Source organism: Sphaerisporangium rhizosphaerae (genome assembly GCF_042665155.1).
Lineage (GTDB): Bacteria > Actinomycetota > Actinomycetes > Streptosporangiales > Streptosporangiaceae > Sphaerisporangium > Sphaerisporangium rhizosphaerae.
Genome location: NZ_JBHTCG010000014.1, coordinates 1 through 55,475, shown reverse-complemented (window position 1 = coordinate 55,475; position 55,475 = coordinate 1). Strand labels below are relative to the sequence as shown.

The following is a 55,475-nucleotide window of genomic DNA, read 5'->3' as shown; positions in this document are numbered from 1 at the left end:
TCCAGTCAGGGACGGCCGTCGGTCCGCGAGACGCCCTACGACGAGGCGCTGGACAACGGGGTGTGGGTGTTCGACGCCGGCGGCGCCAAGATCAGCGGTCCGGCGGCGACGGGCACCGTGGATCAGACCGCGCGCCGGCTCGGCGGCTCGGTCCACACCGCCTTCCACGACGCCGGCGACGACATAAGGATGTACGCTCTCCCGCTGCGCGATGAGCCCTACGCCGTCGTGGTCGTCGCCCTCTCCAGGCGACCGTACGAGCACGCGGAGCGGACCACGCTGATCGGCGCACTCGGCTTCGACGCCCTGGTCCTCGCATTCGGCGCGTGGTTCGTCCGGCGTACGGTGACCCAGGCGCTGCGACCGGTCGCCCAGATGACCGCACAGGCCGCGCGATGGTCCGAGCGTGACCTCGACCGCCGTTTCGACCTCGGACCACCGGCCGACGAACTGACCGGGCTCGCCGCCACTCTGGACCGGATGCTCGGCCGTATCTCCGCCGCGCTGCGCCACGAACAGCGGCTCACCGCGGAGATGGCGCACGAGCTACGCACACCCCTCACACGAATGCGTCTGGAGACGGAGATCGCGTTGCGCCGCGACCGCCCCGCCGCTCAATACCAGAACGCGCTGCGGGCGGTCCTCGACAGCGCCGACACGATGACGACCACTCTGGAGACGCTCATCGGCCTCGCCCAGCAGGAGATCAACCCCACGACCGGGACCACCCCCGTCAGCGACGTCGCGGCGGACGCTGCGCGGACCTGCCGCGATCAAGGCAGGGAGATCGACGTCGACCTGTCCCAAGCGGCCGGCCTGGTCGTCGGCTGCGATCGAGAGGTGATCGCGCGGACTCTCCAGCCGCTACTGGACAACGCTCTGCGATACAGCCGTACAGCGATTTCCCTGCGTGTCACCTCATCCGGCAGCGACGTGCTGTTCAGCGTCGGCGACGATGGGCCCGGCTTCCATCCGGGCGAGCTTCACGCGGTCCTGACACCCGGCACCCAAGGTCACGCCGCCTCACCCGGCCAGGGCGCAGGGCTGGGCCTCGCCTTGGCCGGCCGCCTGGCACGGTCGGCCGGAGGCGGTGTCACCCCACGGTTGTCAGGCGACGGTGGCCTGGTCGAGCTGCGCCTCCCCGCCGCCTGACCGTCTGTACGCGTCCTCCTTGCGGATCCGTGCGGCGACGGCCACCTGGTTTCAGGCGCGCATCGACCGCCGAAGCGCACGGGCCTGACGGCGACCGGACACGATGGACGGCCGGAGAGCCGGCTCCGCGACGATCGCGTGGCGTGACCTACTGAATACCGTAAGTAGTATCGCTGCCATGGGAACGGTTCTCGGCATTCTGAGCCGCCGATCCGGCGCTCGTCTTCAGTGGCGCTGGGTCGGCTGGCTGGGGCTCATTCTCGGCGCGTGCGCCGCCGGTGAGGTGGCCGAGCCGATACTGCCCGCGCCTCATCTGCTGGTCCCGCTGCTGGCCGGGCTGGCTCTGGCCGTCAGTGGGCTCACCGCCGACCAGGTTCCCGGCGGTCTCAACCGCGGCTGCCAAGCCGTCCTCGGGGTCCTGATGGGCGGCTATCTCGACCCCCACACCGCACATCAGGCCGCGGCCGAGGTCCTTCCGCTGGCCGCTGTCACCATGGTCACCATCGGGCTCAGCCTGGCCGCCGCCGCGATCATGGCGCGTACGGGCCGCATCGACCGCGCGAGCGCGACTCTCGGCATGGTCGCCGGCGGCTCGGCCGCAGTGATCTCCAGCGCGGCCGACTTCGACGCCGATCCGCGGATCGTCGCATTCCTGCAGTATCTGCGCGTCGCTCTGGTCGCCACCACCGCCCCTGTCCTGGTGCACTGGTTGCTCGCCCCCGACCCGGCGGCAGGCACCGCCGCAGTGCCCCATCCGTCGGCCTGGAGCCTGGTCACCGGCGATGATCAAGGCATCGGGCTGGTTCTGCTGGCCGCCGTCGCACTCACCGGCACCCTGACCGGCCGCGGCCTTCGCCTGCCGAGCCCCGCCCTGCTCGGCCCGATGCTTTTGACCGCCGCCATCACCGCCGGCGGCGCCCTCAGCGGTTTCACCCCGACCGGTCCTCTGCGAACCGCTGTGTTCACCATCGTCGGCCTGGACATCGGCCTGCGCTTCACCCGTCCCACCTTGGCACACATGCGGCGCCTGCTGCCGCTGGCCTTGGCCTGCACCATGTCGATCATAGCGGTCTGCGCCGTTCTGGCCTGGCTGCTCTCGGTGATGGCACACATCCCCTTCACCGACGCCTACCTCGCCACCACCCCCGGCGGCGTCAACGCCGTCCTCACCACCGCCGCCGCCACCCACGCCGACGTCTCCCTGATCTCGGGCGTGCAGAGCCTGCGGCTGTTCGCCATGGTCCTGCTCGCGCCCCTGTTCATCCGCCTGACCATCTCTCGGCCGCCCCGCCCCGGGCCCACCACCGGACATCGGCATGCCGGTAACCGACGAACCGGTGGATCCGGTCGTTCCACCGGCTGAAGTCAGGGGCCGGTCGAAGATCCAAGCGCGACGCGGCGGGTGTGACTCCCCTCAGGCGGGTGGGGCGGCGAGCATGGCGTGGGTGGCCTCTTCGACGATCTGGCGCATGAACCGCTCGGCGGTGGCGGCGTCGCCCGCCTGCACCGCCTGGGCGACCTCGGCGTGCCAGCGGATCGCCGCCGGCTCCGGATGGGCGGGCATCAGGTGGTGGTGGGTGCGGCCGGCGAGCACCTCGGCGACCACGTCGGCCAGGGCCGCGAGCATCTCGTTGCCGCAGGCCTCCAGCAGGGTGCGGTGGAACAGGATGTCGGCCCGCAGGTAGGACTCCAGGTCGCCGGACCTGCCGTGCACGGCCATGCTCATGACCGCGCCGGTGAGCTGCCCGCACTGCTCGGGGGTGGCGTTGCGGGCGGCCAGGGCGGCGGCCACCGGTTCGACGCCGCGGCGCAGCTCGCCCAGGGAGCGCAGCTGCCCGTCGCGGTCGCCGCCGGACAGCCGCCAGCGGATGATGCGCGGGTCGAACAGGTTCCAGCGGACGCGCGGGGCGACGGTGACCCCGACGCGGCGCCGGCTGGACACAAGGCCCATCGACTCCAGCACCCGGATGGCCTCGCGGACCACCGATCGGGAGACCCCGAAGCGGTGTTCGAGCTGCTCGATGCGCAGCACGTGGCCGGCGGGGAGCGCGCCGGAGGTGATCTGGACGCCGAGGCCGTCCAGGACGCTGCCGTGCAGACCGCCATTGGTCTGGTCTTTGGCTCCCACGGCCGCCAATCCTCCCATGGGAAGGCCTCCGGGCCGCACCACCGCCGGTAAAGTATGACTAATTAGCACGTGACTCTTGATTAAGGATGATTATTCGTGACAGGCTGTGCGACAGCCCGTTCGAGAGGCCCGTCATGAACCCCACAGATCCTCCGCCCCCGACTTCCCCCGGCCCCGCGGCGCAAACCCCGCCGCTGCTGGTCGTCATGGGGGTCACCGGCTCGGGCAAGACGACCGTCGGCGCCGCGCTGGCCCAGCGCCTGCGGGTGCCGTTCGCCGACGCCGACGACTTCCACAGCCCCGCCAGCGTCGCCAAGATGTCGGCGGGCATCCCGTTGGACGACGACGACCGGCTGCCCTGGCTGCGCTCGATCGGCGCCTGGCTGGCCGCGCACGCCGCCGGCGGCGGCGTGGTGAGCTGCTCGGCGCTCAAGCGCTCCTACCGCGACGTGCTTCGCGAATCGGCGCCGCAGGTCTGCTTCGTCCACCTGGCCGGAGACCAGCAGGTCGTGAGCCGGCGGGTGGCCGGGCGGCCCGGGCACTTCATGCCCGCCTCCCTGGTCGCCTCCCAGTTCGCGACCCTGCAGCCGCTGCAGCCCGACGAGCACGGTGTCGTGCTCGACCTGACCCACGACGTCGACCGGCTCGTGGAGGACTACCTCGCCGCCGCCTCCCCCGGCGGCGCGCCACCGCCCGCCGACCCCGGCGGTGCCGGCGGTGCCACGGACCGCGGAGGACGGTCATGAACGCCACGCTGCTCGCGCTGGCCCCCGCCGGCGGCGCCGCGGTGCCGGCCGGACGCCTGCTGCCAGCCGCGCTGATCGGCATCGCGGTGATCGTGCTGCTGATCACGCGCTTCAAGCTGCACCCGTTCCTCAGCCTGACCATCGGCTCGCTGGTCGTCGGCGCCGTCGCCGGCCTCGCCATGTCGGATGTGATCACCAGCTTCACCGACGGCTTCGGCGCCACGGCGGCCGGCGTCGGCACGCTGATCGCGCTGGGGGCGATGTTCGGCCGGCTGCTGGCCGACTCCGGCGGCGCCGACGAGATCGTCGACACCATCGTCGGCCGCTCCAGCCCCCGCACCCTGCCCTGGGCGATGGCGGCGGTGGGCGCCATCATCGGCCTGCCGATGTTCTTCGAGATCGGGCTCGTGCTGCTGATGCCGGTGATCTTCCTGGTGTCGCGCCGCTCGGGCCTGCCGCTGATCAGGGTCGGCATCCCCGCCCTTGCCGGACTGTCGGTGATGCACGGCCTGGTGCCGCCGCACCCGGGGCCGCTGGTCGCCATCGACGCGCTCAAGGCCGACCTCGGCCTGACCCTCGGCCTTGGCGTGCTGGTCGCGGTGCCCACCGTGGCCATCGCCGGCCCGCTGTTCGCTCGCTACGCCTCCCGCTGGGTGCAGGTGCCGGCGCCTGAGCTGTACGACGCGCGCGAGCAGGAGCCGTCCGCGCGGCGGCCCTCGTTCGGGGTGACCGTGGCCACCGTGCTGCTGCCGGTGGTGCTGATGATGGGCAAGGCCGTCGCCGACCTGCTGGCCGCCAAGGGCACCGCGGTGCGCACCGCGCTGGACTTCCTGGGCACGCCGCTGGTCGCGTTGCTCATCGCGGTCATCGTGGCGATCTTCACGCTGGGACGCGGCGGCGCCATGGACCGCAAGGCGATCACCGCGTCGCTGGAGGCCTCGCTGCCGCCGATCGCCGGCATCCTGCTCATCGTCGCGGCCGGCGGCGGGTTCAAACAGACGCTCGTCGACACCGGCATCGGCAAGCTGGTGGCCGACTGGGTGCAGCACAGCGGCCTTTCGGTGCTGCTGCTGGCCTGGCTGGTCGCGGTGCTGATCCGCCTTGCCACCGGGTCGGCGACGGTGGCGACCGTCACCGCCTCGGGAATCCTGGCCCCGCTGGTCACCACGCTGGGCGCCGGGCAGACCTCGCTGCTGGTGCTGGCGATCGGCGCGGGGTCGCTGTTCTTCTCCCACGTCAACGACGCCGGGTTCTGGCTGGTGAAGGAGTACTTCGGGCTGAGCGTCGGCCAGAACCTCAAGACCTGGTCGGCGATGGAGACGGTGATCTCGGTGGTCGGCCTGCTGCTGGTGCTGGCCCTGGACCTGGTCGTGTGACCGCGGCGCCGCCGGCCCTCAGCGTCCGAGGCGAGGGGGCCGGTGGCCGTGGTGCCCGTGCGCTACGGGTGCGGCGAGCGCCGCTCGGGTGGGCCCGGCACCTGCTAGCCTCACAGGCGTTCGCCTCCTTTTATGAACATTCGTCCTGTTCGTAGAGGGGCGAAGCGTGGTCAGGTGACGGACGGCTGATAGGGGCGAGGAGCCGGTGGAGATCGAGCAGACCGCACTCCCGGGGATAGGGCTCAAACACGAGTTCACCACCCAGCACGGCCGCAGGATCGCGGTGGTGTCCCACCGCAGCGGCCGCCGGGATCTGGTCATCTACGACCGGCACGACCCCGACCGGGCGTGTGAGGCCATCCAGCTCAACGACGAGGAGGCCGACGCCCTGGTCGAGCTGCTCGGCGCCCCGCGCATCGTCCAGCGGCTCAACGCCCTGCACCGCGAGGTCGAAGGGCTGGTCAGCGTCCAGCTTCCCCTGGCCGAGGACTCCCCCTACGCGGGACGGCCGATGGGACAGGCGCGCGTGCGCACCCGCACCGGCGCCTCCATCGTGGCGGTCGTGCGGGGCGGGCAGGTGCACACCAGCCCCACCCCCGACTTCCCGCTCGCCGGCGGCGACGTGGTCGTCGTCGTCGGAGACCTGGAGAGCACCGCCGCCGTCGCCGACATCCTCGCCGGCGGATAGGCCGGCGTGCACACCGCGAGCCTTTTCATCGAACTCGGCGGCACCGTACTTGTCCTCGGCGTGCTCGGCGCGCTGGCGCTGCGCGCCGGCATCTCCCCCATTCCGCTGTACCTGCTGGCCGGGCTGGCGTTCGGCCAGGGCGGCATCCTGCCCCTGGCCACCAGCGAGGACTTCATCGCCGTCGGCGCCGAGATCGGCGTGGTCCTGCTGCTGCTCACCCTCGGCCTTGAGTACAACGCCGACGAGCTGATGGCCAGCCTGCGCGGCAACGCCCGCGGCGGGCTGTTCGACCTGGTGCTCAACGCCGCGCCGGGCGCGGTGGTCGCGCTGCTGCTGGGCTGGGGCCCGGTGGCGGCGGTGGCGATGGCCGGGGTCACCTACGCCACCTCCTCGGGCATCACCGCCAAGGTGCTGTCCGACCTCGGCTGGATCGGCAACCGGGAGACCCCCGTGGTGCTGTCGCTGCTGGTGTTCGAGGATCTGACGATGGCGTTGTACCTGCCGGTGCTGACCGCCATCCTGGCCGGGGTGAGCCTGGCCGCCGGCGCGGTCACCGTGGCGATCGCCCTGGGCACGGCCGGGGTGGTGCTGCTGGTGGCCCTGCGCTTCGGCCGTCTCATCGAGACCTTCGTCGCCAGCCCCAACTCCGAGGTGCTGCTGCTGAAGGTGATGGGCCTGGCGCTGCTGGTCGCCGGCGTCGCCCAGCAGCTCCAGGTGTCGGCGGCGGTCGGGGCGTTCCTGGTCGGCATCGCGCTGTCGGGCGAGCTGGCCCACGAGGCGCGGGCGTTGCTGATCCCGCTGCGCGACCTGTTCGCCGCGGTGTTCTTCGTGTTCTTCGGGCTGCAGACCGACCCGGCGGCGATCTGGCCGATGGCCGGGCTGGCGGCCCTGCTGGCCGTGGTCAGCATGGCCACCAAGCTGGCCACCGGCGCCTACGCCGCTCGGCGGGCCGGCGTCGCCAGGGCCGGGCAGGCCCGGGCCGGGATCGCGCTGATCCCGCGCGGTGAGTTCAACATCGTCATCGCCGGCCTCGCGGTGGCGGCCGGCGCCCACCGCGACCTCGGGCCGCTGGCGGCCGGGTACGTGCTCATCCTGGCGGCCTTCGGCCCGCTGGCCGCGCGGCTGCTGCAGCCCCTCATCAGCGCCATCGCCCGCCGCGCCGCCTGAACACCTGCCGCCGCGCGCGGGTCGTCCTGCGCGGGCGCTATCGCAGCTGGGCTCGGCGGCGGGTGAGGTAAGCGATCTCGCCGGTGTTGCCGGCCAGCTCGATGGCCCGGTCGTAGGCCGCGCGTGAGTGCCGACTTCGGCCCAGCCGGCGCAGCAGGTCGGCGCGGGTGGCGTGGTAGGCGTGATAGCCGGCCAGCGCCTCGGCGAGGCGGTCGACGATGGCCAGCGCCACCTCCGGCCCGTCGAGCTCGGCCACGGCGATGGCCCGGTTGAGTGCGATGATCGGCGAGGGGTCGAGGCGGACGAGCTGATCGTACAGGGCCAGGACCTGCGACCAGTCGGTGTCGCGGATGTCGCGGGCGGAGGTGTGCACGGCGTTGATCGCCGCGAGGATCTGGTAGCGACCCGGAGCCGCCCCCGCGGCGGCGGCGGCCAGGCGCTCGCGCACCAGCCGGTGACCCTCGGCGATCAGCGCCGCGTCCCAGGCTCCGCGGTCCTGCTCGTGGAGGGCGACCAGTTCGCCGCCGGCCGAGATCCGGGCAGGGCGGCGGGCCTCGGTGAGCAGCATCAGCGCCAGCAGCCCGGCCACTTCTCCGTCCTGCGGCAGCAGCGCGCGGATCAGGCGGGTGAGCCGGATCGCCTCGCAGGTCAGGTCGTGGCGCAGGGGATCGGTGTCAGGGCCGCTGGCCAGGTAGCCCTCGTTGAACACCAGGAACAGCACGGCCAGGACGCCGCAGACACGCGCCGGCAGGTCGTCGGCGGAGGGCATCCGGTAGGGGATGCCGGCCGCCTTGATCTTGGCCTTGGCGCGGGTGATGCGCTGTTCCATGGTGGCCGGCCGCACCAGGAAGGCACGGGCGATCTCGGGCACGGTCAGACCGCCGACCATGCGCAGCGTCAACGCCACGCGCGCTTCCACCGCCAGCGCCGGGTGACAGCAGGTGAAGATCAGCCGGAGCCGGTCGTCGTCGATGGCGCCAAGCGGCTCGGCTGGGATGTCGTCGTGCAGCATCTGAGCCTCCTTGTGCTTGTCGTCGCGTTTGTTCTCCCGCCGGATCCGGTCGATGGCCTTGCGGTTGGCGGTGGTGGTCAGCCACGCGCCCGGGTTGGGGGGCGGGCCGTCGGCCCGCCACCGCTCGACGGCGATCGTGAACGCCTCGGCCGCCGCCTCCTCGGCGATGTCGAGGTCGCCGAAGCGCCTGGTCAAAGCGGCCACCACCCGCGCCCACTCGTCGTGGTGGGCACGGGTCATCACCTCCTCGACGTCGTTCACTGGAACGGCCGCACCTCGATCTTGCGATCGCAGACCTTCGAGGCTTCGGCGGCGAGCTTGAGCGCCACATCCAGATCGGGGGCCTCCCACACCCACACCCCGGCGAGGTACTCCTTGGACTCAAGGAAAGGCCCGTCGCTGAACACCGCCCGCTCGTCGCGGTTGTCGACGACCGTGGCCACGTCCGGGTCCGCGAGTCCGCCGGAGAAGACCCAGTAGCCCTCGGCGATCAGTCGCTCGTTGAACGCGCTGATGGCGGGCCGCCTGTCGGTGCTGCCGGGATCGCTCTTGTCGTCGATCACGGAAACCAGGTATCGCATCTGCCGATCATCTCCTGTGGTGTCGAAACGGCGTGGTCGGGTGAGGGGACTTCAGGCCGCCCGCACCGCGGGCGCCCGGCCGGCCGGTGGAACCCGGATCGTCGCGCCCTTCGCAGCCGGCGCGCGACCCCACCGGCTCGAACGCGAGGTCCCGGCCGGTCCGCGGGAACGGTCTGGCGGCCCGGCCGAGCTTCATGGTCGCGGTTCCCTCGCCTCGGCGCCGCCCCTTGCGGGCGGCCTCACCCGTGCTACGAAGACCGCCGCCCCGATCCGACACCCCCTGGCGGACTTGTCCGGAGAACTTTCCGGGACGCCGGTCGTCGGTGATCCGCCGGCACGACGGTGTCGCGGCGACCGCGCTTCTCCTGCTGAGCGCGCCCGGTCGCGGGCAGGCTCACGGGCCGGGCCGATCGCGGCGATCTGGACCGGTGGTGGCGGGCGCCGGACGGCTCGGGGCGAGGGCCGGCCCGCCAGGGTCAGGCCGACAGGGCGCGGCCGTCGCGGGCGGCCTCCTGCTCGGCGCAGGCCGCGGCCAGCTCGTCCAGCGACACCCCAAGGGCGGTGGCCAGGGCGACCACGGTGAAGAACGCCGGGGTCGGCGCCCGGCCGGTCTCGATCTTGCGGAGCGTCTCGGCCGACACCCCGGCCGCCGCGGCGACCTCGACCATGCTGCGCTCGCCGCGGGCCCGGCGCAGCAGAGCGCCGAACCGCTCTCCGCGCCGCCGTTCCCAGGGGGCCAAAGGAGTCCTCACCATGACCGTGATACTAATACCGGTATAAGTATTGGCGCGCATCGGGGCGCCCGCGACACGGGAGCGGTAGGGATGGTCGAGATCAAAAGCGACAAGGACCTGGACGGGATGCGGGAGGCCGGGCGCGTGGTGGCCCGCGCGCTGGCCGCCGTCCGCGAGGCGGCGGCCGTCGGGGTGTCCCTGCGGGAGCTGGACGAGGCGGCGCGCGGGGTGCTGGAGGAGGCCGGGGCCCGCTCGCCGTTCCTCGGATACCGTCCCTCCTTCGCGCCCACGCCGTTCCCCGCCGTCATCTGCACCTCGGTCAACGACGCGCTCGTGCACGGCATCCCCACCGGCTACCGGCTGCGCGACGGCGACCTGGTCAGCATCGACTGCGGCGCCGAACTGGACGGCTGGACCGGCGACGCCGCGATCAGCTTCACCGTCGGCACCCCGCGCCCGGCCGACCTGCGGCTGATCGAGGCCACCGGGCGGGCCCTGGCGGCCGGCATCGCCGCGGCCGTCCCGGGCAACCGCGTCGGCGACATCTCCCACGCCATCGGCGCCGTCGCCGGCGCGGCCGGCTGCGGCATGCCCGCCGACTTCGGCGGACACGGCATCGGCCGGCGCATGCACGAGGACCCCCACGTGCCCAACCGGGGGCGTCCCGGCCGCGGCTATCCCCTGCGCCACGGGCTGGCCCTGGCCATCGAGCCCATGCTCATGGCCGGCGGGCGCGACGCCTACCGCACCGCCTCCGACGGGTGGACCCTGCGCACCCTGGACGGCAGCCGCGCGGCGCACATCGAGCACACCGTCGCCGTCACCGACCAGGGCCCGCGCATCCTCACCCTCCTTTGACCCCGGGGGCGCCGCGCCGCGGCCCCCGCGGCCGGGGCGGGCTCAGGCCCGTCCGCGCCGCCGCCAGGCCAGGCCGCAGATCACGGCGGCGCCGACGGCCAGGTGCACGCCGATCAGCCGCAGCGTGCTCGCCACGCCGACGGCCTGGCCGAGCGGCCCGGCCAGCGACAGCAGCAGCACGGCCACCGCGACGACGGTGAAGACCAGGCGCGGCCGCGCGGTGAACCGTTCCAGCACCGCCAGCAGCGCCCAGGCGGCCAGCCCGGCCGCCAGGCCCGCCGCCGCCGCCGCGCCCGGCCCGACCCGCTGGACGGCGTCGCCCGCGCGGACGGTGAGGTCCACGCCGGACGCCGGGCCGGCCAGCGCCCACGCCGCCACGGCCGTGAGGGTGGCGCCGGCGACGCTGAGCAGGGCCCGGCGGGCGCTCGTACGGCCTTCGCGCGTGGACCCGGCGCGGGCGGGGGTGGTCTGGGTGGACACGTGCGTCCCCTCTCGGGCGGGCGGACCGCCGTCCCGCGCGCCACCGGATGGTGGGCGCCGCGGCCGGTCCGCCTGTTGTTCTGAACGCCAGCCTGGCCGCCCGCGCCCTGTTCCCGCTTCGGCCGCCCGGCCACGGCGACCGCCACCGCGGCAGGGGGCGGCTACGACTTTGGTAGGTGCCGCCGCCGGGGTGGGCGCGGTTAGCCTGGCCCGGTGGAACAGCACGAGTTCGACTGCTTGCCGCAGGTCCCCTCCGGCCGCTCCGCGGTCGCCGCGGTGGCCGGGGTGCTCGCGGCCATGGGCGCGCTGGTGGCTCTGACGATCTGGGCCCGCGCCGGCACGGCGGCGCTGGTGCCCGCGCTGGACCTCACCGCCGGGGTGATCGGCTGGGCGCTGTCGCCGGTCCTGCTGTGGCGGCCGGTGGCCGGCGCGGCGCTGCTCACCGCGCTGGCGGCGCTGTCACCGGCGGCCACCCCGCCGGCCACGCTGGGCGCCCTGCAGGTGGCCAGGCGGCGCCCGTTCCCCCTGGCCGCCATCGTCGCCGCCGCCGGGATCGCCGCGCACGCCGTCCAAGGGCTGTGGCGCCCGAGCGGCGGCATCTCCTACCTGTGGTGGCTGGTGCTGGTCGCCGCCGCCTACGGCGCCCTGACCGGCTGGGGCGCCACGGCCCGGGCGCGTGCCCTGCTGGTGGCCTCGCTGCGCGAGCGGGCGGCGCGCGCCGAGGCCGAGCAGGGCCGCCGGGTGGCCGAGGCCCGCATGCTCGAGCGCACCCGCGTGGCCCGCGAGATGCACGACGTGCTCGCCCACCGGCTGTCGCTGCTGGCCACCTACGCCGGGGCGCTCGAGTACCGGCCCGACTCCCCGCCCGAGCGGCTCGCCCACGCCGCCGGCGTGGTCCGTGCCGGGGTCCACCAGGCGCTGGAGGAGCTGCGCCAGGTGATCGGCCTGCTGCGCGAGGACGACGACGGCGGCCAGGAGGGCGCCGGCGGGCGTCCGCAGCCCGCGCTGGGCGATGTGCCCCGCCTGGTGGAGGAGTCCCGCGACGCCGGCGAGCTGGTGCGCGTGCGCGACGGGGTGCAGGAGCCGGGCGCCCTGCCCGCCGCCACCGCGCGCACCGCCTACCGGGTCGTCCAGGAAGGGCTGACCAACGCCCGCAAGCACGCCACCGGGCGGCCCGTCCAGGTGGTCCTGGAGGGCCGGCCCGGCGAGCGGCTGGTCATCGACATCAGCAACCCGCTGCCGCGCGGGGCGGCCGGACCGCCGCTGACGCCGGGCACCGGCACCGGGCTGGTCGGGCTGACCGAGCGGGTGCACCTGGCGGGCGGCCGGCTGGACCACCAGGTCACCGCCGGCGGGGAGTTCCGGCTGCACGCGTGGCTGCCGTGGCCGGCGTGACCCGCCCGCTGCGCGTCCTGATCGTCGACGACGACGCGCTGGTACGCGCCGGGCTGTCGATGATGCTCGACGGCATCCACGGCATCACCGTGGTCGGCGAGGCCGCGGACGGCGCGCAGGTGCCGGCCGCCGCCGACGCGCACGCCCCCGACGTGGTGCTGATGGACCTGCGCATGCCGAACGTGGACGGCATCGCCGCCACCCGCGCGCTGCGCCGCCGCCCGCGCCCGCCGGAGGTCATCGTGCTGACCACCTTCGACACCGACGAGAACATCCTGCACGCGCTGCGCGCCGGGGCCGGCGGCTTCCTGCTCAAGGACACCCCGCCCGCGCAGATCGTCCAGGCCGTGCTCCAGGTCGCCGCCGGGGAGCCCATCCTGTCGCCGCGCGTCACCCGGCGGCTCATGGACCGGGTGGCCACCCAGGCCGGGGCCTACCAGCGGGCCCGCGCCGCGCTGGCCGCACTGAGCCCCCGTGAGCAGGACGTGGTCCTGGCCGTCGCGCGCGGAAGCGCCAACGCCGAGATCGCCGCCGAGCTACTGATGAGCGTGGCCACGGTCAAGGCGCACGTCTCCAGCGTCCTTGCCAAGCTCGGCCTGGACAACCGCACCCAGATCGCGCTGCTCGCCCACGACGCCGGACTGGCCTGAGCCCGCGGCGGGCCGCCCGGTAGGGCCGACCCGGCGGGCCGCGCCGCCCGGCCGATGTGCTGGACTGGTATCAGGGCTGTCCATGCGTCCATCGGGGCCGTCCATGCGTCCGCTGCACCAATGGCCGATCACCACGCGCCTGACGCTTCTCGCCGGCGTCGCGGCGGCGGCGCTGTGCGTGCTGAGCGCCACGGTGCTGATGGTCGCGATCCACCGCCTGGCCACCCAGTACCTCACCGAGGAGGTCGCCGCGGCGACCGAGCGCGTGGTCTACCAGGTCGAACGGCACGAGCTGCACAACCCCATCGCCCACAGCCAGATCCGCGACATCCAGGTCGTGGACCCGCAGGGCAGGATCGTCGCCGCGAGCCGGGAACTGCAGGGCGCGCCGCGCATCGCGACCTTCGTCCCCGAAGGGGCCAGGAACATGGCCACGCGGATCGTCTGCGACCGCGGCCTCGCCCGCGACGGGTGTGACATCGTGGTCGCGCAGGAGGCCTACCGCGACGGCAAGGACATGATCGTCTACAGTGCCGCGCCCGCCGTCCCGCCCTTGGTCCACTCCGAGCTGGCCATGACCATGGCCGGCGGCGTGGTCGTCTTGACCACGCTCATCACCTACGGCACCTACCGGACCGTCCGCGGCTCGCTGAAGCCGGTGGACGCCATCCGCGCCGAACTCGACGAGATCAACGCCATGTCCCTGGACCGCAGGGTGCCCTCGCCCCCGCAGCGCGACCAGATCCGCGACCTGGCCGACAGCGTCAACCACACCCTGGAGCGGCTGCAGGAGGCGCTGGAGCGGCAGCGCCGGTTCGCCTCCGACGTCTCCCACGACCTGCGCAGCCCCGTCACCGCCATGCGCGTGCAGGTGGAGGAGGCCATGATGGGGCCCGAAGAGGGCATCGACGAGGTCACCGGCAAGAACCTGCTGGGCAACCTGGACCGCCTGCAGGCCATCATCGCCGACCTGCTGGTCCTGGCCCGTCTGGACGCCGCGACGCAGGGCGCCCGCGACCCGGTCGACCTGGCCGAACTGGTCCGCGGCGAGGTGCGCGCCCGCCACCCCTCGGCCATCCGGATCGACTGCGACCTCCGGCCCGGGGTGGTGGTGCTGGGCGATCGGCTGCGGCTCACCAGGTTGCTGTCCAACCTGCTGGCCAACGCCGAACGGCACGCCGAGTCCACGATCACCGTCACGGTGGCGCGAAGTGGCGGCGGACCGGGCTCGCCGGGCGGCGAGGCGACGCTTTCGGTGGTGGACGACGGCGCGGGGATCCCGGCGGGCAGCCGCGAGAGCGTCTTCCAGCGGTTCGTGCGCCTGAGCGAGGGCCGCCGCAGGGATCCGGGCGGCACGGGCCTGGGCCTGCCCATCGCCCGGCAGATCGCCGAGATGAGCGGCGGCACCCTGACCATCGAGGACAGCCCGCGCGGCGCCCGCCTGGTCCTGCGCCTGCCCGCCGCCCCACCTCCCCGCTGAACGGCGCCCCGTAGCGCCGCAGCCCCGCACGCCCCAGCGTCCCGGCGCCCGTGCTGCGGAAGGGCACGGGCGCGGCGTGCGCGGCCTGCGGGGGTCAGTGCTGCCAGCTCCAGTCGCGGACCTCGGGCAGGTCCTCGCCGTACTCGCGGGTGTGCGCGCGGGCCCGCGTCCGGGCGTCGGCCATCTCCTGCCGCAGGTGGCCGCAGCGCTCCGACAGGCCCGGGACGCGGTCGATGACGTCCATCACCAGGTGGTAGCGGTCGATGTCGTTCATCATCGCCATGTCGAAGGGCGTGGTGGTGGTGCCCTCCTCCTTGTACCCGCGCACGTGCAGGTGGTGGTGCCCGTGGCGCCGGTAGGTCAGCCGGTGGATCAGCCACGGGTAGCCGTGGAAGTTGAAGATGACCGGCCTGTCGGCGGTGAACAGCGCGTCGTAGGCGGTGTCGGTCAGGCCGTGGGGGTGCTCGGTGTCCGGCTGCAGCCGCATCAGGTCCACCACGTTCACCACCCGCACCCTCAGGTCGGGCAGGTGGCGGCGCAGCAGGTCGGCGGCGGCCAGCGTCTCCAGGGTCGGCACGTCCCCGGCGCAGGCCAGCACCACGTCCGGTTCGGCGCCCTGGTCGGTGGAGGCCCACGGCAGGATGCCCAGGCCGCGGGTGCAGTGCAGGATCGCCTCCTCCATCGGCATCAGGTCCAGCACCGGCTGCTTGCCGGCGACCACGACGTTGACGTAGTCGCGCGAGCGCAGGCAGTGGTCGGCGACCGACAGCAGCGTGTTGGCGTCCGGCGGCAGGTAGACGCGCACCACCGTGGCCTTCTTGTTGACCACCACGTCCAGGAAGCCCGGGTCCTGATGGCTGAAGCCGTTGTGGTCCTGGCGCCAGACGTGCGAGCTGAGCAGGTAGTTCAGCGAGGCGACCGGCCTGCGCCAGGGGATCTTGCGGCAGGCCTCCAGCCACTTGGCGTGCTGGTTGAACATGGCGTCGATGATGTGGATGAACGCCTCGTAGGAGGTGAACAGCCCGTGGCGGCCGGTGAGCAGGTAACCCTCCAGCCAGCCCTGGCACAGGTGCTCGCTCAGCACCTCCATCACCCGGCCCTCGGGGGACAGGTGCTCGTCGGTGGGCAGCCGCTCGGCCTCCCACACCCGGCCGGTCACCTCGAACGCCGCGCCCAGCCGGTTGGAGGCCACCTCGTCGGGGCCGAGCAGGCGGAAGTTGGCGGGGTTGGCGGCGATGATGTCGCGCACCAGCGCGCCCAGCACCCGCGTCGGCTCGCTGGCCGCGGTGGCCGGCGCCTTGACCTCGACGGCGTAGTCGCGGAAGTCGGGCAGCCTGAGCGGCTGGAGCAGCTCGCCGCCGTTGGCGTGGGGGTTGGCGCTCATGCGGCGCGGCCCCTCGGGCACCGTGGCGAGCACCTCGGCCACCGGGCGGCCGCGCTCGTCGAACAGCTCCTCGGGGTGGTAGGAGCGCATCCACTCCTCCAGCGCGGCCAGCTTGCCGGGGTCGTCGCGAACCGCCGACAGCGGCACCTGGTGGGCGCGCCAGGTGCCCTCCACCGGCAGCCCGTCGACCTGCTTGGGGCCGGTCCAGCCTTTGGGCGTACGCAGGATGATCATGGGCCAGCGGCCGCCGCCGCCGGCCTTGACCTCGGCGATCTGGTCGAACACCGTGTCCAGCGTCTCGGCCATGAGCCGGTGCATGACCGCCGGGTCGTCACCGGCCACGATGTGCGGGCGGTAGCCGTACCCCTCCATGAGCTTGACCAGCTCCGGCTCGGGGATGCGCGACAGCACCGTCGGGTTGGCGATCTTGTAGCCGTTGAGGTGCAGGATCGGCAGGACCGCCCCGTCCCGCGCCGGGTTGACGAACTTGTTGGAGTGCCAGCTGGCGGCCAGCGGGCCCGTCTCGGCCTCGCCGTCGCCCACGACGCACGCCACCACCAGGCCGGGATTGTCGAAGGCCGCGCCGTAGGCGTGGGCCAGAGAGTAGCCGAGCTCGCCACCCTCGTGGATGGAACCGGGCGTCTCGGGCGCCACATGGCTCGGGATGCCGCCGGGGAAGGAGAACTGGCGGAACAGCCGGCGCATCCCGTCCTGGTCCTGGGAGACCTCGGGGTAGACCTGCGAGTAGCTGCCCTCCAGCCAGGCGTGCGCGACCGCGGCCGGGCCGCCGTGCCCGGGACCGGCGATGTAGATCATGTCCTGGTCACGCCCTGTGATCACCCGGTTCAGGTGGGCGAAGACGAAGTTCAGTCCAGGGGTGGTGCCCCAGTGGCCGAGCAGGCGGGGTTTGACGTGCTCGGGCAGCAGCGGCTCGCCGAGCAACGGGTTGTCCAGCAGATAGATCTGCCCGACCGACAGGTAGTTGGCGGCACGCCAGAAAGCATCGACTCGCTCAAGCTCGTTCATGGATACGAGCGTTCCCGCTGCGGGCGGGCTATTCCAGAGACCTTGGTCCCTTTCCCGGGGGCCGCCCGGCCGTGGCAGGCGGAACCGCCGCCGGCACCACGGGCGCCTGTCCGGTGGCGCGCCGCCCGAAAAAGGTGTTGCGGAACTGTCGGGGCGCTTGGCTAGGGTTCTTGCTCGTGTCGGAACAACCTCTGATCTACGCGCGTGGCCTGGTGAAACGCTTCGGCGCCTTCACCGCGGTGGACGGCATCGACCTGTCGGTGGCCCCCGGCGAGGCGTTCGGGTTCCTCGGCCCCAACGGCGCGGGCAAGTCCTCCACGATGCGCATGATCGGCTGCGTGTCGATGCCCACCGGCGGCGAGCTGAGCATCCTCGGCATGGATCCGGTCCGCGACGGCACCCGCATCCGCGCCCGGCTCGGCGTCTGCCCCCAGCTGGACAACCTCGACTTCGACCTGAGCGTGCGCGAGAACCTCACCGTCTACGCCCGCTACTTCGGCCTCGGCCGGCAGGAGGCCCGCCGCCGGGCCGACGCGCTGCTGGAGTTCGTCCAGCTGTCCGACCGCGCCGGCAGCAAGGTCGAGCCGCTGTCGGGCGGCATGAAGCGGCGCCTGACCATCGCCCGCGCCATGGTCAACGAACCCGACATCATCCTGCTCGACGAGCCCACCACCGGCCTTGACCCCCAGGCCCGCCACCTGCTGTGGGAGCGGCTGTTCCAGCTCAAGCGGCGCGGCACCACCCTGGTGCTCACCACCCACTACATGGACGAGGCCGAGCAGCTGTGCGACCGGCTGGTCGTCATGGACGGCGGCCGCATCGTCGCCGAGGGCTCACCCCGCTCCCTGATCCAGACCTACTCCACCCCCGAGGTGGTCGAGCTGCGCTTCGGCGACGAGCGGCCCGCCGACCTGGCCGCCAAGCTGGCCGGCATCGGCCGGCGGGTCGACCCGCTGCCCGACCGCCTGCTGGTGTACGCCGAGGACGGCGACGCCGCCGTCGCCGAGGTGCACCGGCGCGGGCTGAACCCCTCCAGCGTGCTGGCGCGCCGCTCCACCCTGGAGGACGTCTTCCTGCACCTCACCGGCCGGACGCTGGTCGACTGATGATCCCGTTCGCCGACCAGGTCTCGGCCCGCTCGACCCTCGCCGTCCTGGAGCGCGCCCTGACCCTCTACCGCCGGGTGTGGACCGCCTCGGTGTTCTCCTCCTTCGGGCTGCCGGTGCTGTTCCTGCTCAGCATCGGCCTGGGCGTCGGGGGATACATCGGCGGCATCGGCGGCGTGGACTACCTGTCGTGGATCGTCCCGGGAGTACTCGCCTCCACCGCCTTCCAGATGTCGGTCGGCGAGTCCACCTACCCCGTCCTCGGCGACTTCAAGTGGAGCCGCGCCTACCACGCCATGCGGGCCACGCCGGTCCAGGTCGGCGACATGGTGTGCGGGTGGCTGCTGTACATGCTGGTCAGAGCCGAGATCGCGGTGGTGGTGTTCCTCGGCGTCACCTCGCTGTTCGGCGCGCTGCGCTCGCCGTGGGCGCTAGCCGCGCCGCTGGTGTGCGGGCTGGTCGCCCTGGCCTCGGCCGCGCCCACGATGGCCTTCGCCGCCACCATCGACCACGACAGCTACTTCGCGCTGCTGTTCCGCTTCGTGATGATCCCCGCCGCGCTGTTCAGCGGCGTCTTCTTCCCCGTCGAGCAGTTGCCCGCCCTCGCCCGGCCGGTGGCCTACCTGTCCCCGTTGTGGCACGGCGTCGAGCTCAGCCGCGCGGCCACCCTGGGCACGGCCCCGCCCTGGCCGGTCGCGGCGCATCTGGCCTACCTGCTGGTGTTCACCGCGGCGGGCACGCTGTGGGCCTTCCACGCCTTCCGCAAGCGACTTCAGGACTGACACATGGTGACCACGATGATCGCCGCCCGGGTCGCCCCCGGCCGGGTCGGCGCGGTGATCGGCCGCAACCTGGGGGCGCTGCGCTCGGGCCCGTCCTACTGGCTGGTGCTGCTGTCGGGGTTCTTCGAGCCGCTGCTGTACCTGCTGTCCATCGGCGTCGGTGTGGGAGCGCTGGTCGGCGACCTGCCGGTGGGCGGGCGGTCGCTGCCCTACGCCGCCTATGTCGCCCCTGCCATGCTGGCGGTGGCGGCGATGTCGGGCGCACTGGCCGAGACCACGTTCAACTTCTTCCACAAGATGAAGTACCAGAAGACCTTCGACGCCATCCTGGCCACGCCGGTGCGGCCGTTCGAGCTCGCGCTCGGCGAGCTCGGCTGGGCCATGCTCCGCGGCTCGCTGTACACCGGGGTGTTCGTGCTCATCATGGCGGCGCTCGGGCTGGCCGCGCCGCTGTGGGCGCTGGCCGCCTTCCCCGCCACGATCCTGGTCGGACTGGCGTTCGGCGCGGTCGGCATGGCGGTCAGCACCCTGATGCGCGGCTGGCAGGATTTCGACCTGATGTCCACCGGGCAGTTCGCCCTGTTCCTGTTCTCCGGCACTTTCTCCCCCGTCGGCGACTACCCGCCGGTCCTGCAGGTGCTGGTCCAGCTCACCCCGCTCTACCACGCGGTCGAGCTGGTGCGGGGCCTTGCCATCGGCGACCCGCACTGGGGCCTGCTCGGGCACGCCGCCTACCTGCTGGCCATGGTCGCCGGCGGCCTGTGGCTGGCCGCCCGCCGCCTGCACCGCATCCTGTGCCTGTGACCACGGCGGGACCTCGCCGAAGGCCGGCAGGCCGGCCGCTCACGGACGCGGACCGCCCTTGGGCCAGATCAGGGAGCCCGGCCTGCGGGCCTCGCGGCGAATCTTCCACACCCCGAGCTTGCAGGTCAGCTCCTTGTACGCCGCGCCGACGCGGCCTCCGAGATAGACGTTCACCGAGGTGTCGTCTTTGCGGGCGAGCTGCCGCATGGCGGCGCGCCGGCCGAGGCTGACGCACGCCCCGGTGAGGGCCAGGTCGATCACCGCCGGTTCGGTTCCCGCGACACGGCTCAGCACCGTGTCGGCGGCCTGGGCCCCGAGCGGCCCGGCGGCCTGGCAGCTCATCCGCAGCGGCCGGCCGGATGGGGCGGCGGCGTCTCCGGCCGCGACGATGCGCTCGTCGTCGACACTGGTCAGCGTCTCGTCGGTGAGCAGCCAGCCGAGCTCGTCGGTGCGCAGCCCGCTCGCGGCCGCCAGCTCCGGCACACCGAAACCGGCCGTCCAGATGGTCAGTGCGCTCGCACGCACCCCACCGTGGGCACCGCCGCCGGCGAGGACGACCGCGCCCGGCCGCACCTCGCTCACCTCGGCGGCCTCCAGCACGTCGACACCGTGCCGGGTCAGCCACGTGGCGATGTACCGCCTGCCCGGCGCGCTCATCGAGGGCGCCAGGACTCCCCCGCACACCAGCGTGACCTCGCGTCCCTGTTCGGCCAGTTCGGCGGCCGTCTCAACGCCGGTCAACCCGCCACCGGCCACGGTGACCAGGGCATCGGCGGGCAACTCCTGCATCTTCGCGCGTAGCCGCTGCGCGGGCTCCAACGCGGCGACGGAGAAGGCGAACTCGGCCGCGCCGGGCACCGATGGCGGTATCGCGCCGGTGCTGCCGACCGCGTAGACGACGTAGTCGTACTCCAGCGCGCCCCCTGACGCCAGCCGCACCCTGCGGGCGGCGGTGTCGATGCGCGTGGCGCTGTCCAGGACCAGCCGGATCCCCTCACCCAGCAGCGTGCCGTAGTCCACCGTGGCCTCGCCGGTGCCGGCCACGAACTGGTGCAGCCGGACGCGGTCCACGAACCGCGGGCGGGGATTGACCAGAGCGACCTCGATGTCGGCGCGCATCCGCAGACGGTTGGCCGCGAGCGTTCCGGCGTAGCCGCCGCCGATGACGACGACCTTGCAGGGTGGGTGGTGTTCCGGTCTGGACACGACGGGTCTTCCCTTCTCGATCTGGGACTCACCACTCCGACACCACAACACCCCGGAATGTGAGGCGCCATGCGAGGCGACGCGCCGACCTCACCGTTCACCGCGCCGCGCTGCCGAACTGGTGGTCGACGATCCTTGAGAGGATCCAGTGGACGAATCGCCACGTGAGGAAGGCAGCAATGGACCAAGGCACCCGCGGCGAGCTCATCAGTCGGCTGGCCGAGGCGATCAGGTCCGTCACGGCCGCGCACCCGCTGCGGGTCGCCATCGACGGGCCGCCCGCCGCCGGCAAGACCACGCTGGCCGACGAGCTCGCCGTCGTCCTGCGCGCGCAGGACCGCGACGTCATTCGCGCGAGCATCGACGACTTCCTCTTCCCCCGTGCCCAGCGCTACCGACGCGGCCGGTACTCGGCCGAAGGCTGCTACTTCGACGCCCACGACCACGCCGCGCTGTGCCGGGTCCTGCTCGATCCGCTGGGCCCAGGCGCCGTACTGACATCTGCGAGCGACTCCGACATCGGCGCCTGGCTCCTCCCGCGCTGTTGACGAATCAAATGAACGATCTTTTAATTCACTTATGGGGCGTATCGCGGGGGTGACCGCGGCCGAGACGCGGGAACGGCTGCTGCTCGCGGCCGCCGAGGTGTTCGCCGAGCGCGGGTACGACGGCACGCGCGTGGCCGACATCGCCGCCGCGGCCGGGGTGAGCAACGGCGCGCTGTACGCCCACTTCGGCTCCAAGGCCGAGCTGCTGGTCGCCGCGCTCAGGGCGCACGGCCGGCAGATGCTGGCCAGCCTGCTGGCAGCAGAACCGGGTCGCTCGGCCACCGACCTGCTGCTGGTCATCGGCCGCTGGCTGCCCCGCCGCCGGCCCGCCGACGGCCACCTCATCGTCGAGGCGCTGGTCGCGGCCCGCCGCGACGCCGACGTCGCCCGACCGATGCGCGACTACATCGGCGAGCGGGCCGACTGGATCGCCGGGCTGGTCGGCGTCGCCCAGCGCGAGGGCGAGCTGGACCCCGCGCTGTCGCCCGAGGCGCTGGCCCACTTCTGCCTGCTGCTGTCCATGGGAAGCGCGCTCATCACCCCCGCCCTGCACGCCGTCGACCCCGCCGACTGGTCGGCGCTGCTCACCCGCGTCGCCGGCGCCCTCGCCCCACCGGCCACACCATCGACCACAGACCGGAGCACTCCGCAGTGAGAGTACGAATCGACCCCCAGCGCTGCCAGGGACACGGCCGCTGCTACGACCTGGCCCCCGCCCTGTTCACCGAGGACGAGGAGGGCTACGGGCACGTCGCCGGCGACGGCCTGGTGCCGGCCGGCGAGGAGCCCGCGGCGCGCCTGGCCGCGGCCAACTGCCCCGAGCGGGCCATCGGCACCGGCGCGGAGGCGTGAGATGACCGTCGACGACCGGTTCAGCCAGGACTTCCGCGGGACACGTCCCGACGCGCCCCTCGGCACGCGCAGCGAGATCGTCACCGGCCCGGTCACCGACTGGGCCGGCGACTTCTCCCACCTTGAGCCCGAATGGGCGGCCGACCCCTACCCCATCCAGGACGACCTGCGGCAGCGGTGCCCCATCGCGCACACCGGCCGCTTCGGCGGCGGCTGGCTGCCGACCCGCTATGAGGACGTCGCGGCGATCGCCTACGACACCGAGCACTTCTCCTCCCGCTCGATCATCATGAGCAACTTCCGGCCGCCCCTGGAGGCGGCCCCCGTCGGGGGCAGCCCGCCGATCTCCTCCGACCCGCCCTTCCACCACGACGCGCGCAAACTGCTGCTGCCGGCCTTCACCAAGACCGCGGTCGCCAAGCGGGAGGCGGCCACCAGGGCGCTGTGCCACGCGCTCATCGACGGCTTGGAGGGGCAGCGGGTCGTCGACGCCGCCCGCGACTACGCCCAGCACATCCCGATGCGGGTCATCGCCGACATGCTCGGGTTTCCCCAGCAGGACGGCCCGCGGTTCCGCGAGTTCATCGAGAACGCGCTCGAAGGGGTCAACCTGCCGCCCGAGGAGCGCACGGCGCGGATGGGCCTGCTGTTCGACTACCTGCTCGCCCAGATCCGCGACCACCTGGACCACCCGCGCGAGGACCTCACGACCTACCTCATCAACGCCGAGCTGTACGGCAGCAAGCTGCAGCCCGCCCATGTGGCCGGCACGATGGCGCTGCTGCTCATCGCCGGCATCGACACCACCTGGAGCGCGATCGGCGCCTCGCTGTGGCACCTGGCCAGGACGCCGCGCGACCGCGAGCGGCTGGTCGCCGAGCCCGCCCTGCTGCCCACCGCGATGGAGGAGTTCCTGCGGGCCTACGCCCCGGTCACGATGGCCAGGCTGGTCAAGCAGGACATGCACTGGAACGGCGTCGACATGAGGGCCGAGGACTGGATCCTGCTGTCGTTCCCCGCCGCCAACCGCGACCCCGCGCAGTTCGACCGAGCGGACCAGGTCGTCATCGACCGGCAGGTCAACCGGCACGCCGCGTTCGGCCTCGGCGTGCACCGCTGCGTCGGCTCCCACCTGGCGCGCATGGAGCTGCGGGTGGCGCTGGAGGTGTGGCTGGAGCGGGTGCCGCGGTTCGCCCTGGCCGACCCGTCGGCGGTGACCTGGGCCGCCGGGCAGGTCCGCGGGCCGCGGACGCTCCCGCTGCGCATCGGCTGACCTTCCCGCACCGCCCGGCGGGCCCTCATGCTTGATCGCCGGCCGGGGGACGTGGCAGCGTCGGGGTGACAGGCGCCGGCGGGCGGCGCGGGAAGGACGCACGGCATGGATCACCACAAGCTCGCCGAACGGTTCTCGGCTCTGACCACCGCCCACATCGCCGACGCCTGCCTGCGCGCCGGGGTGCCCGTGCGGTGCGCCCCGGCGGCGGTGGGCCCGGTGACGCCCGGCGACCGGCTGTGCGGGCGCGTCCTGCCCGCCCGACACGCCGGCAGCGTCGACGTCTTCCTGGAGGCCTTCCAGCGGGCCGAGCCCGGTGAGGTGCTGGTGGTGGACAACGGCGGCCGGCTGGACGAGGCGTGCGTCGGCGACCTGGTCGTGCTGGAGGCCGCGGCCGCCGGGGTGAGCGGGGTCGTGATCTGGGGCCTGCATCGCGACACCGCCGACATCCGGGCGATCGGGCTGCCGGTGTTCAGCCTGGGCGCGATCTCCACCGGGCCGCTGCGGCTGGACCCCCTGCCGCAGGACGCCCTGCGCGCGGCCACGGTGGGCGAGCTGACGGTGACCGCGGCCGAGCTGGCCCTGGGCGACGATGACGGCGTGCTGTTCGTCCCGGCCGACCGCGCCGAGGACCTGCTCACCCTCGCCGAGGGCATCCGCGACACCGAGCGCCGCCAGGCCGAGCGCATCAGGGCCGGGGTCTCGCTGCGCGAGCAGGTGCGGTTCGCGGACTACCTCGCCCGGCGCCGGCAGACGCCCGCGCTGACCTTCCGCGAGCACCTGCGCGCCATCGGCGGGGCCATCGAGGAATGAGCACCCGATGAGCGCCCGCCGCGGCGATCGGCTCGCCCGGAGCCGCGGATCACTTGCCACGGGTATCGAATACGTGTTCCACTGTAGGTCATGCGTTTCGACGCCCTTCCCCTTGTCGAGCACCCCGTCCAGACGCGCCCGCGCATCGAACGGCGCGCGGTCCGCCGGGCCGAGGGTGAGACGACCTTCTACGAAGTGCCGGCGCGCACGATCATCGACCGGGTGCCCGAGGCCGCCGGGCTCGGCCTGTCGTTCGCCGTCAGCCCCTACCGCGGCTGCGCCCACGCCTGCCTGTACTGCGGGGCCCGCCGCTCCCACCGCTACCTCGGCCTGGACGGCGAGCGCGACTTCGGCTCGGCGATCGTGGTCAAGACCGACGCGGCCCGGCGGCTGCGGGCCGAGCTGGCCTCTCCCCGGTGGGCCGGCGAGACGGTGGGCATCGGCCTGAGCGGCGACTGCTACCAGGACGCCGAGCGGGTCTACCGGCTGATGCCGGGCATCCTGGCGGCGCTGCGCGACGCGGGCAACCCGTTCCACGTCATGACCAAGAGCGCGCTGGTCCTGCGCGACGCCGAGCTGATCGCCCAGGCCGCCGAGGTGGCCGAGGTGCAGACGCGGGTGTCGATCGGCTTCGTCGACGACCGGCTTCGCCGCGTGGTGGAGCCCGGCGCGCCGAGCGCGCAGAAACGCCTGGAGCTGTGCGCCGAGCTCGTCGAGCGGGGGGTGCCCTGCGGGGTGCTGATGGCCCCGATCCTGCCGTGCCTGACCGACTCGGAGGACCAGCTGCGCGCCGTGGTGCGCCGCGTCGCCGAGGCCGGCGCCGTCAGCCTCACCCCCATGGTGCTGCGCCTGCCCTCCGGCTCGCGCGAGTGGTACCTGCGGTGGCTGGCCGAGGAGCATCCGCGCCTGCTGCCCCGCTACGAGGAGCTGTACGGCGCGGGGCCGGTCGCCGCCGAGGACTACCGCCTGCGCGTGGAGGGCCGGGTCGCCGAGCTGGCCCGCCTGTACGGCATCGGCGCCCGCCGCCTCCCCTGGCAGCCCCGCCGCACCGTCGACCGCCAGCTCGCCCTGCTGTAGCGCGCTTTCCCCCCAGGTCACTGCCGGCGGCCGGGACGGAGCAGGTTCGCCCCCCGTCTTCACAGGCTCGCGCGGCCCTTAGTTGCAGTTTTTTGAAATTCTATATAATGGCAAACCGTGTGATGCCCGTCGAGGAGGAGGCGATGCCGGATGGGACGTGGCCGGGCCAAAGCCAAGCAGGTGAAGGTCGCTCGTGCGTTGAAGTACAGCGCTGGAGGTGATCTGGATTCGCTGCGGCGGGAGTTGGGCGTCGATGTGACCCCTGCCGCGCGTGCGGAGCCGGACGGCGGCGTGAGCGAAGCGGACCTGGACCTGGACCAGGACCGCGGAGTCCAAGGCGGGGCGGGGTGATGCCGGTCCCGCTGTACCAGGCCAAGGCCGAGCTGTTCAAGACACTCGGCCATCCGCTGCGCATCCGGGTGCTGGAACTGTTGTGCGAGGGACCCAAGCAGGTCCGGGAGCTGCTGACCGCCATCGAGGTGGAGGCGCCGAATCTGTCGCAGCAACTGGGGGTGCTGCGCCGGGCGGGTCTGGTGACCGCCCGGCGGGACGGGACGACCGTGGTGTACGAGTTGGCCGGAGCGGATGTGTCGGAGATGATGCGGGCGGCTCGCCGGATCCTCACCGAACTGCTGGCAGACCAGCATGAACTGCTCGCCGAGCTGGAACAGACGACGTGAACCCGCGGGAGGTGCTGCGCCGGCTGCCGGACCTGCTGCCCGGACGGTCCGACTGGGTCGCCGCGCGCCGCTCCCCGGGCCGGGACCTGGTGGCCGGACTGATCGTCGCGGTGGTGGCGCTGCCGCTGGCGCTGGCGTTCGGGGTCTCCTCCGGGCTCGGCGCCCAGGCCGGCCTGGTGACCGCGATCGTCGCCGGAGCGCTCGCGGCCGTGTTCGGCGGCAGCAATCTGCAGGTGTCGGGTCCGACCGGCGCGATGACCGTCGTGCTCGTCCCGATCGTGCACCTCTACGGATCCGGTGGAGTGCTGATGGTCGGCCTGATGGCCGGGCTGGTACTGCTGGCCTTGTCCACGCTGCGAGTGGGGCGGTTCGCCCGGTTTCTGCCGACGTCGGTGACCGAGGGGTTCACCGCCGGTATCGCGGTGGTCATCGCGCTGCAGCAGATCCCCGCGGCGCTCGGCGTGGCGGCCCCGGACGGCGAGAAGGTGTGGCAGGTCGCGGCCTCGGCCCTGGCGCGCTTCGCCGCTCATCCGGCCTGGGTCGCGCCCGTCATGGCGCTGGCGGTGGCCGCTTTGATGCTGACCGGCGCCCGGCTGCGGCCGGGTGTCCCGTTCTCCCTTCTCGGGGTCGCGGCCGCGACGCTGGGTGCTCAGGTGTTCTCGCTCGACGTCGCCCGGATCGGGACCTTACCGGCCGGGCTGCCCGCCCCGTCGCTGGGCTTCTTCGATCCCGGCATGGTGGGAACGCTCCTGCCGTCCGCGCTGGCGGTGGCCGCGCTGGCCGCACTGGAGAGCCTGCTGTGTGCCACCGTCGCCGACGCGATGAGCGTCGGCGAGAAGCACGACCCCGACCGGGAACTGTTCGGGCAGGGCATCGCCAACCTGGCCGCGCCCGTCCTGGGCGGCGTTCCGGCGACCGCCGCGATCGCCCGCACCGCGGTCAACGTCCGCGCCGGGGCCAGGTCCCGGCTGGCCGCGCTCACCCACGCCGCCGTCCTGGCCGGCATCGTGCTCGCCGCCGGCCCCTTGGTAGGCCGGATCCCGCTCGCGGCGCTCGCCGGGGTGCTGCTGGCCACCACCGTCCGCATGGTCGAGGTCGGCTCCTTGCGCGCGCTGGCCCGCGCGACCCGCGGCGACGCCGTCGTGCTCGCCCTCACCTTCATCGTGACCGTCGTGTTCGACCTCATCACCGCGGTCGCCGTGGGTCTCGGCCTGGCCGTCGTGCTCGCGCTCCGCGCGGTCGCCCGGACCTCCCGGCTCGATCAGGTCCCGCTGGACGCGGGTGACCACAGCGCGGAGGAACAACGGCTGCTGAGCGAGCACATCGTCGCCTACCGGTTCGACGGGCCGCTGTTCTTCGCCGCCGCCCACCGCTTCCTGCTGGAGCTGTCCGAAGTCGCCGACGTCCGCGTGGTGATCTTGCGGATGTCCCGGATCACCACCTTGGACGCCACCGGTGCCCATATCCTCGGCGACGCGATCACCCGCATGGAGCGCCGTGGCATCACCGTCTTGGTCTCCGGCATCAAACCCGGGCACACTCAGGTCCTGGTCGCCCTCGGCGTCGCCGACCATCTCCATCGCGACGGCCTGGTCTTCCCCGACACCCCCACCGCCATCGCCTATGCCCGCACCCTCCTGCACCACCACGGGCTGCTCCCGGCCGCCACCCCGCAGGCGGCGTCCGCGGTGACCGCGCACCGGCGCGGATGACCGGTGGATCGGCCGGCGGGCGGCGGGCGGCCCGGCGGCCCGGCGTGTGAGACCTCAACCGGCTCAGCCGGCCAGGGCGCTGCCCTTCTTCCACTGCTTGAACGGCAGCTGCCAGTAGCCCCAGCCGTTGTTCCACTCGAGCGTGCGGGTCGTCCCGACGATCTTGACGACGTCGCCGCGGTGGAAGTTGTCGTAGAACCACTTGGCCTGGTCGGGGCGGGCGTTGACGCAGCCGTGGCTGACGTTGGCCCGGCCCTGCGAGCCGACCGACCACGGCGCGCTGTGGACGTACTCGCCGCTGTTGGAGATGCGCACGGCGTGGTCGACGACCTCCTTGTAGTAGCCGGGGTCGCCCTTCTTCTTGCCCGGGGAGATCATGGTGACCGGGTTGCCGCGCTCCATCGTCAGGTGGACGCCGTTGGTGGTGGTGTACTCGCGCGTGGTGGCCTTGCCGGCGCTGATCGCCATCCTCTGGACGATCTTGCCGTCCTTGCGGACGATCATCTGGTGGCTGCGGGTGCTGACGCTGCTGATCCACGCCGCGCCGACCTTCATGGTGGTGGCGTAGTTGCGCACGCCGTACACGTCCTTGCCGTCGCGCACGCCTTCCAGGGCGGCGGTGAAGCGCACCTTCTGGTGGGCGGGCCAGTACTTGACGGTGCGGTAGATGACCAGGCTGTCGTCGATCCACCGCCAGGCCCCGCTGACCGGCTTCTCGGCGGTGACCTTCAGCGCCCGCTCGACGGCCTTCTTGTCGGCCACCGGCCGGCTGAAGCGCACCATGATCGGCATACCGACGCCGACGGTCTCTCCCTTGACGTTGGGGGTGATGTCGGCGATGCGCAGCTCCTGGGCCGGCTTGAGGGTGGTGAAGGAGCTGGTGGCCGTCGCGGGGCCGCCCTGGCCGGTGGCCTTGGCGGAGACGGTGTAGGTGGCCGACGGCTTCAGCGGGCCCTTGGACACCCACTTGGTGCGCCCGGCGTCGAACTCGCCCTTCAGCGGCTTGCCACCGGCCTCGACGGTGACCTCCTCCAGCTCCCCGTCGCCGACGGTGACCACGACGCTCTTCTCGGGCCGGACCTTGCTGGCGCCCTTCACCGGGCTGATCTTGATCTGCGGCAGGGGCGTCGCGGGCGCGCTGGTGCCGGCGCCGCCGTCGGCGCCAGGGCCGGAGGGGCTCGCGCCGCCGCCCGAGCATGACGCGGTCAGCAGACAGGCCGTCACCACGGCCAGCCCGGCGATCGGAGTCCTCAGACGTTGACGAAAGTCCCGCACGACCTTCTCCCCCAGGACGGCAAAGTGCTCATAAAAACCCTAATGGGGATCAGCACTGAAACGTACACGTTTGGGGTTAGTTGGATCACATTTCGGCCAACTCACAGGTGCCATTCAGGCCGGAATGCCCTGTCCAGCCTTGTCAGGACGCTTGACGAAGATTGTCAGTGAAAAAATCGGGCAAAGCCGTCGAAGGTGACATCGAGGCGTAAGGCCGCCGACGCGAGGCGTGTACGGCCGTCGCCGGCGCGGCCTCAGCCCTGGCGGAGCCGGTGGGTGAGGCTGGTGTGGCGGCGGCCCGCCCCCCGGGTGCGCACCGCCTGCGCCAGGGCACGGCGGGAGCCGACCAGCACCACCAGTTTCTTGGCGCGGGTGACCGCCGTGTACAGAAGGTTGCGCTGCAACATCATCCACGCGCTGGTCGCCAGCGGGATCACCACGGCGGGATATTCGCTGCCCTGCGAACGGTGGATGGACACCGCGTAGGCGTGCGCCAGTTCGTCCAGCTCGTCGAAGCCGTATTCGACGCTCTCGTCCTCGTCGGTCAGGACGGTCAGCTTGCCGTCCTCGGGACGCAGGTCGGTGACCACCCCGACGGTGCCGTTGAACACCCCGGCCGCGCCCTTGTCGTAGTTGTTGCGCAACTGGGTCACCTTGTCGCCGATGCGGAAGACCCGGCCGCCGTAGCGCCGTTCGGGCATGCCCTCGCGGGAGGGGGTGAGCGCCTCCTGCAGGGCGTTGTTGAGGTTGCCCGCCCCGGCCGCGCCGCGATGCATCGGGGCCAGCACCTGCACGTCGCGGCGGGGGTTCAGCCCGAACCTGCGGGGAATGCGCCGGGCCACCACGTCCACGGTGAGCGCGGCGATCTCCTCGGGCTCCTCGCAGGGGAACAGGAAGAAGTCGGTCATGCCCTCCAGCGTGGGATGCAGGCCGGTGTTGATCCGGTGGGCGTTGACCACCACGCCCGACTGCTGGGCCTGGCGGAAGATCTGGGTCAGCCGCACCCGCGGGACGACGTCGGCGGCCAGCAGATCGCGCAGCACCTCCCCCGCGCCGACCGACGGCAGCTGGTCGACGTCGCCCACGAACAGCAGGTGCGCCCCGGTGGCCACCGCCTTGACCAGCTTGTTGGCCAGCAGCAGATCCAGCATGGACGCCTCGTCCACCACCAGCAGGTCGGCTTCCAGCGGGTTGTCGCGGTCGAAGGTCGCCTCCCCGCCCGGGCGCAGCTGCAGAAGGCGGTGGACGGTGGTGGCCTCGTGACCGGTCAGCTCGGCCAGGCGCTTGGCGGCCCTGCCGGTGGGGGCGGCCAGCACCACCTTGGCCTTCTTGGCGCGGGCCAGGGCCACGATCGAACGCACGGTGAAGCTCTTGCCGCAGCCCGGCCCGCCGGTCAGCACGGCCACCTTGGAGGTGAGGGCCAGCCGCACCGCCTCGGCCTGCTCGGGGGCCAGGTCGGCGCCCGTCCGCTCGCGCAGCCAGCCCAGCGCGGCGCTCCAGTCGACCCCGGCGAAGGCCCCGAGCCGGTCGTGCCCGGAGTCCAGCAGGCGGCGCACGCCGCCCGCCAGCGCCAGCTCGGCGCGGTGGAAGGGCACCAGGTAGACCGCCGGTACCACGCCGTCGCCGGCGGGAACCTCCTCGCGGACCACGCCCTCGGCGGCGGCCAGCTCGTCCAGGCAGCTCGCCACCAGCTCGGCCGGCACCTCCAGGATCTTCACCGCGTCGCCGACCAGGTTGGGCGCCGGCAGGTAGCAGTGGCCGGCGTCGGCCGCCTGGGACAGGGTGTAGCGCAGGCCGGCCTTGACCCGCTCGGGGCTGTCGTGCGGGATGCCGACGGCCTGGGCGATGGTGTCGGCGGTCTTGAACCCGATGCCCCACACGTCGTCGGCGAGCCGGTAGGGCTCGGTCTTCACCACGGTGATCGAGGTGTCGCCGTACTGCTTGAAGATGCGCACGGCGATCGAGGTGGACACCCCGACGCCCTGCAGGAAGATCATCACCTCTTTGATGATCTTCTGTTCCTCCCAGGCCGCGGCGATCATCTTGGTGCGCTTGGGACCGAGCCCGGGCACCTCCACCAGCCGTTCGGGCGACTTCTCGATCACCTCCAGGGTGTCGGTGCCGAAGTGACCGACGATGCGCTCGGCCATCTTGGGGCCGATGCCCTTGACCAGCCCCGACCCCAGGTAGCGCTGGATGCCCTGCACGGTGGCCGGCAGCACGGTGGTGTAGGACCACACCTCGAACTGCCTGCCGTACTTGGGGTGGGAGGTCCACCGGCCGGTCAGCCGCAGGCTCTCGCCGACCTGCGCCCCGAGCAGCGGCCCCACGGCCGTCACCAGCTCGGCCCCGCCCCGCTCGACGGCCACCCTGGCGATGGTGTACCCGGTCTCCTCGTTGGCGTAGGTGACGCGTTCCAGGACCGCCGAGATGCTCGTGCCCGCGGCCCCGTCGCCCTTCACCTGCACCCCGCCACCTCCACGCCGTCCTACGCTCGCGCCAGCGTAGAACAGAGCCGGGCCCCGGGCGGCCCGTCCGGTACGCGGCCCCCGGGAAGCGGGCGCGAGGAGGGCTCCGCGGCAAGGGCGTACGGCCCTGGGATGAACGGCTTGTCGGCCGGTCGGCGGGCCGATCACCGCTAATGTGTCACTGATCCTGGCGGGACCTCAGATCGGGAAGTGGGCCGATGGCGGCGATTCTGGAAGGCACGGCTCGCGCGCTGCTGCGCCGCGTGGCGATCGAGCAGGCCGAGGCGCGCACACCCTCGCTGGTCGCGACGGTGCTGCGTGACGGCGAGCCGGTCTGGTTCGGCGCCCGGGGGACGGTCGAGGGCGGCGCCGCGCCGACGGCCGACACCCAGTACCGCATCGGCTCCATCACCAAGACCCTGGTCGCCGTGCTGGTCATGCGGCTGCGCGACGAGGGCCTGCTGACGCTGAACGACCCGTTGTCCCGGCACATGCCCGCCACCCCGGTCGGCGAGGTCACCATCGCCCAACTGCTGTCGCACACCGCCGGCCTGACCGCCGAGCCGCCCGGCCCGTGGTGGGAGCGCGTGCACGGCATGGAGATCGACGAGCTCACCGGCGCGCTGGACCAGGGCACCTCCCGTCACCGGCCCGGCCGGCGCTTCCACTACTCCAATCTCGGGTTCGCCCTGCTCGGGGAGCTGGTCGCCCGCCACCGCAAGGCCGACTGGGCCGACGTCGCCCGCACGGAGATCCTCGAGCCGCTCGGCATGCGCGACACCACGACCCGGCCGCGCGAGCCCTACGCCCGCGGGTACGCCGTGCACCCGTGGGCCGACGTCCTGCTGCCCGAGCCCGAGCACGACGCGGGCGCCATGGCGCCGGCCGGGCAGCTGTGGTCCACCTGCGCCGACCTGGCCACCTGGTCGCGGTTCCTGGCGCGCGGCGACCGCCGCGTCCTGGACCCCGCCACGCTGGCCGAGATGCGCGAGCCGGCCGGCGTCGACGACGCCGAGGTGTGGAGCACCGGCTTCGGGCTGGGCATCCAGTTGCTGCGCCACCGCGGGCGCCGCCTGGCCGGGCACGGCGGGTCGATGCCCGGCTTCCTGGCCGTGGTCTGGGGCGACCCCGCCGACGGCGCCGGCGTGCTGTGCATGGCCAACACCACCTCCGGGCTGCGTCCCACGGTCGCCACCGACCTGCTGGACATCCTGGAGGCCCACGAGCCGGCCATCCCCCGCCCGTGGGCGCCCACCGCCGCCGACCCCGACCTGCTGGAGCTGACCGGTCCCTGGTACTGGGGGCCGACCGCCTTCCTGCTGCGCCTGCTGCCGGGGCGCGACCTGAAGATCTCCCCGGTGAACGGGCAGGGCCGCTCGTCCCGGTTCGCCGCGCGGTCCGACGGCACCTGGCTCGGCCTGGACGGCTACTACGCCGGCGAGACCCTGCGCGTGGTGCGGCGGGCCGACGGCTCGGCCGGCCATCTGGACCTCAACACCTTCATCTTCACCCGGGTCCCCTACGACCCCTCCGCGCCGATCCCGGGGGGCGTGGAGGAGTCCGGCTGGCACTGACCGGCACCGACTGCCACCGAGGGGCCCGGGGCGCGCCCGCCCTCGGCGACGAGCACGGCGACGGCGACAGTGACAGCGACGAGGGCCGTATGCTCGTTCGGGCCGCCCGGCGCTCCGGCGACCGGGGGCGCCACAGCGGACCGAGCACGCGGGGGACGCCGACGTGAGCACCGACACCCACTTCGAGGACCTGCTGCGCGAGCTGGCGCCGAAGGTCCTCGGCGCCCTCATCCGGCGCCACGGGCACTTCGACGCCGCCGAGGACGCCGTGCAGGAGGCGCTGCTCGCCGCCGCCCTGCAGTGGCCCGAGCAGGGCGTCCCGGACGCGCCCAAGGCGTGGCTGATCACCGTCGCGGGCCGCCGGCTGACCGACCAGTGGCGCAGCGACCAGGCCCGCCGGGTCCGCGAGGTCACGGTCGCGACCATGGAGCCCGGCGGCGAGGCGGCGCCCGGCCCAGGCGAGGACGCCCCGCCCGACCAGGACGACACCCTCACGCTGCTGTTCATGTGCTGTCACCCCGCGCTGTCGCCGCCCTCGCAGCTCGCGCTCACCCTGCGCGCGGTCGGCGGCCTGACCACGGCGCAGATCGCCCGGGCCTTCCTGGTGCCCGAGGCCACCATGGCGCAGCGCATCAGCCGGGCCAAGCAGCGCATCAAGACCACCGGCATCCCCTTCGGCCCGCCGCCGGAACCCGAGCGGGCCGAGCGGCTGCGCGTGGTCCTCCACGTGCTCTACCTGATCTTCAACGAGGGGTACACGAGCACCTCCGGCGACCAGTTGCACCGCGCCGAGCTGACCGGCGAGGCGATCAGGCTCACCCGTGCGGTGCACCGGCTGCTGCCCGGCGACGGCGAGGTGGCCGGGCTGCTGGCGCTCATGCTGCTCACCGACGCGCGCCGCCCCGCCCGTACCGACGCCGCCGGCGGGCTGATCCCGCTGGCCGAGCAGGACCGCGGCAGGTGGAACCGCGAGCAGATCGGCGAGGGCGTGCGGCTGATCACCGCGGCGCTGTCGGGCGCGCCCCTCGGCCCCTACCAGCTCCAGGCGGCCATCGCGGCCGTCCACGCCGAGGCGCCGACCGCGGCAGGCACCGACTGGGCGCAGATCCTGGCCCTGTACGAGCTGCTGGAGCGCATGGCGCCCAGCCCGGTGGTCACCCTCAACCACGTGGTGGCGCTGGCGATGGTGAAGGGGGCGGCGGAGGGGCTCGCGCTGCTCGCGACGCTGGACGGGGACGAGCGGCTGCAGGGCCACCACCGGGTGGACGCGGTGCGCGCCCACCTGCTGGAGATGGCCGGCCAGGTGGAGGACGCCCGCGCCTGCTACCGCGCCGCGGCCCGGCGCACCACGAGCCTGCCCGAGCAGCGCTACCTGGACGGCCGCGCCGACCGCCTGGCACCGGCGGGCCCCTGACCTCAGGGGCCCGCCGCCATCGCCGCGCACCCCTCGGACCGGCGACCGCCGCCACGCAGGTCTTGCCTCAGCGTGGCAGGTCCTGCCCGGTCAGACGTCGCCGGAAGGTCATCATCGCCGGTCGGCCCGGCGGAGCATCGCGTCCGTCTCCGGGTCGGGCATGAGCTCCCGCACCTCCTGCGCACAGCGGCAGGCGGCGGCGGTCTTGGCGGCCCACGCCAGCGCCTCCTCGCGCGTGGCCACCTCGACGACCGAGAACCCGCCGATGACCTCCTTGGTCTCCGGGTAAGGACCGTCGGTGACCATCCCGTCCGTGGCCACGACGCTCGCCCTCTGCCTTTCCAGGCCGGCGCCGAACACCCACACGCCGGCGTCCACGGCCTCCTGGATCACCGCGTGCGCGGCCTTGCCCACGTCGGGCCAATCCTCGTCGGGGATGTGGTCCATCGCGCCGTCATTGAACGAGATCAAGTACCGAGCCATCTCATCACTCCCTTGTCCCGGCGGTCTCCTCTGGCCGCCTCGCACCCGCTCTACGAACGACTCCCCAGGGATCCGACAGTATGCCGAAAAAATCTCACGAAACCTCCTCAGCCCCGGAGTTCACCGCCGTGGACGTAATCTGGGCGGACGGGCCCGGGGGACGGCGGCCCTGACGCGTGAAGGAGAGCACCTGTGGAGCGCTTGACGGCGGTGGAGCTGGTCAACACCATCCGCCACCACGGCAACGGCGGCGTCACCGACGAGCTGGCCACCCTCGCCGGGCTGGCCCGGTGGATCCGCGAACGGGAAGAACTGCCCTCCTCCATCACCGGCGCCGCGCAGGCGATCGCCGACGAGGACCTCAGGGGCGAGGTCGTCGAGCTGCGGCGGGCGGTCCGCGCCCTGTTCGCCCGTGCGGTCAGCCCCGGCCCGGCGAGCCCGGCGGACGCGGGGCGCCTGCTCCCCGGCGACCAGGCTCTGGCCCACCTCAACGCCGTCGCCGCCCGCGAGCCCATCGCCCCCCAGTTGCACTGGCCGGCCGCCGGGCCGCCGGGGTCGCGGCCGCTGTCGGCCGAGACCGACCCGCGCGTCCGGCTCCTGGCGGCCCTGGCCCGCGCCGCCATCGACCTGCTGTCCGGACCGGCGCGCGAGCGGCTGCGGGCCTGCACCGCGCCCCGCTGCGTGCTCTATTTCGTCAAGGGCCACGGCCGCCAGGAGTGGTGCAAACCCTCCTGCGGCAACCGCGCGCGGGCCGCCCGCCACTACCAGCGCCACCACACCCCGGGCACCACGCCCGCCGCGGCCCCGCGCGCCTAGCGCCGGCTCCTGCTCATGGCGACTGCGGCGCAGAACCGAGGTCGTGCGTTTACGGGACGCTGTAGAGGAACCAGAAGTTGTACTGGTAGTCGCAGTGGTACCAGGTCCACAGCCCGTTCTGGACGCCGTAGTCTCCGTACCGGTAGCAGTCGGAGGATGAGTAGTAGACGTTTCGTAGTGTGTCGGCGTGCGCGGGCGTGGTGCTCCCGGCGACCACCAGCCCGCCGACCAGGGCTCCCGCGACCGCCAAGGCTCGCATCTTGCGCATCGATCCTCCGTTGAGTGGATCACCAACCGGCTTTCCTGCGGAGCATTACAGCCCGGTGGGCGTTGTCCAGCTCAACTGCCCTTTCGCCGCCGACGCGGACGAGCTGACCTGGGACGCCTTGGGACGGGCACGCCGCCGCCCGTGGAACTTTCAGTGCCGCTCCCTGAACGCCTCCGCGGGCGGCCACGAGAAGCGCCGCGAGCAATCGCACGCGTGCGCCTGACGCGGTGCCGCCGGCGGCGCGTCAGGCGTCCCCGATCACCAGGCCCGCCTCGTAGGCGACGATCGCCGCCTGGACGCGGTTGTTCAGGCCGAGCCGCAGCAGGATGGCGCTGACGTGGGATTTGACGGTGCCCTCCGAGAGGAACAGTTCACGGCCGATGTCCTGGTTGGACATGCCGCGGCCGACGAGTGCCAGCACCTCGCGCTCCCGCGCCGTCAGCGACTCCACGCGCCTGCGTGCCGTTCCCGCCCTGGAGAGCCTGCCGCCGCCCAGCTGCGCGATGACCTTCCGCGCGATCCTCGGCGACAGGTACGCCGCGCCGCCGGCGACCGCCCGCACCCCCATGATCAGCTCGCGGGGGTCGGAGGCTTTCAGCAGGAAGCCCCGGACCCCCTCCTCGAGCGCCCTGGCGACGTAGTCGTCCTCGTCGAACGTGGTCAGCATGACGACCGCGACCTCGGGCATGGCGACGCGCAGTTCGGCCGCCGCGGACAGGCCGTCGAGGCGCGGCATCCGGATGTCCAGCATCGCGATGTCCGGCCGGTGCGCGCGCGTCAGCTCCACCGCCTCGCGCCCGTCGGCGGCCTCGGCGACCACCTCGATGCCCGCGTCGGTGACCAGGATCGACCTCACCCCCGCCCGGATCATGGCCTCGTCGTCGGCCAGCATCACCCGGATCATCGGCCTCCCCCGCCTTCTCCCCGGGCTCCCCGGGTTTCTCGATCTCCCTGCTGTCCTGGGACGGCCGGGAGGTCGTCCTCCCCGTCGCGGGAGGCCCCTTCCCGGTCGCACGGCAACCGCGCCGTCACAGTGAAGCCGCCGTCGCGGGGACCGGCCCGCAGCGTGCCGCCGAGCAGCCGCACCCGCTCGCGCAGGCCCGCTATCCCGCTCCCGCCGCTCGCCGGCGCCGGCGGGGTGCGGGCGGCGGAGTTGGACACGGTGACGGTGACCGCGTCGCAGGCGTGATCGACGCGGACGGTCACCTCGGCTCCGGGGGCGTGGCGGGCGGCGTTGGTCAGCGACTCCCGCACCACCCCGTGCGCGGCCCTGTCCACCAGCGGCGGCAGGAGCGCCCGCCCGCCGGTGCGCAGGAGGGCGACCCTCATCCCGGCGCCGCGGGCGCGGTCCACCAGCACCTCGACGGACTCCTCCGGCGTCCCGGCCGGGGCACCGCCGGTCTCGCGCAGCACTCCGACGGTGTGGCGGAGCCGGTCGGTGGCGGTGACCGCGCAGGCCCGCAGCCGGGCGGCCGCCTCACGGTTGCGTTCGCTCATGTCCGCGTCCAGTTCCAGGGCGCCGGCGCGCAGCGCGATCAGCGCCAGCTCGTGGCCGAGCGAGTCGTGGATGTCGGCGGCGATGCGGGCTCGTTCGCGCAGGGCGACCCGTTCGGCGGTGAACTCCTGTTCCCGCCGGAGCTGGGCGACCCGCTCCCGGCCCGCCCGCACCAGGTCGGCCTGCTGCCGCTGGAAGCGGCCCGTCAGCCACGGCAGCACCGCGAACAGTCCCAGTGCCATCAGGCCGCCGACGCCGACGGGGAAGTCCAGCACCGTGCAGACGACCCCGGGTAGGGCGACGAGGGCGTGGACCGGCCAGCCCCGCCGCAGGGTCAGGTGGCGTCCGTGCAGGTAGGCGGCCACGACCGGGACCAAGAAGAAGAGCTGCCGCCACAGCGGGATGGCGTCCAGGTACAGCCCGTTGAGCAGGGCGGCCCCCGCGATGACCGCCAGGATCGCGCCGTTTCTCACTTGTGCGACACTACCGATCGCAGCCTGGCCAGCCGAACCACGGTGGTGACGGCCCCCGCCGCGGCCGCGACCGCGAAGGTGATCGTCAACGGCGCGGCGAAGTAGGTGAGCTGCGCCCAGGTGACCGTCCGGCCGTTCATCAGCAGGGAGATCAGCTCCGGATAGGCGGCGAACAGCGCCGCCGGAAGCAGCGCGGGCAGCAGCCGCGCCCCGGTCCACAGGCCGGCACTCCCCGCACGCCTGCCCGCCCAGCGCCGGGACCGCAGTACGCCCAGCACGCCCAGGCCCGCCGCCGCCACCGCGATCAGGCCGAGGGCCAGCTCGTAGGTATGCCGGCCGCCGCCGGGCACCTCGGGGGTCCCGCCCTCGCTCATCGCGACCAGGCCGGTGAGCACGTCGTAGGTGTCGTCGTAGAGGGCGGCGCTGTTGGTCATGACCGCGAACCCGTAGCCGGTGTCCGGGGCGATGGCCTGCACGGCGGTGTAGGTGAACAGATTGCCCGAGTGGACGAGCAACCTGGCGCCGCCCACGGTCTCCTGGCCCCAGCCCATGCCGTAGTCACGCACCTCGGACGGCGCGTGCATGGTCCGCAGGCTCTGCGGTGTCACCGGTGGCCTGCCATGGCCGTTCTGGCCGATCAGCCACCTGCCCATGTCGGCCGCGTCGGTGACGACGCCACCGCTCCCGCCGCCGCGGAAGCCGGACGGTTCAGGGCGCGCCACCCAGGCGCCGTACACCGAGTCGAACCCCTCGGCCGGCTTGATGACCCGGTCTGCGACGGACCGGGCTCCGACGGCGCTGCCGGTCATGCCGAGCGGGCCGAAGACGTGCCGCCGCATGTAGTCGCAGAAGCCCTGCCCGCCGACGACCTCGACCAGCCGGGCGGCCAGGTCGTAGTTGACGTTGCAGTACTCCCAGTGCGTGCCGGGGGCGGCGGCCAGCGTGCCGGTGCCCAGCGCGGACACGTATCCGGCGAGCGACGTGGCCGCCTGCGTCGCGCCGATGTCGACGGTGGTGTCGGACAGTCCGGAGGTCTGGTTCAGCAGTTGCCGCACGGTGATCCGGCCGGCGCGCGGGTCGGCCATCCGGAACTCCCGCAGCCGGTCGGCGACCGGTTCGTCCAGCGAGAGCCTGCCGTCGTCGACCAGCGTCATGACGGCCATGGCCGTGAACGACTTGCTGACCGAGGCGACGCGCATCGGGGTCGTCTCGGTGACCGGTTCGCCGTCCGCGTCGTGCCCGTACCCCCGGGCGAGCACGACCCTGTCCCGGTGGGTCACGACGACCGACATCCCCGGCAACCCGGTGGACTTCATGGCCCTGCGCAGGTAGGCGTCGATGGCCGCCGGGGATGGCCCGGTCGATGGAGCGGTGGACGGGGCGGGGGACGGGGCGGGGGCCGTGACGACGGCCGCGGCCGCGGGGGGCGTGACGACGGCCGCGGCCGAGGCCAGGCCGGCCGCCGCCACCAGGCCGATGAGCTCGCTTCGCATGGTGGAGAACCTAGGGACCGGCGGCCGCGCAAAGATCGGAGGATCGGCCACGACCACCCCTGACGAAAGTCCCATCTCCGGCCGGGACGCTCGGGCTCGCGGATCCCGGATCGGGGACCCGGGGAACGGCCTCGCCGCTTGGAGAATGATCCGGCTCTCAGAGCGCTCGTGCCGTCGCGGCGATCAGGTGGCCTTGCCGCGGGCGATGTAGAGCTTCATGTCGGTGAAGTCGACAGTGACGTTGCAGGGCTTGTAGAAGCAGTGGAAGAAGGCGGCCGGCACGTCGAACCCGAGGGGGGCGACCTCGGCCCCTGGGTGGTTCTCGCAGTAGATCTCCTTGGCGGCGGCCCCGCCGAGGCGGATCTCCTTCGGGTAGCAGGGGTAGGTGACGGCCGGGTGGCTGTGGGCGAAGGTCCCGAGCGGGCGGTCGTGGTCGCTGCGGATCCCCAGCCGCTCGGCCGTGTCCCCGAACACGACCGCGGACATCTCGCCCCCTCCGCCGAAGTTCACGCCCACCACCCCTGTGCGGGAGCCGGCGACGCCGCTGATGGTGCCCGTGCTGTGCAGATATTGCTCACGGGCCAGCCACAGCGGCAGGGGCGCCGCGCCCGCCTGGAAAGCGGCGGCGCGTGCCTTCCTGGCCGTTTCGGGGGTTCTGCGGCGCAGGATCAGCGACCGGCCCGCGTAGTCGAAGGTGGTCAGCAGGTGGTAGAAGACCCACGTGCCGATCAGGCCGTCGTTGTCGGTGTCGACGTCTTCGCCCGACTCCGTCGACGACCAGCCCACCGGCACGTTGCGCAGTTCGATGCCGCCCAGCGTGAAGGAGTCCAGCACCCCGTAGTACGCCCATATGACGTTGTTCTCGTACTCGATCTTCTGACTGGCGACCGGGCGCAGCCCGGCCTCCTTGGCCACCGACGCGCGCATACCCAGATGCGGGGCGCCGGTGTAGAAGGTGAACCGCTTCGGCGGCCCGCCGTTGACCGAGGCCTCCACCAGCGGCATCGGGTCCACCTGCTGCCATGGCAGCCGCGCGATGTCGCCGTGGACCTGATACGCCTCGCCGCTGACCGCCGCGAACCACGTCGCGTAGGCTTCCTCGCCGGCCGCGCGCCAGTGTGGTGCGGACTGGGAGAGTTTGTCCTGCCTGATGTAGCAGTCGGCCAGGAAGTAGTTGGCGTCCTTGTCGTCGGGCGCCAGGCTGAGGGCCATCGTGAGGTATTTCTCGGCGTCGGGGAACCTGTTGGCCAGTAGCCCCACATGACCGCGCCGTCGGGCCGCGTGCAGATTCGTGGGGTCTGTTCTCAGGATCTCCTCGTAGGCCCGGCCGGCCTGCTCGAACCTCCCCGCCCTGAACAGCGCGTCGGCGTCAGCGCCGCCGGCCGGCGCCGTGGCCGCCCCGCCCAGCAGCGGCGCCGTCGCGGCCGCACCGGCCAGCGCGGCGGCGCCCCGCAACACCGAACGCCGGTCCCATCCTGCGTCATTCACCAACGCCTTCTCCCTTTTCTGATCACCTTCGCCGGAGCCTCCAGCGTGCGCGGACGGTCACAGCAGCCCGGGCCGGCTCATCTCGCCTGCTTGATGAGGGCGAGGCCGAAGTCGCCGGGGCCACCCGGGCCCGCACACCATCGACCCGGCGCGGACGGCCCCGGGCTTCGCCGCACGCTCGGTGGCTCATCGGCGGTTCGCCCGCCGACCTCATTCACTGTCGACCGGCCGTGTCCCCGCCTCGTGCGCTCCGCGTCATGGTCGTGTCACGGCCGCGACCACGGTGGCGGCGCCGGCGCTGCGACCGATGACCGGCCGCCGCCGAGGACGACGACCTTTGACACCTGGCAGGCGCCGGAGCGCATCGGGGCAGGTCAGGTCGCCGGGCTGGTCACCAGCTCGATCTCGATGGCCGGCACGCCGAGGGCTTCCTTCTCCGGCCCGTAGATGCGGCGGATGTCGGCGAGCTGCTGGTCGGGGGCTCGCCGGGTCGACCTTCTCCAGGCCCTCGGCGTCCAGGGGTTCTCGAACGAGCCGAACGGGGCGAATTGATCTGCCGATCTCCCGAGTGGAGGCGAAGGCTAGCCGAGGATACGGGTGAGCAGGCCGGTGAGCGTGTCACGCTCGGTGGCCGACAGGGCGTCCAAGATGTCGTGTTGAACTCCCGTGAGGGTCGCATCCAGGTCTTCGAGCCGTCGTCGCCCGGCGGCGGTCAGGGTGACCAGGTTGCGGCGCCGGTCGGCGGGGTCTGGGGCGCGCGCGACGTGGCCTTGTTCTACCAGCTCATTGAGCATCGTGTGCATGTCACTCTGGTCGATTCCGCATCGTTGGCCGATCTGCACCTGGCTGTCCGGGCCGAACTCCTCCAGCGCGGCGAGGATCGCGAAGTGATAGGCGTGCCCACCGGCAGCGGCCATCGTTTCTTTGATGAGTCGATGCGCCCGCGCGGAAGCCCTGTTGATCAGCCAGCTCGGTTTGCGGCGCAGACGGGCCGGCGCTTCGTTCATCTCCACGCACGCAGTTTAAGCCAATCCCTTGGTCCATCCAACGAACCCGGATATACTCTTGGTTCGCCCAAGATTGGTGGAACCAAGAGATTGAAGGTAGGAATGATGTCGCTCACTCTGGACGAGGCTCGGGCCGTCAGCGACCGCGTGCGCGAGCACGCTGCCGCGATCGGCGCGACGATTACGGTCGCGATCGTCGACGGCGGCGGGCACCTGCAGGTTCTCGATCGCATGGACGGCGCGTCTCCGATGTCGGCCCGTATCGCCCCGGCGAAGGCATCCGGCGTTGCGCTGTTTCGTCGCGACGACAGTGACCTGATGGGCCTGCAGCAGGCCTACCCGGCGGTGTTCGCGCAGATAGTTGACGTGGCGGGAACACCCATCGTGGCCGGCAGGGCCGCTCGGCTGATCCGGCGCGGCGATGTCGTCGTCGGTGCGATCGCGATCGCCGGAGGGACGCTCGAACAGGATGACCAGTGCGCCGATGTCGGGGTCGGCTCCCTGTCACCCTCCGCGTCAGCATAGGCCTGTTCACCCGGTCAGGAGCTCCACGTAGCCGCGCCTCTCGCCGGAGCCCTCGGGTGCTCGGAGTACTCCGGTTCACTCCGAGCGCTCGGGGTGCTCCGGGTGGAGAGCGGCGCGGGCGGCGCGGCAGTCGGGGTCCTGCTCGGCCGCCTGCTGGAGCCGGGCGGCGAGCAGGGTGGCGGCCTCGGCGAAGTGGGCCAGGCGCTCGGCGCCGAGCGTCTCCACGACGAGGCGGCGCACCGACTCCTCCCGCACCTCCCGCGCGCGCGTCGCGGCCTGCCGTCCCGCCGCGGTGAGGCTGATGTCCCAGCCGCGGGCGTCCTCGGTGCAGGCGTCGCGTTCGAGCAGACCCCGTGAGCGCATGCGGGCGACCTGGTGGGACAGGCGGCTCTTCTCCCACTGCAGCGTCCAGCGCAGCTCCAGGGCGCGCATGCGGGCCGACGGGGCGTCCAGCAGCGCGTCCAGGACCTGGTGGTCGGCCTCCGACAGCCCGGTGGCGCGGGTCAGCTCACGCGCCATGTGCGCGGCGAGCTGGGCGTGGACGGCGGTGTAGCCGCGCCACGCGTCCAGCTCCGAGAGCCGGGCGGTCGCCGGCGGCTGCTGCTGCACGGTCATGCGCCCCAGCCTACGACGCCGAGGTTGATACGTCATCCATCACCGAGGTACGGTTGACATATCTACCAGTTTTCCGGCGGAGGCCCCCATGCCCGACTATGGCCACGATCTACGGTTCGGGTCGTTCATCACGCCGCAGAGCGGCCGCCCCGAGGCCGCCGTCGCCCTCGCCCAGCTGAGCGAACGGGCCGGACTGGACCTGGTCACCTTCCAGGATCACCCCTACCAGCCCGCCCACCTGGACACCTGGACGCTGCTGAGCTGGGTGGCCGCCCGCACCGAGCGCGTCCACCTGTCGGGCGACGTGATGAACCTGCCGCTGCGCCTGCCGGCCGTCCTCGCCAAGTCGGTGGCCAGCCTCGACCTGCTGTCCGGCGGGCGCGTCGAGCTGGGCCTGGGCGCCGGCGGCTTCTGGGACGCGATCGAGGCCATGGGCGGCCGGCGGCTGTCCCCCGGCCAGGCCGTGGACGCCCTCGGCGAGGCCATCGAGGTGATCCGGGGAGTGTGGGACGCCGGCGAGCGCCGCGTGCTGCGCGTCGAGGGCGCCCACTACACCGTCCGCGGGGCCAAGCGCGGGCCCGCGCCGGCGCACGAGGTGCCGATCTGGCTCGGGGCCTACAAGCCGCGGATGCTGCGCCTGGTCGGCGCCAAGGCCGACGGCTGGCTGCCCAGCCTCGGGTATCTCACCCCTCAGGACGTCGCCGGCGGCAACAAGATCATCGATGAGGCGGCCGAGGAGGCGGGACGCGACCCGCGCGAGGTGCGCCGCCTGCTCAACCTCATGGAGGGCGGCTTCGGCGCCGAGGGCGGCGGCCTGCTGCAGGGCCCGCCCGCCGTGTGGGTGGAGCGGTTGCTGCCGCTGGCGCTGCAGGAGGGCGTCAGCACGTTCATCCTCGCCTCCGACGACCCGCAGACCATCCAGACCTTCGCCCAGGAGGTGGCCCCCGCGCTGCGGGAGGCCGTCGCCGCCGAGCGCTCGTCCACGCCGCCCTCCAGCGGACCGTCGCGACCCGCACGCGCGCGGGCGCTGCGCAGCCCGGGCATCGACTACGACACCCTGCCCGCCTCCCTGTCGGACTCCGCCGTCGAACCAGGCGACCGCGACTACTGGCGCGTGCGCTCCAGCTACGTCTGGCCGGGCTCCCCCGGCCTGGTGCTGCGCCCCGCCACGGCGGGACAGGTCGCAGAGGCCCTGGAGTTCGCCCAGCGGCAGCGGGCGCCGCTGTCGGTGCGCAGCGGCGGCCACGGCATCAGCGGGCGCTCCACCAACGACGGCGGCATCGTGGTGGACATCGGCGCGATGAACGGCGTGGAGGTGCTCGACCGCGCGCGCCGGCTGGTGCGCGTGGGCGCGGGAGCACGCTGGGGCGAGGTGGCGCAGGTCCTCCAGCCGCACGGGCTGGCGATCAGCTCGGGCGACTACGGCGACGTCGGCGTCGGCGGCCTGGCGACCGCCGGCGGGCAGGGCTTCCTGGGACGCTCCTACGGGCTGACCATCGACCACGTGGTCGGCGCCGAGGTGGTCCTGGCCGACGGCCGCGTCGTGCGGGCCGACGCCGAGCACCATCCCGACCTGTTCTGGGCGCTTCGCGGCGCGGGCGGCAACATGGGCGTGGTCACCTCCCTGGACATCGAGGCCGCCGAGGTGGGCGAGGTCGTCTTCGCCGCCCTGGTGCACGACGCCTCCGACACCGCGGGGTTCCTGGAAGGCTTCGGACGGCTGGTCGAGGACAGCCCGCGCGCGCTCACGGCGTTCCTTTCGGTGTTCCCCACCGGCCGGGGAGAGCCGATCGTCGCCCAGAGCCTGCTCGTCTGGGCCGGCGACGACACCGACGCCGCCGTCTCGGCCATCGAGCCCTTCCTCGGCCTCGGCCCCGTGCTGCAGCAGCAGGCGCAGCTCACCCCCTACGCCGCGATCGTCGCGCCGCACCACAACCAGCACCACGGCCAGTCGGGCACGCGCATGCGATCGGCCCTGGTCGAGCACCTCGACGGCCCCACCTGCGCCGTGCTGGCCGGCCTGTTCGGCGGGCGCGGCACCGGCATGGTGCAGGTCCGCTCGGTCGGCGGCGCGGTCAACGACACCCCGCCGGAGGCGACCGCGTACGCCCACCGCACGCAGAACTTCTCCCTCACCGGGGTGTTCCAGAAGGCCGGGGGCGCGCAGGCCGAGCAGTGGTGGGAGCGGCTGGGCGTCGAGGCGATCTACCTGAGCTTCGAGTCGCACGGCGACGAGGACCTGCTGGCCAAGGCGTTCCCACCGGCCACCCTGCGGCGGCTGCGGCGGGTGAAGGCCGCCTACGACCCCGGCAACGTGTTCCGGCACAACTTCCCGATCACCCCCGACCCCGCCGCCTGACCTCTCACGCCCCCCATTTGGTTGACACATCATCCTGCCGGATACGGTTGCGAACCGACCGGCGACCTCCGTCCGAGCACCACCAGCGCCGACCGCGGCGCCGAACAGAAAGGGCCACCTGTGCCCACGCTGCCCATTGCGCCGACCGTGCCCACTGCGCCCGCCGCGCCCGTCGCGCCCGTCGCGGCCTCCGAGCCGGCGCCTTCCTCCAGCGGCGACCGCGAGGCGGCGTCCGCGCCGGTCATCGCCGCTCCCGGCGTCCCGGCCGCCGTCCCGGGGCTGATCGTTCTCGGCGACGACTCCGCGGCCGTGTGCACGGACGGGACGTGCCGGTGAACGGGGCGGGCACGGCGAGCGAGCCGAAGACGGTGCGTGTCGAGGTCTGGTCGGACGTCGTCTGCCCCTGGTGCTACATCGGCAAGAGGCGCCTGGAGCGCGCCCTGGAGCGGTTCCCCCACGCCGAGGAGGTCGAGGTGGTCTGGCGCAGCTTCCAGCTCGACCCGACCTTCCCCAGCGGGGTGCGAAAGCCCGTGCCCGAGATGCTGGCCGAGAAGACCGGCGGCACGGCCGCCCAGGTGCGGGCGATGCAGGCGCAGGTCACCGCGCTGGCCGCCGAGGAGGGCCTGGCCTACGAGCTCGAACGCTCCATCATGGTCAACACCATCGACGCCCACCGGGTCACGCACCTGGCCGGCAAGCACGGGCTGGGCGGCCAGGTCCACGAGCGCATGCTGCGCGCCCAGCTCATCGAGGGTCAGATCCTCGACGAGCCCGAGACCCTCGTCCGGCTGGGCGTCGAGGCCGGTCTGCCCGAGAACGAGACCCGCGCCGTCGTCACCGGCACCGCCCACCTGGACGACGTCGAGGCCGACATCCGCGAGGCCCGCGAGCTCGGCGTCACCGGCGTGCCGTTCTTCGTGCTCAACCGCGCCTACGCCGTTTCCGGGGCACAGCCGGCCGAGCTGTTCTTGTCGGCGCTCGGCAAGGCGTACGAGCACGCCCGGACGGCGGGCCGCTGACCGCCGCTCAGGCCGCCGCCGCGTAGGGGTCCCCCGCTGGCGGTGGCCAGGCCGGCCGAGCAGCCCGGCGTCGACCCGGCCCGGCTGCGCTCGTACGGGCGGCGGGCGAAGACGCGGACCGGGCATTCGCGGCCGGTGGCGAAGCATCCGGGGTGGCGGCCGCCGACCACGCTGGAGCTCAAGAAACGGGACGGGTTCCTGCTCGCCAGGGCGATGGAACCCGGCTCGCCGGCCCTGCCGTTCCGGCTCGGGTGCGAGTACCTGATCTCGGCACGGCGGTGAATCCGCTCGCCCCGGCCCGCTGACGCCGTCGGCCGTTCGGTTGCCGCACAAGCCCCCCGCCGCGCGCGGCGGCGAGCCTCAAGGCTGGGGCACGACTCCGCTGGTGAGGGCTTCGAACAGGCGCTCCAGGCGGGCGCGGTGCTCGTCTGCGACGGTGTCGGCCGCTTCTCCGGCGATCAGGCGCCGAGCGGTCTCCACCAGCACGACGGTGTAGCCCGCGACGAAGAAGGCGGCGAGCAGCGCGGCGTCGCCGTCGAAGGCCGGGTCGTGTTCGAGCTCGTCGGCGAGGGTCTGCTGGAGGGCGGAGGCGATCTCCCTGGCGCGGGAGATGAGCGCGGGCGAAGCCGCGACGGTCCGGAAGTAGGGAGCGGACCCGTCCTTGAGGCCGGACAGGGAGTGCCGTTCGTCGAGAAACCCGAACGCCATGTCGCGCAGGGATCGGAGTACCTCGGTGTCCGGGGCGCGGTCGCGTACTGCTGAGCGCAGGAGCTCGACGGCGTCGACCTCGCGGTCCAGCATGAGGTCCTCCTTCTGCGGGAAGTGCTTGAAGACCGTCACCGCCGAGACCCCGGCCTCCCGCGCGACCTCGGTGACCGTGACCGTGTCGAATCCACGTTCCACGAACAGCCGGGTAGCGACCGCCGAGATCTTCGCGCGCGTCTGCGGTCCGCCTCGTGCTCCCGTCCTGGGCATCCCGACCCCCCACTTGCTTGTGTGACTTAACTTAGTCGATTAACCTAGTGACATGCTCTTCGCACGAACAACCCTCATTGTCGCCGGTGCGGGGCTCAGCCGGCCGCGCGAGCGGCCGGACCGCGCCCGTACCGATCACGACGTGAACGGAGTCCTCCATGCATGAGACGACCGCGCCCCGGTCGCTGCGGGAGGCGTGGATCGCGTTGGCGGGACTGTCGGCGGTGTTCCTCTTCGAGATGCTGGACAACTCGATCCTGAACGTCGCGCTGCCGGTGATCGGACGTGACCTGGACGCCTCGACGACCGCGTTGCAGTGGGTGACTGGCGCCTATGCGGTCGTGTTCGGCGGGTTGATGCTCGCGTTCGGCGCGATCGCCGATCGGTTCGGCCGGCGGCGGATCATGCTGGTCGGCCTGGTCCTGCTCGGCGTGGCGAGCCTGGCGACCGCCGTGGTCACCACCGCCGGGCAACTGATCGCCGTGCGGGCGACGATGGGGGTCGCCGCGGCGATGACGACCCCGGACTCGATGGCGCTGGCGTTCCGGCTGTTCGACGAGGACGGCCTGCGCGTGCGCGCGCTGACCCTCATCTCGACCGTCGGCCTGGTCGGGCTCGCGATCGGCCCGACGGCGGGCGGCCTGGTGCTGGCGATCGCACCGTGGCAGGTCCTGCTGCTGGTGAACGTGCCGATCGCCGTACTGGCGCTCTTCTGCGTTCGGCACGGCCTCGCCGGCGACGACCCGGGCGGCCTCCACCGCGACCCCCTCGACGTCCCCGGGATGCTGCTGGGCACGGCGACGATCGTGCTCGCGCTCCTCGCGCCGACGCTGTTCGTGGAGCAGGGCGCCGGCTCCTGGGTGCCTTGGGCGGCCACCGCCGCGACCACGGCGGCGGCGATCTGCTTCGTCCTGCGCGAGCGCTCGACCCGCCATCCGCTGCTCGACCTGAAGCTCCTCGCCCTCCCCCTGGTCTCCAGTGGCCTGGCCTACAAGGCCGCCGCCGGGGTGGCGACCGCGGGACTCGGCTACATGGTGACGCTGCAACTACAGCTCGACTGGGGCTGGACGCCCGCGCTGGCCGCTGTCGGGATGCTGCCGCAGGTCGTCGTCCTCCTCGCGGGCAGCCCGTTCGTGAACCCGTTCGTGGAGCGCGTCGGCCTGGACCGGGCCGCCTGGACCAGCGCCGCGGCGGTCGTGTCCGGCCTGGCCGTCTACGGCCTGCTCGGCCGGTTCGGCTACCTGTGGATCGCGACGGCGCTCGTCCTGGTGTCGGCCGGGATGCGCGTGGTCGGCGTCGTGGCCGGGCTCAACGTGGTCCGCGGCCTGCCCGGCGACCGGACCACCATCGGCGCCGCGCTCGTCGACACCGCCTCCCAGATCACCTCCGGCATCGGCATCGCCGTCACCGGCACCATCCTGGCGATCGTGTTCACCGGCGACATCGCCGCGTCCCCCTGGAGCCCGCGGCAGACCGGCGAGTTCCACCAGGCCGTCACCACGGCGGGCCTCACCCTCACCCTCGTCGCGGCGGCCCTGGTCGGCTGGGGGTTCGTCCGCACCCGGCGCGCCGCCGGCGACCGGGCGGCCACCCCCATCGACGACACCGTCCCCCAAGACGCCTGACACCCCATCGGCGATCACTTCCGACCACGATATGGAGCACACCGCATGACCCACCACATCTGCCTGCCCGACGACCGGGTCGCGATCCTCGGCGCGCTCGATCTGGAACGCACCCCGGACGGGGTCCGCCCCCGACGGCTCCCGGCCTGGACCCGGCCGCGCCTGCACGACGGCTGGATGGACCTGATCGTCTCGCATGCGGCCGGGGTTCGCCTGCGCCTGCGCACGGCAGCGCGGTCGCTGGCCCTTGGCGTGCACGTCACCGTGCCGGACATGGGTGCGGGTCCGCTGCCGGCATCGTTCGACCTCGCCGTCGACGGCACCGTGCTCGCCCGTGTGCCGACCACGGCCGGAGACGTGCTGAGCCTCGCCGCCGACTTCGCCGACGTCCGGCTCACCCCGGGATCCCCCGAAACCGTGCGCTTCGACGATCTGCCCCCAGGAGACAAGGAAGTGGAGATCTGGTTGCCGCACAGCGCGACGGTCGAGCTGCGCACGCTCGGCGCCGACGCGCCGCTGCTCGCACCGACCCCGCCGACCGGCGTTGCATGGGTGCACTACGGCTCGTCGATCAGCCACGGCCTGGAGGCGCCCGCCCCCACCCTGACCTGGCCGGTCATCGCCGCCCTGACGACCGGTGCCGCGCTGACCAACCTCGGATTCGGCGGCAACGCCGTACTCGACCCGGAGGTCGCCCGCGCCATCCGGGATACCCCGGCCGACCTGATCACCCTCAAGGTCGGGATCAACATCGTCGGGGCGGCGTCGATGCGAGAGCGCACCTTCGTCCCCGCCGTGCACGGGTTCCTGGACACGATCCGCGAAGGCCACCCGGACACTCCGGTCGTGCTCGTCTCACCGACCCCCTTCGCCGAACTGGAGACCATGGCCGGACCCACCGCACCCGACCCGGAAACCGGACGCCAACACGCTCTGGGGTCCCCGGGCGCCGGAGCGCTGACCCTGACCGGTGTCCGCACGCTGCTCGCCAAGGTCGTCGACGTCCGCGCCGACCCGGCGCTGCACTACCTCGACGGGCGCGAGCTCCTCGGACCGGAGGAGGCCAGGTCGCTGCCCGACGGAGTGCACCCCGACCCGGCGGCGCACCTGCGGATGGGCGACCGAGCCGCCCGGCTGCTCCTGGGCCCTCATCTGTGACCGACACCCGACCCGCTCTGCGTGGTCGGTGAATCCAGATCCCGCACGGCGGCCGCGGTCGTCCTCGGCTTCGGTCGGGTTCCGCAGGGACCGCAGCACGGCCGCCGGCCGGGCCGGCTACCTGCGGAGGCAGATCGCGCACCGATGAGGTTTCCGCGCCGTGCCCGTCTGTACGTGTGAGATCGACTCACGAGAGGCTGGCACGATGCGGAAACTGATCTTCGGCATGAACCTGAGCGTGGACGGCTACATCGCCGCGCCCGGCGACGACCTCGGCTGGAGCGTACCGAGCGACGAGCAGTTCCAGTGGTGGTCCGACCGGGTGGGGGCGACCGGCCTGGCGCTGTACGGGCGCAAACTGTGGGAGACGATGAGTTCCCACTGGCCGACCGCCGACCAGCAGCCCGGCGCCACCCCGGCGGAGATCGAGTTCGCCCGCCGCTGGCGGGACATGCCGAAGGTGGTGTTCTCATCGACGATCGACAAGGTCGACTGGAACACCCGCCTGGTCACCGGCGACGCGGTCACCGAGATCACCCGGCTCAAGGCCGAAGACGGCGGCCCCATGGACATCAGCAGCGCCACACTTGCCGCAGCGGCCATGCGGGCCGGGCTGATCGACGAGTACGTGCTGGTCACCGCACCGGTCTTGCTGGGCGGCGGCACGCCGTTCTTCACGGCCCTGGACAGCTGGGTGAACCTGAACCTGGTGGAGACGCGGACGTTCCCCGGCGGCGTGGTACTGACCCGATACGAGACGAGGCGATGAGCACGGGCCAGATGCTCGGCGATGAAGATGCCCCGCCGGCAACGCCGGCGGGGCGGTGGTGTTCGCGGTGTCGCGTTGGTGTTCAGCTGATCGGGGTGCTCATTCCGCGGCGACTTCGGTGACGGCGGCCCGTGCGCCGGACTCGCCGACGATGGGGACTCCTCTGATCACAGTGTCGGGGGCAGGCCCAGCCATGGTTTGTCGGTGGCGTCGAATCCGGTGAGCTCGGCGATCTTCCCGTCGACGATGCGCAGGACAGCCATGGTGAACAGCCGGTAGTCCGGGTCACCGGGAGTGCGGAGGTACAGCACGGCGGCAGGCATGCGGTTGACCGTCGTGGTGATACAGCGCCAGTCGTCGTGGCCGCGCTGGAAGAGCCCACCGGAGACCCAGCCGTCCACCGCGTCCTTGGCCGTGATGACCGAGGTGCCCGGCTCGGGCAGCATCGCGAAGCGCAGGTCGTCGCGCAGCAGGGACATCAGCCCGTCGAGGTCGTTGCGCTCGTGAGCGTCGATATACGACTTCACCACGCCACGCTCGTCATTCGACAGCTCGTGAGTGGCGGGGCTCCGCCAGTCGAGGCGGCGGTCGGGCAGCTGCTCGCGCATCGTCACACGGGCCCGCTGCAGTGCGCTGGTCACCGACGCGACGGTCAGTTCGAGGGCGTCGGCGGCTTTCGACGCCGGCCAGCCGAGGACGTCGCGCAGGATGAACGCCGCCCGCTGCCGCGGCGGCAGGTGCTGGACGGCGACGATGAACGCCAGCTCGATCGTTTCCCGCGCCACCACGGATTCCTGCGGGTCCTCGGGGAGCATCCGGTCGGGGTAGGGCTGCAGGTAAAGCACCTCGGAGCCGGGGTCCGGCAGCTCGGACGGCACGGGTGTGCGGTCGTTGCGCTTGTCCAGGAAGTCGAGGCAGGCGTTCGTCGCGATCCGGTACAGCCAGGTCCGCAGGGTCGCGTGGCCCTTGAACGACTCCCGCTTGTTCCACGCTCGCAGGAACGTCTCCTGCGTCATGTCCTGGGCGTCCTCGTAGTTCGCGAGCATCCGGTAGCAGTGCACCTGCAGCTCACGCCGGTGGCGTTCCGTGATGAGTGCGAACCGCGCCGTGTCGCCTGAGCGGACCGCCGCGAGGAACGTGGCCTCGTCGGCGCCCAGCGGTCTGGGGTCGGTCATGGTCGTCAATCCTTCCACCGGTGCGAGGGCTGACAGAACTGACGGCGTGGCGGAGGATTTCTGATCGGTGAAGCCGCTGACACCGGGCCGTTCGCCGGTTCGCTCGCTCAGGACGCCGCCGCGTAGAGCAGTTCGCGCAGCCCGGGAACGTCCTCTCTGTCGTCCCGCCAGACCAGCCGCAGGCTCAGGCCGGGAACCGGGAGGGCGAGCCGGGCCAGCGTCCCGGCGCACAACGCCTCCGGCACGGCGAACTCGGGCAGCAGCGCGACGCCCAGCCCCTGCTCGGCCCAGGCGCGCATCACCGCCACCCCGCCCGCCCGCACCCGTTCGGTGTCCGGGCCGATGAGCCGGTCGGCGGCCATCCGGAACGAGCAGCCCTCCGCGTTGACCAGCAGCCGCTCACCGGACAGCTCCCCGGCGGCCAGGACGGGACGTCCCGCCAGCCGGTGGCCGGGGGCGGCCACCAGGACGAGCGGGACCGCGCCGACGTCCACGAAGGTCAGCGGCGCCCGCGGCGGGCGGAAACCGAGGTCTCCGAGAGCGGCGCCGATGTCCAGCAGCAGCGCCGCCTCCAGCCGCCCGGCGGCCACCTCGGCCAGCAACTCATCGCGGCTCACGCTCGGCCGGACCTCGACGCGCAGGCCGGGACGGCGGCGAGCCAGCCTGGCCAGCACGCGGGGCCCGTGGACGGCGGCGATGGTCTCCAGCGCCCCCATGCGCAACGGGGCCGCCTCGCCGCTCACCTCTCGGCGCGCCCGCCCGGCCTGCTCCAGCAGCCGGCCCGCCCAGGTCACCAGGCGTTCACCCGGCTCGGTGAGACGCATCCCCTTGGCGGTGCGCTCGAACAACGCCACGCCCAGCGACCCCTCCAAAGCGCGGATCTGCGCCGAGACGCTGGAGGGCGCCATCCCCAGCGCGACGGCGGCCTCGGTCACCGTCCGGTGCCGCACCACCGCCTCGAAGATGCTCAACTGGCGCAGTTCCATGCGTGTCCCAACCTGGGGACGGCGTTCGGAAATTCCGAACGGAGCGTTCGGCCCACGCGGTGGAGGCCGAAGGTGCCGGCGCGGACAGTTGCCGCATGAGCGTTTCTTCTTCCCCTTCCTCCTCCGCCTCGCCGGGCATGCCGCGCGCCACGGGCCGCCATCCCGCGCACGGCCATCCGGCGGGCGGCCGTCACGACGGTCATCCGGCGGACGACCGTGTGACGCAGGACCGTGTGACGGACGACCGCCCGGTTGAGGGCCGCTCACCGGCCGCGCCGCCACTGAGCGGGTGGCCGCGCGGGGCGGCGCGTGACGGTCGGCGGTGGCCGGCGCTTCTGGGCATCTCGCTCGGATATTTCATGGTGTTGCTGGACATGACGGTGCTGTCGGTCGCCGAGCCTGATCTGGCGTCCTCGCTGCGCGTTCCGATCGCGGGCCTGCAGTGGGTGACCACGGGCTACACGGTGGTCTTCGGCGCCTGCCTGCTGTCGGCGGGAGCGGTCGCCGACCGGTACGGCGCGGGCCGCGCCTTCCGCGCGGGGGTTGCGGTGTTCGGCCTGGGCTCGCTGGCGGCGGCCCTGGCTCCGGCGCTCGGGTGGCTGGTCGCCTCGCGCGCGTTGCTCGGCGTCGCCGCGGCGGCCTGCGTGCCCGCCTCCATGGCGCTGATCGCGCGGCTCTATCCCGCCGCGGCCGAACGCGCGCGGGCGGTGGCGACGTGGGCGGCCATCAGCGGCGCCGCGGTGGCGGCCGGCCCGGTCGCCGGCGGCGCGCTGGTCGATCTCGCCGGATGGCGGGCCACCTTCCTGATCAACGTGCCGATCGCCGCGCTCGTGCTCGTCCTGGTCGCCGGACGGTGGGCCGACCACCCGCGCGGTGACCGGCGGATCGACTGGCCGGCGCAGCTCGCGGCGGGCGGGGCGCTGGCACTGCTGACCGACGCGCTGGTCGCCGCGGGCTCGCGTTCGTGGGCGCACGCCGCCGCGTCCGGGCTCGCCGTGGTGCCGCTCGCGGCCGGGGCGGCGGTCCTCGGGCGACGCGGCCCGGCTCCCGTGCTCGACCCGGCGCTGCTGCGCGCCGGGGGCGTGCGGGCCGGGCTGGCGGCGGGCGCTGCGGTCGGCTTCGCCCTCAACGGCGGCCTGTTCGTGCTGCCGCTGCTGCTCCAGGGCGACCGCCACCTCGGCGCGACCGCCGGCGGCCTGGCCTTCCTGCCGCTGACGCTGCCGTTCGTGCTCAACCCGCCGGTGACCGGCCGCGTCGTGGCACGCTTCGGCCCGCGCCCGCCCATCGTCGCCGGACTGGCGCTGCTCACCGCAGGCGGGGCCGTCCTGGGATGGGCCGTCGCGGCCGGCGCCGCGTACGGCGTGCTGGCCCTGGGGCTGCTGCTCAGCGGGTTCGGCGTCTCGTTCGTCCTGCCCGCCGTCGTCACGGCCGTGGTCGCCGCCGCGCCCCAGGGCGGCGCCGGCGCCGCCGGAGGGATGCTCAACGCGGTCCGCCAGGCCGGCGCCACGCTCGGCGTGGCGGCCATGGGCGCCCTCATGGGACTCGGCCCGGCGACCGGACCGGCGTGCGCGCTGCTGCTGTCGGCCGTGGTGTGCGGCGCGGCCGCGATCCCCTTCGCCTTCGAGGCGCGGCGCGCCACGCCGTCCGTGATCAGCCGGCCCTGACACGCCCACGCCCTCCACCCGGCTCGGCCGGGGTACCGGCTCGGCTCCGGGAGCCGAGCCGGTCATGGAACTCGGCGATCAGCTCGCCCAGGTCCATTTCTGGTTGCCGCCGCCATTACAGGAGTAGAGCTGGATCTTGGTGCCGTTGCCGGTGGCGGCGCCGACGGCGTCCACGCACAACCCCGACTGCACGCCGGTGATGCTCCCGTCGGCGTTGACCCGCCACTGCTGGTTGGTGCCGCCGTGGCAGGAGTAGATCTGGATCTTGGCGCCGTTGCCGCTGCCGCCGGCGTCCAGGCACTTGTTGCCGTAGACCCTGATCTCGCTCGCCGAGGTGGAACTCCACTTCTGGTTGGTCTGCCCGTTGCAGTCCCACAGCTGGACCTGGGTGCCATCAGTGGTGCTCGCGTTCGGCACGTCCAGGCACCGGCCGGAACCCACTCCCCTGATCGCCCCGTTGCCGCCACCGGTCGGAGTGGGGGTCGGCGTGGGAGTGACGGTGGGGGTGACGGTCGGCGTGGGGGTCGGTGTGGGGGTGGGGTTGGTGGAGGTTCCGTCGAGGCCGAGGAAGGTGATGGCGTAGGCGAGTTGGCCGGTCATGGGGAGTTGGTGGCCGACGCCGCTGATGCTGATTCCTTCGA

55 protein-coding genes (1 of these 55 running past the window's edge) are annotated in these 55,475 nt (G+C 73.0%); 34 read left to right on the top strand and 21 right to left on the bottom strand.

Annotation, left to right across the window (positions count from 1 at the left end):
• Both ACFQSB_RS21465 and ACFQSB_RS21460 read left to right on the top strand, forming a co-directional pair.
• Window positions 1-1,152 carry the 3' portion of an ATP-binding protein gene (locus tag ACFQSB_RS21465; protein WP_380828633.1) on the top strand. Its footprint begins 159 nt before the window's first position, so 1,152 of the gene's 1,311 nt are visible here — the last part of the coding sequence; the start codon falls outside the window, past its left edge; it ends in the stop codon at window positions 1,150-1,152.
• Between the two features lie 178 nt (window positions 1,153-1,330).
• The gene (locus ACFQSB_RS21460; protein ID WP_380828631.1) at window positions 1,331-2,515 is read left to right on the top strand and encodes an AbrB family transcriptional regulator; all 1,185 of its coding nucleotides are present in this window, start codon (window positions 1,331-1,333) and stop codon (window positions 2,513-2,515) included.
• Between the two features lie 51 nt (window positions 2,516-2,566).
• On the opposite strand, the gene ACFQSB_RS21455 is transcribed toward ACFQSB_RS21460, so the two are convergent.
• A complete protein-coding gene (locus ACFQSB_RS21455) occupies window positions 2,567-3,280 on the bottom strand; it encodes a FadR/GntR family transcriptional regulator (protein ID WP_380828630.1) in 714 nt (237 codons plus the stop codon).
• Between the two features lie 134 nt (window positions 3,281-3,414).
• On the opposite strand from ACFQSB_RS21455, the gene ACFQSB_RS21450 reads away from it, so the two are divergent.
• From ACFQSB_RS21450 to ACFQSB_RS21435, 4 genes are all read left to right on the top strand, one after another.
• Window positions 3,415-4,026, top strand: coding sequence for a gluconokinase (locus ACFQSB_RS21450; protein ID WP_380828629.1), 612 nt, complete (start codon window positions 3,415-3,417; stop codon window positions 4,024-4,026).
• Window positions 4,023-5,402: a GntP family permease gene (locus ACFQSB_RS21445; RefSeq protein WP_380828628.1), complete on the top strand. Its 1,380-nt coding sequence runs from the start codon at window positions 4,023-4,025 to the stop codon at window positions 5,400-5,402. The genes ACFQSB_RS21450 and ACFQSB_RS21445 overlap by 4 nt, the downstream gene beginning before the upstream one ends.
• Window positions 5,403-5,607: 205 nt before the next feature.
• Window positions 5,608-6,090: a cation:proton antiporter regulatory subunit gene (locus tag ACFQSB_RS21440; RefSeq protein ID WP_354926359.1), complete on the top strand. Its 483-nt coding sequence runs from the start codon at window positions 5,608-5,610 to the stop codon at window positions 6,088-6,090.
• Between the two features lie 6 nt (window positions 6,091-6,096).
• On the top strand, window positions 6,097-7,257 hold the full coding sequence (locus ACFQSB_RS21435) for a cation:proton antiporter (RefSeq protein ID WP_354926361.1): 1,161 nt from the start codon (window positions 6,097-6,099) through the stop codon (window positions 7,255-7,257).
• A 37-nt stretch (window positions 7,258-7,294) separates the two neighbouring features.
• On the opposite strand, the gene ACFQSB_RS21430 is transcribed toward ACFQSB_RS21435, so the two are convergent.
• The 3 genes from ACFQSB_RS21430 to ACFQSB_RS21420 form a co-directional block, all read right to left on the bottom strand.
• The gene (locus ACFQSB_RS21430; protein ID WP_380828626.1) at window positions 7,295-8,530 is read right to left on the bottom strand and encodes an RNA polymerase sigma factor; all 1,236 of its coding nucleotides are present in this window, start codon (window positions 8,528-8,530) and stop codon (window positions 7,295-7,297) included.
• Complete coding sequence (locus tag ACFQSB_RS21425) at window positions 8,527-8,850, bottom strand: YciI family protein (RefSeq protein WP_354926365.1); 324 nt, start codon at window positions 8,848-8,850, stop codon at window positions 8,527-8,529. The genes ACFQSB_RS21430 and ACFQSB_RS21425 overlap by 4 nt, the downstream gene beginning before the upstream one ends.
• 476 nt (window positions 8,851-9,326) lie before the next feature.
• Window positions 9,327-9,605, bottom strand: coding sequence for a helix-turn-helix domain-containing protein (locus tag ACFQSB_RS21420; RefSeq protein WP_354926367.1), 279 nt, complete (start codon window positions 9,603-9,605; stop codon window positions 9,327-9,329).
• A 69-nt stretch (window positions 9,606-9,674) separates the two neighbouring features.
• Here ACFQSB_RS21420 and map point away from each other — a divergent pair, with 69 nt between their 5' ends.
• Window positions 9,675-10,442, top strand: a complete 768-nt coding sequence (gene map / locus ACFQSB_RS21415) for a type I methionyl aminopeptidase (RefSeq protein ID WP_380828625.1) — start codon at window positions 9,675-9,677, stop codon at window positions 10,440-10,442.
• A 42-nt stretch (window positions 10,443-10,484) separates the two neighbouring features.
• Here map and ACFQSB_RS21410 read toward each other — a convergent pair whose 3' ends face one another.
• Window positions 10,485-10,922 (bottom strand): DUF6069 family protein, encoded by a 438-nt coding sequence (locus ACFQSB_RS21410; protein WP_354849458.1) that lies wholly within the window; start codon window positions 10,920-10,922, stop codon window positions 10,485-10,487.
• A 213-nt stretch (window positions 10,923-11,135) separates the two neighbouring features.
• Here ACFQSB_RS21410 and ACFQSB_RS21405 point away from each other — a divergent pair, with 213 nt between their 5' ends.
• The 3 genes from ACFQSB_RS21405 to ACFQSB_RS21395 all read left to right on the top strand — a co-directional run bounded on the left by ACFQSB_RS21405 (window position 11,136) and on the right by ACFQSB_RS21395 (window position 14,447).
• Window positions 11,136-12,317, top strand: a complete 1,182-nt coding sequence (locus tag ACFQSB_RS21405) for a sensor histidine kinase (protein ID WP_380828624.1) — start codon at window positions 11,136-11,138, stop codon at window positions 12,315-12,317.
• A complete protein-coding gene (locus ACFQSB_RS21400; protein WP_380828766.1) occupies window positions 12,305-12,967 on the top strand; it encodes a response regulator in 663 nt (220 codons plus the stop codon). The genes ACFQSB_RS21405 and ACFQSB_RS21400 overlap by 13 nt, the downstream gene beginning before the upstream one ends.
• A gap of 103 nt (window positions 12,968-13,070) precedes the next feature.
• Window positions 13,071-14,447 carry a sensor histidine kinase gene (locus ACFQSB_RS21395; RefSeq protein WP_380828623.1) on the top strand — a complete coding sequence of 459 codons (1,377 nt, stop codon included), beginning with the start codon at window positions 13,071-13,073 and terminating at the stop codon, window positions 14,445-14,447.
• A 94-nt stretch (window positions 14,448-14,541) separates the two neighbouring features.
• Here ACFQSB_RS21395 and ACFQSB_RS21390 read toward each other — a convergent pair whose 3' ends face one another.
• The gene (locus ACFQSB_RS21390; RefSeq protein WP_380828622.1) at window positions 14,542-16,857 is read right to left on the bottom strand and encodes a phosphoketolase family protein; all 2,316 of its coding nucleotides are present in this window, start codon (window positions 16,855-16,857) and stop codon (window positions 14,542-14,544) included.
• A 176-nt stretch (window positions 16,858-17,033) separates the two neighbouring features.
• Between ACFQSB_RS21390 and ACFQSB_RS21385 the strand changes: the two genes are divergently transcribed.
• The 3 genes from ACFQSB_RS21385 to ACFQSB_RS21375 are packed head-to-tail and all read left to right on the top strand — an operon-like array spanning window position 17,034 to window position 19,549.
• Complete coding sequence (locus ACFQSB_RS21385; RefSeq protein ID WP_354849469.1) at window positions 17,034-17,963, top strand: ABC transporter ATP-binding protein; 930 nt, start codon at window positions 17,034-17,036, stop codon at window positions 17,961-17,963.
• A complete protein-coding gene (locus tag ACFQSB_RS21380; RefSeq protein ID WP_380828620.1) occupies window positions 17,963-18,745 on the top strand; it encodes an ABC transporter permease in 783 nt (260 codons plus the stop codon). Before ACFQSB_RS21385 ends, ACFQSB_RS21380 begins: the two co-directional genes overlap by 1 nt.
• Before the next feature lie 3 nt (window positions 18,746-18,748).
• The gene (locus ACFQSB_RS21375; RefSeq protein WP_354849474.1) at window positions 18,749-19,549 is read left to right on the top strand and encodes an ABC transporter permease; all 801 of its coding nucleotides are present in this window, start codon (window positions 18,749-18,751) and stop codon (window positions 19,547-19,549) included.
• A 39-nt stretch (window positions 19,550-19,588) separates the two neighbouring features.
• Here the strand turns inward: ACFQSB_RS21375 and ACFQSB_RS21370 are convergent, their stop codons facing one another.
• Entirely contained in the window at window positions 19,589-20,755 is a 1,167-nt protein-coding gene (locus ACFQSB_RS21370) for an NAD(P)/FAD-dependent oxidoreductase (protein ID WP_380828619.1), read from the bottom strand.
• 179 nt (window positions 20,756-20,934) lie between these two features.
• Between ACFQSB_RS21370 and ACFQSB_RS21365 the strand changes: the two genes are divergently transcribed.
• The 9 genes from ACFQSB_RS21365 to ACFQSB_RS21325 all read left to right on the top strand — a co-directional run bounded on the left by ACFQSB_RS21365 (window position 20,935) and on the right by ACFQSB_RS21325 (window position 27,710).
• Window positions 20,935-21,303, top strand: coding sequence for a nucleoside/nucleotide kinase family protein (locus ACFQSB_RS21365; protein WP_380828617.1), 369 nt, complete (start codon window positions 20,935-20,937; stop codon window positions 21,301-21,303).
• 31 nt (window positions 21,304-21,334) lie between these two features.
• Window positions 21,335-21,958: a helix-turn-helix domain-containing protein gene (locus ACFQSB_RS21360; protein ID WP_354926390.1), complete on the top strand. Its 624-nt coding sequence runs from the start codon at window positions 21,335-21,337 to the stop codon at window positions 21,956-21,958.
• Entirely contained in the window at window positions 21,955-22,155 is a 201-nt protein-coding gene (locus ACFQSB_RS21355; RefSeq protein ID WP_354849491.1) for a ferredoxin, read from the top strand. Before ACFQSB_RS21360 ends, ACFQSB_RS21355 begins: the two co-directional genes overlap by 4 nt.
• A 1-nt stretch (window position 22,156) precedes the next feature.
• Window positions 22,157-23,428 carry a cytochrome P450 gene (locus ACFQSB_RS21350; RefSeq protein WP_380828615.1) on the top strand — a complete coding sequence of 424 codons (1,272 nt, stop codon included), beginning with the start codon at window positions 22,157-22,159 and terminating at the stop codon, window positions 23,426-23,428.
• 105 nt (window positions 23,429-23,533) lie between these two features.
• Complete coding sequence (locus ACFQSB_RS21345; protein WP_380828614.1) at window positions 23,534-24,241, top strand: RraA family protein; 708 nt, start codon at window positions 23,534-23,536, stop codon at window positions 24,239-24,241.
• Window positions 24,242-24,331: 90 nt separating this feature from the next.
• Window positions 24,332-25,318 carry a radical SAM protein gene (locus ACFQSB_RS21340; protein ID WP_380828613.1) on the top strand — a complete coding sequence of 329 codons (987 nt, stop codon included), beginning with the start codon at window positions 24,332-24,334 and terminating at the stop codon, window positions 25,316-25,318.
• A 150-nt stretch (window positions 25,319-25,468) separates the two neighbouring features.
• Complete coding sequence (locus ACFQSB_RS21335; RefSeq protein WP_380828612.1) at window positions 25,469-25,669, top strand: DUF3073 family protein; 201 nt, start codon at window positions 25,469-25,471, stop codon at window positions 25,667-25,669.
• On the top strand, window positions 25,669-25,998 hold the full coding sequence (locus tag ACFQSB_RS21330; RefSeq protein ID WP_354849505.1) for an ArsR/SmtB family transcription factor: 330 nt from the start codon (window positions 25,669-25,671) through the stop codon (window positions 25,996-25,998). Before ACFQSB_RS21335 ends, ACFQSB_RS21330 begins: the two co-directional genes overlap by 1 nt.
• A complete protein-coding gene (locus tag ACFQSB_RS21325) occupies window positions 25,995-27,710 on the top strand; it encodes a SulP family inorganic anion transporter (RefSeq protein WP_380828611.1) in 1,716 nt (571 codons plus the stop codon). Before ACFQSB_RS21330 ends, ACFQSB_RS21325 begins: the two co-directional genes overlap by 4 nt.
• Window positions 27,711-27,773: 63 nt before the next feature.
• Here the strand turns inward: ACFQSB_RS21325 and ACFQSB_RS21320 are convergent, their stop codons facing one another.
• Together ACFQSB_RS21320 and recD2 are read right to left on the bottom strand one after the other, a co-directional pair.
• Window positions 27,774-28,985, bottom strand: coding sequence for a L,D-transpeptidase (locus ACFQSB_RS21320; protein ID WP_380828609.1), 1,212 nt, complete (start codon window positions 28,983-28,985; stop codon window positions 27,774-27,776).
• A 254-nt stretch (window positions 28,986-29,239) separates the two neighbouring features.
• A complete protein-coding gene (gene recD2, locus ACFQSB_RS21315) occupies window positions 29,240-31,453 on the bottom strand; it encodes an SF1B family DNA helicase RecD2 (protein WP_380828608.1) in 2,214 nt (737 codons plus the stop codon).
• 218 nt (window positions 31,454-31,671) lie between these two features.
• Between recD2 and ACFQSB_RS21310 the strand changes: the two genes are divergently transcribed.
• On the top strand, window positions 31,672-33,027 hold the full coding sequence (locus ACFQSB_RS21310) for a serine hydrolase domain-containing protein (protein ID WP_380828607.1): 1,356 nt from the start codon (window positions 31,672-31,674) through the stop codon (window positions 33,025-33,027).
• Window positions 33,028-33,190: 163 nt separating this feature from the next.
• Window positions 33,191-34,441, top strand: coding sequence for an RNA polymerase sigma factor (locus tag ACFQSB_RS21305; protein ID WP_354849519.1), 1,251 nt, complete (start codon window positions 33,191-33,193; stop codon window positions 34,439-34,441).
• Window positions 34,442-34,552: 111 nt separating this feature from the next.
• Here the strand turns inward: ACFQSB_RS21305 and ACFQSB_RS21300 are convergent, their stop codons facing one another.
• Complete coding sequence (locus ACFQSB_RS21300) at window positions 34,553-34,924, bottom strand: YciI family protein (RefSeq protein WP_380828605.1); 372 nt, start codon at window positions 34,922-34,924, stop codon at window positions 34,553-34,555.
• A 192-nt stretch (window positions 34,925-35,116) separates the two neighbouring features.
• Here ACFQSB_RS21300 and ACFQSB_RS21295 point away from each other — a divergent pair, with 192 nt between their 5' ends.
• Window positions 35,117-35,740 (top strand): CGNR zinc finger domain-containing protein, encoded by a 624-nt coding sequence (locus ACFQSB_RS21295; RefSeq protein WP_380828604.1) that lies wholly within the window; start codon window positions 35,117-35,119, stop codon window positions 35,738-35,740.
• Between the two features lie 49 nt (window positions 35,741-35,789).
• Here ACFQSB_RS21295 and ACFQSB_RS21290 read toward each other — a convergent pair whose 3' ends face one another.
• The 6 genes from ACFQSB_RS21290 to ACFQSB_RS21265 form a co-directional block, all read right to left on the bottom strand.
• Window positions 35,790-36,008, bottom strand: a complete 219-nt coding sequence (locus ACFQSB_RS21290) for a hypothetical protein (RefSeq protein ID WP_380828603.1) — start codon at window positions 36,006-36,008, stop codon at window positions 35,790-35,792.
• Between the two features lie 244 nt (window positions 36,009-36,252).
• Window positions 36,253-36,912, bottom strand: coding sequence for a response regulator (locus ACFQSB_RS21285; RefSeq protein WP_380828602.1), 660 nt, complete (start codon window positions 36,910-36,912; stop codon window positions 36,253-36,255).
• Window positions 36,909-37,976: a sensor histidine kinase gene (locus tag ACFQSB_RS21280; protein ID WP_380828601.1), complete on the bottom strand. Its 1,068-nt coding sequence runs from the start codon at window positions 37,974-37,976 to the stop codon at window positions 36,909-36,911. The genes ACFQSB_RS21285 and ACFQSB_RS21280 overlap by 4 nt, the downstream gene beginning before the upstream one ends.
• Window positions 37,973-39,469, bottom strand: coding sequence for a serine hydrolase domain-containing protein (locus tag ACFQSB_RS21275; RefSeq protein ID WP_380828600.1), 1,497 nt, complete (start codon window positions 39,467-39,469; stop codon window positions 37,973-37,975). The genes ACFQSB_RS21280 and ACFQSB_RS21275 overlap by 4 nt, the downstream gene beginning before the upstream one ends.
• A gap of 183 nt (window positions 39,470-39,652) precedes the next feature.
• Window positions 39,653-40,957 (bottom strand): aspartyl protease family protein, encoded by a 1,305-nt coding sequence (locus tag ACFQSB_RS21270; RefSeq protein ID WP_380828599.1) that lies wholly within the window; start codon window positions 40,955-40,957, stop codon window positions 39,653-39,655.
• A gap of 581 nt (window positions 40,958-41,538) precedes the next feature.
• Window positions 41,539-41,964: a MarR family winged helix-turn-helix transcriptional regulator gene (locus ACFQSB_RS21265; RefSeq protein WP_380828765.1), complete on the bottom strand. Its 426-nt coding sequence runs from the start codon at window positions 41,962-41,964 to the stop codon at window positions 41,539-41,541.
• Between the two features lie 105 nt (window positions 41,965-42,069).
• Here ACFQSB_RS21265 and ACFQSB_RS21260 point away from each other — a divergent pair, with 105 nt between their 5' ends.
• A complete protein-coding gene (locus ACFQSB_RS21260) occupies window positions 42,070-42,489 on the top strand; it encodes a GlcG/HbpS family heme-binding protein (RefSeq protein ID WP_380828598.1) in 420 nt (139 codons plus the stop codon).
• A 75-nt stretch (window positions 42,490-42,564) separates the two neighbouring features.
• Here ACFQSB_RS21260 and ACFQSB_RS21255 read toward each other — a convergent pair whose 3' ends face one another.
• Window positions 42,565-43,104, bottom strand: coding sequence for a MarR family winged helix-turn-helix transcriptional regulator (locus tag ACFQSB_RS21255; protein WP_380828597.1), 540 nt, complete (start codon window positions 43,102-43,104; stop codon window positions 42,565-42,567).
• 88 nt (window positions 43,105-43,192) lie between these two features.
• On the opposite strand from ACFQSB_RS21255, the gene ACFQSB_RS21250 reads away from it, so the two are divergent.
• The 4 genes from ACFQSB_RS21250 (at window position 43,193) to ACFQSB_RS21235 (ending at window position 46,764) form a co-directional block, all read left to right on the top strand.
• Window positions 43,193-45,463 (top strand): LLM class flavin-dependent oxidoreductase, encoded by a 2,271-nt coding sequence (locus ACFQSB_RS21250; RefSeq protein WP_380828596.1) that lies wholly within the window; start codon window positions 43,193-43,195, stop codon window positions 45,461-45,463.
• Between the two features lie 147 nt (window positions 45,464-45,610).
• Window positions 45,611-45,799: a hypothetical protein gene (locus tag ACFQSB_RS21245; protein ID WP_380828594.1), complete on the top strand. Its 189-nt coding sequence runs from the start codon at window positions 45,611-45,613 to the stop codon at window positions 45,797-45,799.
• 32 nt (window positions 45,800-45,831) lie between these two features.
• Window positions 45,832-46,482 carry a DsbA family oxidoreductase gene (locus tag ACFQSB_RS21240; RefSeq protein WP_380828764.1) on the top strand — a complete coding sequence of 217 codons (651 nt, stop codon included), beginning with the start codon at window positions 45,832-45,834 and terminating at the stop codon, window positions 46,480-46,482.
• Window positions 46,483-46,524: 42 nt separating this feature from the next.
• Window positions 46,525-46,764: a DUF4158 domain-containing protein gene (locus ACFQSB_RS21235; RefSeq protein ID WP_380828592.1), complete on the top strand. Its 240-nt coding sequence runs from the start codon at window positions 46,525-46,527 to the stop codon at window positions 46,762-46,764.
• A gap of 78 nt (window positions 46,765-46,842) precedes the next feature.
• Here the strand turns inward: ACFQSB_RS21235 and ACFQSB_RS21230 are convergent, their stop codons facing one another.
• On the bottom strand, window positions 46,843-47,457 hold the full coding sequence (locus tag ACFQSB_RS21230) for a TetR/AcrR family transcriptional regulator (RefSeq protein WP_380828590.1): 615 nt from the start codon (window positions 47,455-47,457) through the stop codon (window positions 46,843-46,845).
• Between the two features lie 158 nt (window positions 47,458-47,615).
• Here ACFQSB_RS21230 and ACFQSB_RS21225 point away from each other — a divergent pair, with 158 nt between their 5' ends.
• The 3 genes from ACFQSB_RS21225 to ACFQSB_RS21215 all read left to right on the top strand — a co-directional run bounded on the left by ACFQSB_RS21225 (window position 47,616) and on the right by ACFQSB_RS21215 (window position 51,009).
• Entirely contained in the window at window positions 47,616-49,082 is a 1,467-nt protein-coding gene (locus ACFQSB_RS21225) for an MFS transporter (RefSeq protein ID WP_380828589.1), read from the top strand.
• A 45-nt stretch (window positions 49,083-49,127) separates the two neighbouring features.
• Window positions 49,128-50,240 (top strand): SGNH/GDSL hydrolase family protein, encoded by a 1,113-nt coding sequence (locus tag ACFQSB_RS21220; protein ID WP_380828587.1) that lies wholly within the window; start codon window positions 49,128-49,130, stop codon window positions 50,238-50,240.
• Between the two features lie 205 nt (window positions 50,241-50,445).
• Window positions 50,446-51,009, top strand: a complete 564-nt coding sequence (locus tag ACFQSB_RS21215; protein WP_380828586.1) for a dihydrofolate reductase family protein — start codon at window positions 50,446-50,448, stop codon at window positions 51,007-51,009.
• A gap of 167 nt (window positions 51,010-51,176) precedes the next feature.
• On the opposite strand, the gene ACFQSB_RS21210 is transcribed toward ACFQSB_RS21215, so the two are convergent.
• Together ACFQSB_RS21210 and ACFQSB_RS21205 are read right to left on the bottom strand one after the other, a co-directional pair.
• Window positions 51,177-52,184, bottom strand: a complete 1,008-nt coding sequence (locus tag ACFQSB_RS21210) for an RNA polymerase subunit sigma-70 (RefSeq protein ID WP_380828585.1) — start codon at window positions 52,182-52,184, stop codon at window positions 51,177-51,179.
• A gap of 107 nt (window positions 52,185-52,291) precedes the next feature.
• Window positions 52,292-53,170 carry a LysR family transcriptional regulator gene (locus ACFQSB_RS21205; RefSeq protein WP_380828583.1) on the bottom strand — a complete coding sequence of 293 codons (879 nt, stop codon included), beginning with the start codon at window positions 53,168-53,170 and terminating at the stop codon, window positions 52,292-52,294.
• Window positions 53,171-53,388: 218 nt separating this feature from the next.
• Between ACFQSB_RS21205 and ACFQSB_RS21200 the strand changes: the two genes are divergently transcribed.
• Entirely contained in the window at window positions 53,389-54,834 is a 1,446-nt protein-coding gene (locus ACFQSB_RS21200) for an MFS transporter (RefSeq protein ID WP_380828763.1), read from the top strand.
• 78 nt (window positions 54,835-54,912) lie between these two features.
• Here ACFQSB_RS21200 and ACFQSB_RS21195 read toward each other — a convergent pair.
• Window positions 54,913-55,475: RICIN domain-containing protein (locus ACFQSB_RS21195; protein WP_380828582.1), on the bottom strand; the 563-nt coding region annotated here is incomplete at its 5' end.

What these genes read in the sequence shown, in the direction of transcription:
- ACFQSB_RS21230 (WP_380828590.1), bottom strand. Translation starts at nt 47,457, where the DNA reads ATGCCCAGGACGGGAGCACGAGGCGGACCGCAGACGCGCGCGAAGATC.
- ACFQSB_RS21215 (WP_380828586.1), top strand. Translation starts at nt 50,446, where the DNA reads ATGCGGAAACTGATCTTCGGCATGAACCTGAGCGTGGACGGCTACATC.
- ACFQSB_RS21445 (WP_380828628.1), top strand. Translation starts at nt 4,023, where the DNA reads ATGAACGCCACGCTGCTCGCGCTGGCCCCCGCCGGCGGCGCCGCGGTG.
- ACFQSB_RS21340 (WP_380828613.1), top strand. Translation starts at nt 24,332, where the DNA reads ATGCGTTTCGACGCCCTTCCCCTTGTCGAGCACCCCGTCCAGACGCGC.
- ACFQSB_RS21330 (WP_354849505.1), top strand. Translation starts at nt 25,669, where the DNA reads ATGCCGGTCCCGCTGTACCAGGCCAAGGCCGAGCTGTTCAAGACACTC.
- ACFQSB_RS21425 (WP_354926365.1), bottom strand. Translation starts at nt 8,850, where the DNA reads ATGCGATACCTGGTTTCCGTGATCGACGACAAGAGCGATCCCGGCAGC.
- ACFQSB_RS21310 (WP_380828607.1), top strand. Translation starts at nt 31,672, where the DNA reads ATGGCGGCGATTCTGGAAGGCACGGCTCGCGCGCTGCTGCGCCGCGTG.
- ACFQSB_RS21460 (WP_380828631.1), top strand. Translation starts at nt 1,331, where the DNA reads ATGGGAACGGTTCTCGGCATTCTGAGCCGCCGATCCGGCGCTCGTCTT.
- ACFQSB_RS21360 (WP_354926390.1), top strand. Translation starts at nt 21,335, where the DNA reads ATGGGGCGTATCGCGGGGGTGACCGCGGCCGAGACGCGGGAACGGCTG.
- ACFQSB_RS21260 (WP_380828598.1), top strand. Translation starts at nt 42,070, where the DNA reads ATGTCGCTCACTCTGGACGAGGCTCGGGCCGTCAGCGACCGCGTGCGC.
- ACFQSB_RS21285 (WP_380828602.1), bottom strand. Translation starts at nt 36,912, where the DNA reads ATGATCCGGGTGATGCTGGCCGACGACGAGGCCATGATCCGGGCGGGG.
- ACFQSB_RS21265 (WP_380828765.1), bottom strand. Translation starts at nt 41,964, where the DNA reads ATGAACGAAGCGCCGGCCCGTCTGCGCCGCAAACCGAGCTGGCTGATC.
- ACFQSB_RS21225 (WP_380828589.1), top strand. Translation starts at nt 47,616, where the DNA reads ATGCATGAGACGACCGCGCCCCGGTCGCTGCGGGAGGCGTGGATCGCG.
- ACFQSB_RS21290 (WP_380828603.1), bottom strand. Translation starts at nt 36,008, where the DNA reads ATGCGCAAGATGCGAGCCTTGGCGGTCGCGGGAGCCCTGGTCGGCGGG.
- ACFQSB_RS21380 (WP_380828620.1), top strand. Translation starts at nt 17,963, where the DNA reads ATGATCCCGTTCGCCGACCAGGTCTCGGCCCGCTCGACCCTCGCCGTC.
- ACFQSB_RS21390 (WP_380828622.1), bottom strand. Translation starts at nt 16,857, where the DNA reads ATGAACGAGCTTGAGCGAGTCGATGCTTTCTGGCGTGCCGCCAACTAC.
- ACFQSB_RS21395 (WP_380828623.1), top strand. Translation starts at nt 13,071, where the DNA reads ATGCGTCCGCTGCACCAATGGCCGATCACCACGCGCCTGACGCTTCTC.
- map (WP_380828625.1), top strand. Translation starts at nt 9,675, where the DNA reads ATGGTCGAGATCAAAAGCGACAAGGACCTGGACGGGATGCGGGAGGCC.
- ACFQSB_RS21375 (WP_354849474.1), top strand. Translation starts at nt 18,749, where the DNA reads ATGGTGACCACGATGATCGCCGCCCGGGTCGCCCCCGGCCGGGTCGGC.
- ACFQSB_RS21350 (WP_380828615.1), top strand. Translation starts at nt 22,157, where the DNA reads ATGACCGTCGACGACCGGTTCAGCCAGGACTTCCGCGGGACACGTCCC.
- ACFQSB_RS21345 (WP_380828614.1), top strand. Translation starts at nt 23,534, where the DNA reads ATGGATCACCACAAGCTCGCCGAACGGTTCTCGGCTCTGACCACCGCC.
- ACFQSB_RS21250 (WP_380828596.1), top strand. Translation starts at nt 43,193, where the DNA reads ATGCCCGACTATGGCCACGATCTACGGTTCGGGTCGTTCATCACGCCG.
- ACFQSB_RS21420 (WP_354926367.1), bottom strand. Translation starts at nt 9,605, where the DNA reads ATGGTGAGGACTCCTTTGGCCCCCTGGGAACGGCGGCGCGGAGAGCGG.
- ACFQSB_RS21210 (WP_380828585.1), bottom strand. Translation starts at nt 52,184, where the DNA reads ATGACCGACCCCAGACCGCTGGGCGCCGACGAGGCCACGTTCCTCGCG.
- ACFQSB_RS21220 (WP_380828587.1), top strand. Translation starts at nt 49,128, where the DNA reads ATGACCCACCACATCTGCCTGCCCGACGACCGGGTCGCGATCCTCGGC.
- ACFQSB_RS21275 (WP_380828600.1), bottom strand. Translation starts at nt 39,469, where the DNA reads ATGCGAAGCGAGCTCATCGGCCTGGTGGCGGCGGCCGGCCTGGCCTCG.
- ACFQSB_RS21300 (WP_380828605.1), bottom strand. Translation starts at nt 34,924, where the DNA reads ATGGCTCGGTACTTGATCTCGTTCAATGACGGCGCGATGGACCACATC.
- ACFQSB_RS21205 (WP_380828583.1), bottom strand. Translation starts at nt 53,170, where the DNA reads ATGGAACTGCGCCAGTTGAGCATCTTCGAGGCGGTGGTGCGGCACCGG.
- ACFQSB_RS21450 (WP_380828629.1), top strand. Translation starts at nt 3,415, where the DNA reads ATGAACCCCACAGATCCTCCGCCCCCGACTTCCCCCGGCCCCGCGGCG.
- ACFQSB_RS21255 (WP_380828597.1), bottom strand. Translation starts at nt 43,104, where the DNA reads ATGACCGTGCAGCAGCAGCCGCCGGCGACCGCCCGGCTCTCGGAGCTG.
- ACFQSB_RS21365 (WP_380828617.1), top strand. Translation starts at nt 20,935, where the DNA reads ATGGACCAAGGCACCCGCGGCGAGCTCATCAGTCGGCTGGCCGAGGCG.
- ACFQSB_RS21335 (WP_380828612.1), top strand. Translation starts at nt 25,469, where the DNA reads ATGGGACGTGGCCGGGCCAAAGCCAAGCAGGTGAAGGTCGCTCGTGCG.